This window comes from Streptomyces sp. NBC_01476, from assembly GCF_036227265.1.
Classification (GTDB): Bacteria; Actinomycetota; Actinomycetes; order Streptomycetales; family Streptomycetaceae; genus Actinacidiphila.
Genome location: NZ_CP109446.1, coordinates 8,220,040 through 8,277,710, shown reverse-complemented (window position 1 = coordinate 8,277,710; position 57,671 = coordinate 8,220,040). Strand labels below are relative to the sequence as shown.

45 protein-coding genes and 1 pseudogene (2 of these 46 only partly in view) are annotated in these 57,671 nt (G+C 70.5%); 35 read left to right on the top strand and 11 right to left on the bottom strand.

The window, feature by feature from the left end; translation table 11 throughout:
• From OG552_RS35875 to OG552_RS35865, 3 genes are all read left to right on the top strand, one after another.
• A protein-coding gene (locus tag OG552_RS35875) for a dihydrolipoyl dehydrogenase family protein (RefSeq protein ID WP_329140317.1) crosses the window boundary here: on the top strand, positions 1-304 show its 3' portion. 1,181 nt of this gene lie to the left of the window's left edge; the window shows 304 of its 1,485 coding nt (coding positions 1,182-1,485); its start codon lies off the left edge, out of view; its stop codon occupies positions 302-304.
• 181 nt (positions 305-485) lie between these two features.
• Entirely contained in the window at positions 486-989 is a 504-nt protein-coding gene (locus OG552_RS35870; protein ID WP_329140316.1) for a macro domain-containing protein, read from the top strand.
• 137 nt (positions 990-1,126) lie between these two features.
• Positions 1,127-1,969 carry an SURF1 family cytochrome oxidase biogenesis protein gene (locus OG552_RS35865; RefSeq protein WP_329140313.1) on the top strand — a complete coding sequence of 281 codons (843 nt, stop codon included), beginning with the start codon at positions 1,127-1,129 and terminating at the stop codon, positions 1,967-1,969.
• 66 nt (positions 1,970-2,035) lie between these two features.
• Here OG552_RS35865 and OG552_RS35860 read toward each other — a convergent pair whose 3' ends face one another.
• Positions 2,036-3,292 (bottom strand): fibronectin type III domain-containing protein, encoded by a 1,257-nt coding sequence (locus OG552_RS35860; protein WP_329140311.1) that lies wholly within the window; start codon positions 3,290-3,292, stop codon positions 2,036-2,038.
• A 271-nt stretch (positions 3,293-3,563) separates the two neighbouring features.
• Between OG552_RS35860 and OG552_RS35855 the strand changes: the two genes are divergently transcribed.
• The gene (locus OG552_RS35855) at positions 3,564-3,926 is read left to right on the top strand and encodes a Smr/MutS family protein (protein ID WP_329141373.1); all 363 of its coding nucleotides are present in this window, start codon (positions 3,564-3,566) and stop codon (positions 3,924-3,926) included.
• Positions 3,927-4,011: 85 nt separating this feature from the next.
• Here the strand turns inward: OG552_RS35855 and hypB are convergent, their stop codons facing one another.
• Together hypB and OG552_RS35845 are read right to left on the bottom strand one after the other, a co-directional pair.
• Complete coding sequence (gene hypB / locus OG552_RS35850; protein WP_329140308.1) at positions 4,012-4,836, bottom strand: hydrogenase nickel incorporation protein HypB; 825 nt, start codon at positions 4,834-4,836, stop codon at positions 4,012-4,014.
• A 3-nt stretch (positions 4,837-4,839) separates the two neighbouring features.
• On the bottom strand, positions 4,840-5,169 hold the full coding sequence (locus OG552_RS35845; RefSeq protein ID WP_329140305.1) for a hydrogenase maturation nickel metallochaperone HypA/HybF: 330 nt from the start codon (positions 5,167-5,169) through the stop codon (positions 4,840-4,842).
• A 253-nt stretch (positions 5,170-5,422) separates the two neighbouring features.
• On the opposite strand from OG552_RS35845, the gene OG552_RS35840 reads away from it, so the two are divergent.
• The 13 genes from OG552_RS35840 (at position 5,423) to OG552_RS35785 (ending at position 18,515) form a co-directional block, all read left to right on the top strand.
• On the top strand, positions 5,423-6,478 hold the full coding sequence (locus OG552_RS35840) for a hydrogenase expression protein HypE (protein WP_329140303.1): 1,056 nt from the start codon (positions 5,423-5,425) through the stop codon (positions 6,476-6,478).
• Between the two features lie 52 nt (positions 6,479-6,530).
• A complete protein-coding gene (locus OG552_RS35835) occupies positions 6,531-8,321 on the top strand; it encodes a nickel-dependent hydrogenase large subunit (RefSeq protein ID WP_329140301.1) in 1,791 nt (596 codons plus the stop codon).
• Position 8,322: 1 nt separating this feature from the next.
• The gene (locus OG552_RS35830; protein WP_329140299.1) at positions 8,323-9,285 is read left to right on the top strand and encodes a NifU family protein; all 963 of its coding nucleotides are present in this window, start codon (positions 8,323-8,325) and stop codon (positions 9,283-9,285) included.
• Positions 9,282-9,944 carry a DUF5947 family protein gene (locus OG552_RS35825; protein ID WP_329140297.1) on the top strand — a complete coding sequence of 221 codons (663 nt, stop codon included), beginning with the start codon at positions 9,282-9,284 and terminating at the stop codon, positions 9,942-9,944. The genes OG552_RS35830 and OG552_RS35825 overlap by 4 nt, the downstream gene beginning before the upstream one ends.
• Entirely contained in the window at positions 9,941-10,582 is a 642-nt protein-coding gene (locus OG552_RS35820) for a DUF6084 family protein (RefSeq protein ID WP_329140295.1), read from the top strand. Before OG552_RS35825 ends, OG552_RS35820 begins: the two co-directional genes overlap by 4 nt.
• Positions 10,579-12,012, top strand: a complete 1,434-nt coding sequence (locus OG552_RS35815) for a hypothetical protein (protein WP_329140293.1) — start codon at positions 10,579-10,581, stop codon at positions 12,010-12,012. The genes OG552_RS35820 and OG552_RS35815 overlap by 4 nt, the downstream gene beginning before the upstream one ends.
• Entirely contained in the window at positions 12,009-12,128 is a 120-nt protein-coding gene (locus tag OG552_RS36580) for a DUF6893 family small protein (protein ID WP_443071119.1), read from the top strand. Before OG552_RS35815 ends, OG552_RS36580 begins: the two co-directional genes overlap by 4 nt.
• Positions 12,125-12,628: a hydrogenase maturation protease gene (locus OG552_RS35810; protein WP_329140291.1), complete on the top strand. Its 504-nt coding sequence runs from the start codon at positions 12,125-12,127 to the stop codon at positions 12,626-12,628. Before OG552_RS36580 ends, OG552_RS35810 begins: the two co-directional genes overlap by 4 nt.
• A 2-nt stretch (positions 12,629-12,630) precedes the next feature.
• The gene (gene hypF / locus OG552_RS35805) at positions 12,631-15,210 is read left to right on the top strand and encodes a carbamoyltransferase HypF (protein WP_329140289.1); all 2,580 of its coding nucleotides are present in this window, start codon (positions 12,631-12,633) and stop codon (positions 15,208-15,210) included.
• Between the two features lie 67 nt (positions 15,211-15,277).
• Positions 15,278-15,574, top strand: a complete 297-nt coding sequence (locus tag OG552_RS35800) for a HypC/HybG/HupF family hydrogenase formation chaperone (RefSeq protein ID WP_329140287.1) — start codon at positions 15,278-15,280, stop codon at positions 15,572-15,574.
• Entirely contained in the window at positions 15,571-16,674 is a 1,104-nt protein-coding gene (hypD, locus tag OG552_RS35795) for a hydrogenase formation protein HypD (protein WP_329140285.1), read from the top strand. Before OG552_RS35800 ends, hypD begins: the two co-directional genes overlap by 4 nt.
• 26 nt (positions 16,675-16,700) lie before the next feature.
• A complete protein-coding gene (gene hypE, locus OG552_RS35790) occupies positions 16,701-17,798 on the top strand; it encodes a hydrogenase expression/formation protein HypE (protein ID WP_443071229.1) in 1,098 nt (365 codons plus the stop codon).
• Positions 17,799-18,515 (top strand): DUF6390 family protein, encoded by a 717-nt coding sequence (locus OG552_RS35785; protein WP_329140283.1) that lies wholly within the window; start codon positions 17,799-17,801, stop codon positions 18,513-18,515. It begins immediately after the preceding gene.
• Positions 18,516-18,545: 30 nt separating this feature from the next.
• Here OG552_RS35785 and OG552_RS35780 read toward each other — a convergent pair whose 3' ends face one another.
• Positions 18,546-19,553, bottom strand: coding sequence for an aldo/keto reductase (locus OG552_RS35780; protein WP_329140280.1), 1,008 nt, complete (start codon positions 19,551-19,553; stop codon positions 18,546-18,548).
• Positions 19,554-19,640: 87 nt separating this feature from the next.
• Between OG552_RS35780 and OG552_RS35775 the strand changes: the two genes are divergently transcribed.
• The 3 genes from OG552_RS35775 (at position 19,641) to OG552_RS35765 (ending at position 22,307) form a co-directional block, all read left to right on the top strand.
• Positions 19,641-20,522: an AraC family transcriptional regulator gene (locus tag OG552_RS35775; RefSeq protein ID WP_329140277.1), complete on the top strand. Its 882-nt coding sequence runs from the start codon at positions 19,641-19,643 to the stop codon at positions 20,520-20,522.
• 493 nt (positions 20,523-21,015) lie between these two features.
• On the top strand, positions 21,016-21,402 hold the full coding sequence (locus OG552_RS35770) for a winged helix-turn-helix transcriptional regulator (protein ID WP_329140275.1): 387 nt from the start codon (positions 21,016-21,018) through the stop codon (positions 21,400-21,402).
• 77 nt (positions 21,403-21,479) lie between these two features.
• The gene (locus tag OG552_RS35765) at positions 21,480-22,307 is read left to right on the top strand and encodes a LysR family transcriptional regulator (RefSeq protein ID WP_329140273.1); all 828 of its coding nucleotides are present in this window, start codon (positions 21,480-21,482) and stop codon (positions 22,305-22,307) included.
• A 161-nt stretch (positions 22,308-22,468) separates the two neighbouring features.
• On the opposite strand, the pseudogene OG552_RS35760 reads toward OG552_RS35765, so the two are convergent.
• Positions 22,469-22,966, bottom strand: a pseudogene (locus OG552_RS35760) (hypothetical protein); the annotation flags it as partial.
• A 5-nt stretch (positions 22,967-22,971) separates the two neighbouring features.
• On the opposite strand from OG552_RS35760, the gene OG552_RS35755 reads away from it, so the two are divergent.
• The 3 genes from OG552_RS35755 to OG552_RS35745 all read left to right on the top strand — a co-directional run bounded on the left by OG552_RS35755 (position 22,972) and on the right by OG552_RS35745 (position 24,729).
• On the top strand, positions 22,972-23,766 hold the full coding sequence (locus OG552_RS35755) for an SDR family NAD(P)-dependent oxidoreductase (protein ID WP_329140271.1): 795 nt from the start codon (positions 22,972-22,974) through the stop codon (positions 23,764-23,766).
• 107 nt (positions 23,767-23,873) lie between these two features.
• A complete protein-coding gene (locus OG552_RS35750) occupies positions 23,874-24,122 on the top strand; it encodes a DUF6480 family protein (protein ID WP_329140269.1) in 249 nt (82 codons plus the stop codon).
• A 181-nt stretch (positions 24,123-24,303) separates the two neighbouring features.
• On the top strand, positions 24,304-24,729 hold the full coding sequence (locus tag OG552_RS35745) for a VOC family protein (RefSeq protein WP_329141369.1): 426 nt from the start codon (positions 24,304-24,306) through the stop codon (positions 24,727-24,729).
• A 42-nt stretch (positions 24,730-24,771) separates the two neighbouring features.
• Here OG552_RS35745 and OG552_RS35740 read toward each other — a convergent pair whose 3' ends face one another.
• Positions 24,772-25,311: a hypothetical protein gene (locus OG552_RS35740; protein ID WP_329140267.1), complete on the bottom strand. Its 540-nt coding sequence runs from the start codon at positions 25,309-25,311 to the stop codon at positions 24,772-24,774.
• 183 nt (positions 25,312-25,494) lie between these two features.
• Between OG552_RS35740 and OG552_RS35735 the strand changes: the two genes are divergently transcribed.
• Together OG552_RS35735 and OG552_RS35730 are read left to right on the top strand one after the other, a co-directional pair.
• A complete protein-coding gene (locus OG552_RS35735) occupies positions 25,495-26,241 on the top strand; it encodes a GntR family transcriptional regulator (RefSeq protein ID WP_329140266.1) in 747 nt (248 codons plus the stop codon).
• Positions 26,242-26,323: 82 nt separating this feature from the next.
• Positions 26,324-27,331 carry a 1-aminocyclopropane-1-carboxylate deaminase gene (locus OG552_RS35730; RefSeq protein WP_329140264.1) on the top strand — a complete coding sequence of 336 codons (1,008 nt, stop codon included), beginning with the start codon at positions 26,324-26,326 and terminating at the stop codon, positions 27,329-27,331.
• A gap of 54 nt (positions 27,332-27,385) precedes the next feature.
• Here OG552_RS35730 and OG552_RS35725 read toward each other — a convergent pair whose 3' ends face one another.
• Positions 27,386-28,537 carry an L-talarate/galactarate dehydratase gene (locus OG552_RS35725; RefSeq protein WP_329140262.1) on the bottom strand — a complete coding sequence of 384 codons (1,152 nt, stop codon included), beginning with the start codon at positions 28,535-28,537 and terminating at the stop codon, positions 27,386-27,388.
• 239 nt (positions 28,538-28,776) lie between these two features.
• Between OG552_RS35725 and OG552_RS35720 the strand changes: the two genes are divergently transcribed.
• The 9 genes from OG552_RS35720 to OG552_RS35680 all read left to right on the top strand — a co-directional run bounded on the left by OG552_RS35720 (position 28,777) and on the right by OG552_RS35680 (position 40,390).
• On the top strand, positions 28,777-29,808 hold the full coding sequence (locus tag OG552_RS35720) for a LacI family DNA-binding transcriptional regulator (protein WP_329140260.1): 1,032 nt from the start codon (positions 28,777-28,779) through the stop codon (positions 29,806-29,808).
• Positions 29,809-29,910: 102 nt separating this feature from the next.
• Complete coding sequence (locus OG552_RS35715; RefSeq protein ID WP_329140258.1) at positions 29,911-32,211, top strand: endo-1,4-beta-xylanase; 2,301 nt, start codon at positions 29,911-29,913, stop codon at positions 32,209-32,211.
• A 4-nt stretch (positions 32,212-32,215) separates the two neighbouring features.
• Positions 32,216-33,682: an extracellular solute-binding protein gene (locus OG552_RS35710; protein ID WP_329140255.1), complete on the top strand. Its 1,467-nt coding sequence runs from the start codon at positions 32,216-32,218 to the stop codon at positions 33,680-33,682.
• A gap of 91 nt (positions 33,683-33,773) precedes the next feature.
• Positions 33,774-34,784 (top strand): carbohydrate ABC transporter permease, encoded by a 1,011-nt coding sequence (locus OG552_RS35705; RefSeq protein WP_329140253.1) that lies wholly within the window; start codon positions 33,774-33,776, stop codon positions 34,782-34,784.
• Between the two features lie 13 nt (positions 34,785-34,797).
• A complete protein-coding gene (locus OG552_RS35700; RefSeq protein WP_329140251.1) occupies positions 34,798-35,670 on the top strand; it encodes a carbohydrate ABC transporter permease in 873 nt (290 codons plus the stop codon).
• Between the two features lie 14 nt (positions 35,671-35,684).
• Positions 35,685-36,641 (top strand): Gfo/Idh/MocA family protein, encoded by a 957-nt coding sequence (locus OG552_RS35695; RefSeq protein WP_329140249.1) that lies wholly within the window; start codon positions 35,685-35,687, stop codon positions 36,639-36,641.
• The gene (locus OG552_RS35690) at positions 36,638-37,651 is read left to right on the top strand and encodes a Gfo/Idh/MocA family protein (RefSeq protein WP_329140247.1); all 1,014 of its coding nucleotides are present in this window, start codon (positions 36,638-36,640) and stop codon (positions 37,649-37,651) included. The genes OG552_RS35695 and OG552_RS35690 overlap by 4 nt, the downstream gene beginning before the upstream one ends.
• Complete coding sequence (locus OG552_RS35685; RefSeq protein ID WP_329140245.1) at positions 37,648-39,636, top strand: MGH1-like glycoside hydrolase domain-containing protein; 1,989 nt, start codon at positions 37,648-37,650, stop codon at positions 39,634-39,636. The genes OG552_RS35690 and OG552_RS35685 overlap by 4 nt, the downstream gene beginning before the upstream one ends.
• On the top strand, positions 39,629-40,390 hold the full coding sequence (locus OG552_RS35680) for a phytanoyl-CoA dioxygenase family protein (RefSeq protein WP_329140243.1): 762 nt from the start codon (positions 39,629-39,631) through the stop codon (positions 40,388-40,390). Before OG552_RS35685 ends, OG552_RS35680 begins: the two co-directional genes overlap by 8 nt.
• Positions 40,391-40,713: 323 nt before the next feature.
• On the opposite strand, the gene OG552_RS35675 is transcribed toward OG552_RS35680, so the two are convergent.
• Positions 40,714-41,856, bottom strand: coding sequence for a YVTN family beta-propeller repeat protein (locus OG552_RS35675; protein WP_329140241.1), 1,143 nt, complete (start codon positions 41,854-41,856; stop codon positions 40,714-40,716).
• A 557-nt stretch (positions 41,857-42,413) separates the two neighbouring features.
• Positions 42,414-47,180: an Ig-like domain repeat protein gene (locus OG552_RS35670; RefSeq protein WP_329140239.1), complete on the bottom strand. Its 4,767-nt coding sequence runs from the start codon at positions 47,178-47,180 to the stop codon at positions 42,414-42,416.
• A 1,259-nt stretch (positions 47,181-48,439) separates the two neighbouring features.
• Here OG552_RS35670 and OG552_RS35665 point away from each other — a divergent pair.
• Positions 48,440-56,377, top strand: a complete 7,938-nt coding sequence (locus tag OG552_RS35665; protein ID WP_329140237.1) for an Ig-like domain repeat protein — start codon at positions 48,440-48,442, stop codon at positions 56,375-56,377.
• A gap of 147 nt (positions 56,378-56,524) precedes the next feature.
• Here OG552_RS35665 and OG552_RS35660 read toward each other — a convergent pair whose 3' ends face one another.
• Together OG552_RS35660 and OG552_RS35655 are read right to left on the bottom strand one after the other, a co-directional pair.
• Positions 56,525-57,505 carry a LacI family DNA-binding transcriptional regulator gene (locus OG552_RS35660; protein WP_329140235.1) on the bottom strand — a complete coding sequence of 327 codons (981 nt, stop codon included), beginning with the start codon at positions 57,503-57,505 and terminating at the stop codon, positions 56,525-56,527.
• On the bottom strand, positions 57,502-57,671 hold the 3' portion of the coding sequence (locus tag OG552_RS35655; protein WP_329140233.1) for a Gfo/Idh/MocA family protein. 1,132 nt of this gene lie beyond the right edge of the window; 170 of the gene's 1,302 nt are visible here — the last part of the coding sequence; its start codon lies off the right edge, out of view; the stop codon is at positions 57,502-57,504. Before OG552_RS35655 ends, OG552_RS35660 begins: the two co-directional genes overlap by 4 nt.

The window sequence follows — 57,671 nt, the reverse complement described above, 5'->3', positions numbered from 1 at the left end:
GGCGCGGGCGGCCGGCCTCGATGTGACGACCGTCGAGTACGACATGGCCGGCCTGGCCGGCACGTATGTGCTGCGTGAGGACTACGTGGGCCGCGCCAAACTCGTCATCGACCGGGTCACCGAAACGGTGGTGGGCGCGACCTTCGTCGGCTCGGGGATCGCCGACCTCGTCCACTCCGCGACGACCGCCATCGTGGCGCGGATCCCCCTCTCCGTCCTCTGGCACGTCGTGCCCAGTTACCCCACGCCCAGTGAGGTCTGGCTCCGCCTGCTGGAGACGCACCGGGCGCAAGCGCACAAGTGACGGGCCGGTCCGGGTGGCCGGACGCCCGGACCTGCTGACGGCGCCGGTGCCCACCGCCCGGTCGCCGATTGCCAGCTGCCGATTGCCAGTTGGCGGTCGCCGGTCGCGGGTCGCCGGTCGCCGGTCGCCGAGCACGGTCCCGGCATCCGCGCGGGAGCCGGGCCGGTGGCATGATCGGGGCATGACGGTGATCGATGTCGTACGGGGTGACATCACCCTCCTGGACGTGGACGCGGTCGTCACCGCCGCGAACGAGTCGCTGATGGGCGGCGGCGGTGTGGACGGGGCGATCCACCGGGCGGCGGGCCGCCGGCTGGCCGAGGCGGGCGCCGCGATCGGGCCCTGCGCGCCGGGCGACGCCATGGCGACTCCCGCCTTCGACCTCGATCCGCCGGTCAGGCACGTGATCCACACGGTGGGCCCGGTCTGGGAGGGCGGCGACTTCGGCGAGGCGGAGGTGCTGGCCTCCTGCTACCGCCGCGTCCTTGAGGTGGCCGACGAGTTGGCCGCCGGCACCCTCGCGATTCCGGCCATCGCCACGGGCATCTACGGGTTCCCGGCCGCGGAGGCCGCGCGGATCGCTGTGGCCACTCTCAGGGCGACGCCCACCGCGGTCGGGCGGATCAGCCTGGTGGCCTTCGACGAGGAGACCGGTCAACTCCTGGCCGCCGCGCTCGCGTCCTGAGCCGGTCCGTGCCCGCCGGCGGACCGGGCGCCGGAGGACGTCCCCACCGGCCCCGATGCCGCCGCCGCACCGCCCGCGCCGCTCCGGGGCCCGGCCCCGGGGTGAGGGCGGGCGGGCGGCAGCGGTAACGTCACGGTGTGCTTCGCGTCCTGTTCACCCGCCGCTGGGTAGTGCTGACCCTGGTGTTTCTCGCGATGGTGCTGGCCATGTACCGGCTGGGCCTGTGGCAGTTCCACCGCTATCAGCAGACCAACCGCAGCAACCACCGCATCTCGCTGGCGGTCCACTCCCCGCCGGTGTCCGTCGAGACCCTCACGCGTCCTGGCGCCACCGTGCCCGGCAGTGAGAGATACCGGCCCGTCACCGCGACCGGGCACTTCGACGCGGCGCACCAGTTCGTCGTCAGGCGCCGTACCAACGCCGACGGCAACATCGGCTTCTTCCTGATCACCCCGCTGGTCACCTCCAACGGTGACGCCCTCCTGGTCAACCGGGGCTGGGTGGCACCGGACGACATGGACGGCGCCGCCTTCCCGGCGGTGCCCAAAACGCCCGCCGGGACGGTGACCCTGACCGGTCGGCTGATGCCGGACGAGACCTCAGGGGTCAGCGGCATCCACGAGGTGAAGGGGCTGCCGCCCCGCCAGTACATGCTGATCAGCGGCCGGGAGCAGGCACAGCACCTGCCGGAGCCGGTGATCGGCGGCTATATGGAGCTGGTCAGGAGCAGCCCCGCGCTGGCCCGGTCCGAGTCGGCACAGCTGGTCCCGGCCCCGGACGCGAACAGCCAGTCGACGAGTGACGCCGCGATCGTCGGACAGGGCGTGCACCTGCCGTACGCGATCCAGTGGTGGCTGTTCGCGCTGATGGTCCCGGTCGGCTGGTGGATCCTGCTCCGGCAGGAGCTCAAGGACCGCAGGAAGAAGGCGGCGGCTCCCGCCGAGGCGACCGCGGCGCCGACCGAGCCGGCCCACAGCTGAGCGTCGTCCGCGCATGAGCCCCGGCCGTGATGACGGCCGGGGTTCTCGCGCGGACGGTGGTGGCGGTCACCAGCCGGACGGCGGCGCCTTCGGGAGGGTGACGGCTGCGGACGGCGCGGAGGCGGGGCCGGTCGCGCCGGCGGCATTGGTGGCGGTGACGGTGAACCGGTAGCTGTGACACGGGGTCAGGCCGCCGAACGTGATGGGTGAGCCGGCGCCCTGGGCGGTCCGGCCGCTACCGGCGGGGTCGGTCAGATCGATCGCGGTGACGGTGTAACCGCTGATGGAGGCACCGGTACTGGCGGTGAAGGTCACCGTGACCTCCCCCCGCCGGGCTACGGCCGTCACGGCGGTGGGCGGTGCGGGGGCCGGCGGCATCGCCAGGCCGACCGGAGTGCTCAGCCCGCTGATGGGGACGGTCCGCTGCGGGCCGCCGCCGGCGGGGAACTCCACCACCCGGTCGTTGCCGAAGTCGGCGACGAAGAGGTCGCCCGCGGGGTCGAGCGCGAGTCCTTGCGGACCGTTCAGGCCACTGGTGGGGACCGTGCTCTGTGCTCCGCTGCCCGCGCTCAGCTTCACCACCCTGTTGTTGCCGTTGTCCGAGATGTAGAGGGCCCCGGCCGTGTCGAAGGCCAGCCCGGCCGGCTGGGAGAGACCGGAGGTGGGAACGGTCCGCTGCGGGCCGCCGCCCGCGGGGACCTCCACCACCCGGTCGTTGATGAAGTCGGCGACGAAGAGATTGTCCGCGGCGTCGAAGGCGAGTCCCTCGGGGTGGAGCAGACCGGTGGTGGGGACGGTGGTCTGCGGGCCGCCGTCGGCGGGCAGTTCGACCACCCGGTCGTTGAAGCTGTCGGCGATGAAGAGGCCGCCCGCGGAGTCCAGCGCCGTCGCGACCGGACGGGAGAGGCCGGTGGCGGGCAGGGTCGTCTGCGGGCCGCCGTCCGCCGGGAGCTTGACGACCTGGTTGTTGCCCGTGTCGCAGATGTAGAGGTTCCCGGCCGCGTCGAGCGTCATCCCGGTGGGGCGGGTCAGCCCACTGGTCGGCACGGTCGTCTGCGGGCCGCCGTCCGCGGGGAGCCGCAGCACGGTGCCGTCGGTGTAGTCCGAGACGTAGAGCGGCGCGGTGCCGGCGGTGGGCGGGGCGGCGGCGGGCCGGACGGCGGCGAGCGCCGGTGTGCCCGAGGCCAGCACGGCGGCGGACAGCAGGGCGAGGCCGGCCACCGCTGTCGCCCGGCGGCGCCCGGACGGGTGTTCCGCGCCGGCCGGGGGTGGTGCGCCGGCCGGGCGCGGGCCGGAGGAGGGGAAAACGGTACAGCGGCTCATGACAGGCACCTGTTCTCACCGGTCGTCCGGGCGCCGTACCGGTGCCGGGAGACGCCGGGCGCCTTCGTGGACGACGGTCGGGTACGGGGACGAGGAAACACATACGCGGCTGACGTGACGGGCGGCCGGCCGGTGGGTCGCACGGGCCGGGGTCCGTCAGCCGCCGACCCTACGAAGCAGCCGCCCGCCGCCAACCGCACCACGCCCCGGGCCGCACGGCAGCCACTCCAACGGCGGGACGCCGGGCCTCCCCGGTTGCACGCGGGACCGGCTGTCCGGACGTGCCGGCCACCCGGGGGGTCCGCGGCGGGCGGCGAGGACGTACGCTGCGAGGGTTCGAGGGGTCCGCGGCGGGCCCGGTGTCACAAGCGCTTCGGAGGCGGTCGCCCTGCTCACGCTGGATCTGCACCCGATCTTCCGCAACAACCGTGACATCGAACTGGCGCTGCGGGAGACGCTCTTCAGGGCCGCGAGCACCGGAGTCGATGTCGTCGAGATCATCCCGGGCAAGGGCACCGGCCGGCTGAAGAAGCGGGTGCTCACCTTCCTGGCGCAACGGCACATCAAGAAGCTGTACCTCCGGGTGGAGACCGACGCCACCAACGCCGGGCGGATCCTCGTCCACCTCCGGTAGCCGGGCCGGTACGGGGGTCAGGCGTCCGCCGCGCCGGGCCAGGCACCCCGGGCGGGCACCTGGTTTTCCGCCGGTCCGGGCCGGGTCACTGGTACTGCCGGGCCACCCACGCGTACCACGTGTCCATTCCCTCGCCGGTGGTCGCGGACACCGTCAGTACCCGCAGTCCCGGATTGACCGAGCGGGCGTACTCCTCACAGCGGGCGACGTCGAAGTCGACGTAGGGCAGCAGGTCGATCTTGTTGATGACGACCAGGTCGGCCGCCGCGAACATGTACGGGTACTTCAGCGGCTTGTCGGTGCCCTCGGTGACGGAGATGATCACGACCTTGCTCCGCTCGCCCAGGTCGAAGAGCGCGGGGCAGACCAGATTGCCGACGTTCTCGACGAGCACGAGCGTCCCGGACGACGGGGCCAGGGAGGTGAGCGCGCCGCTCATCATCCCGGCGTCGAGGTGGCACCCGGCGCCGGTGTTCACCTGCACCACCGGGCAGCCGGCGCGCCTGATGCGGTCGGCGTCCAGCATCGTCTCCTGGTCGCCTTCGACGACGACCACCGGGCGGCTGCCGGCCAGGTCCCTGATGGTCCGTTCGAGCAGCGTCGTCTTGCCGGCGCCCGGGGAGCTCATCAGGTTGACGGCGACCACCCCGTGGTCGGCGAGCCAGCGGCGGTTCCGGCCGGCGAGATCGTCGTTCTTGGCCAGGACGCGCTGTTCGAGCGTGATCGTCTCGCCGGCCTCGGCGAGGGCGACACCGTGGCGGTCATCGCCAACCGGCCCAGCGCCGTGGGGATGGCTGCCGTGGGGGTGGCCGCTGTGGGGATGACTGTGCGCCGTCCCACCGTGCTCATGGGGGACGGCGATCCTGATCCCGCCGCCGTTGCCGTCACCGCATCCGCAGGTGCCGCACATAGGTCAACCCACTCTCATCGAGATGATCTCCAGTTCCCGTCCCGAGGTGACCTGGACATCGGCGCTGCCGCAGGGACAGAGCACCACCGGTTCGGTGAGCGGGAATGCGGTGCCGCAGCCACGGCACAATCCGGCTCCCGGAGGCTGGTCGATCTCCAGTACCGCGCCCTCGGCCGCGGTCCCCTCGGTGATCAGGTCGAAGCAGAATCGCATGGAGTCGGCCACGACCGCGGTCAGCACGCCCACCCGGACCCGGACGGTGTGCACGGGCCGTCCGGCCGCCCTTTCGCACACCGCGTCAACAACGCTCTGCGTAATCGACAATTCGTGCATCGCCGTCCCGTCTCCTCACCGCGCCCGACCAGCCGTCCCATGAATCCGCACCACTCTTCCGGCCTATTGCGCGCGATTCCGGATCGGCGCCCAGGAGAGGGGAACACGGTGACCGACTTGCGAATTCTCGTGTTGACAGCCCACTCGGACCGAGTCTAGATGGTAGCAATGTGAGCGACACCACACCCGCGACTCGAAAGCCGGTCCTCGCGGGTAAAAGGATCGGCTGTCGAACCCGGAAGGCGGCAGTGCCATGCCGACACAGGAAGCAATCAAAGCGGAAGACACCCTGATTCACGTGCTGTGGATCAATGCCGGGCTCAGCTGCGACGGCGACTCGGTGTCCCTGACCGCCGCGACACAGCCCAGCATCGAGGAGATCGCCCTCGGCGCACTGCCCGGTCTTCCCAGGATCGCCATGCACTGGCCTCTCATCGATTTCGAGTGCGGCCCCAACGGGGGGGCCGACGACTTCCTTGAGTGGTTCTTCAAGGCGGACCGCGGCGAACTCGACCCCTTCGTGCTGGTCGTCGAGGGCTCGATTCCCAACGAGAAGCTCCATCAGGAGGGTTACTGGTCGGGCTTCGGCAACGACCCGGCCACCGGGCAGCCGATCACCACCAGCGAGTGGCTCGACCGGTTGGTGCCCAAGGCCACCGCGGTCGTCGCGGTCGGCACCTGCGCCACGTACGGCGGTATCCACGCCATGGCGGGCAATCCGACCGGTGCGATGGGCGTGCCCGACTATCTGGGCTGGGACTGGAAGTCCAAGGCGGGAATTCCGATCGTGTGCGTGCCCGGCTGTCCGATCCAGCCGGACAATCTCTCGGAGACCCTCACCTATCTGCTCTACATGGCCACCGAACAGGCGCCCATGATTCCGCTGGACGACGCGCTCCGGCCGACCTGGCTCTTCGGCCAGACCGTGCACGAGGGCTGCGACCGCGCCGGTTACTACGAGCAGGCCGACTTCGCGACGGAATACGGCTCGCCCAAGTGCATCGTCAAACTCGGCTGCTGGGGTCCGACCGTCAAGTGCAATGTGCCCAAACGCGGTTGGATGAACGGCATCGGCGGCTGCCCCAACGTCGGCGGAATCTGCATCGGCTGCACGATGCCGGGATTCCCGGACAAGTTCATGCCGTTCATGGACGAGCCGCCCGGCGGCAAACTCTCCACGAACTCGGTCGGCGTGTACGGCTCGACCATGCGGCGGCTGCGCGGTATCACCACGCACACGCTCGACCGTGAGCCGAAATGGCGTAAGCCCGGCAGGAAGCTCACCACCGGCGCCACCCGTACCTGGTGAATCACCGCTCCCCGACAACTCAGCGCTACGGAAAGAAAGATGAGGCGGCGCAATGACGGCGACGCAGCCCAAGGTCGGCAGCGGTATCGCGGGCAACAGCGAACTGGTGGAGATGGCGTGGGACCCGATCACGCGCATCGTCGGCAGTCTCGGGATCTACACCAAGATCGACTTCAAGCAGCGGGTGGTGGCGGAGTGCCACAGCACCAGTTCCATCTTCCGCGGCTACTCGGTCTTCATGAAGGGCAAGGACCCCCGGGACGCGCACTTCATCACCAGCCGGATCTGCGGTATCTGCGGTGACAACCACGCCACGTGTTCCTGCTACGCGCAGAACATGGCCTACGGGGTCAAGCCGCCGCACATCGGCGAGTGGATCGTCAACCTCGGCGAGGCCGCTGAGTACATGTTCGACCACAACATCTTCCAGGAGAACCTGGTAGGGGTCGACTACTGCGAGAAGATGGTGGCCGAGACCAATCCCGGTGTGCTCGACAAGGCCAACCGGACAGCTTCACCGCACGCCGACGCGCACGGGTACAAGACCATCGGCGACATCATGCGCTCGCTGAACCCCTTCACCGGCGAGTTCTACCGTGAGGCCCTCCAGGTCAGCCGGATGACGCGGGAGATGTTCTGCCTGATGGAGGGGCGGCATGTCCACCCCTCCACGCTCTACCCCGGCGGGGTGGGCACGGTGGCGACCATCCAGCTCATGACCGACTACATCACCCGCCTCCAGCGGTACGTGGAGTTCATGAAGAAGGTCGTGCCGATGCACGACGACCTCTTCGACTTCTTCTACGAGGCGCTGCCCGGCTACGAGATGGTCGGCAACCGGCGCATCCTGCTGGGCTGCTGGGGCTCCTTCCAGGACCCCGAGCACTGCAACTTCGAGTACAAGGACATGACCAACTGGGGCCGGAAAATGTACGTCACCCCAGGTGTCGTCGTCGACGGGAAACTGGTCACCACGGACCTGGTGAAGATCAACCTCGGGATCCGGATCCTGCTCGGTTCGTCGTACTACGGCGACTGGGAGGACCAGGAGATGTTCGTCACCCACGACCCACTGGGCAACCCGGTCGACCGGCGCCACCCGTGGAACCAGCACACCAACCCGCAGCCGCAGAAGCGGGATCTGGACGACAAGTACAGCTGGGTGATGTCCCCGCGGTGGTTCGACGGCAAGGACTACCTCGCGCTGGACACCGGCGGGGGGCCGCTGGCCCGGCTGTGGACCACGGCGCTGGCCGGGCTGGTCGACATCGGCTACATCCAGGCCACCGGCAGCAGCGTGAAGATCAACCTGCCGAAGACCGCGCTCAAGGGCCCGGTCGAGCTGGAGTGGCACGTCCCGCAGTGGAGCAACACCATCGAACGCAACCGGGCCCGTACCTACTTCCAGGCGTACGCGGCGGCCTGCGCGCTGCACTTCGCGGAGAAGGCGCTGGTGGAGATCCGCGCCGGCCGGACGAAGACCTGGGAGAAGTTCGAGGTTCCGCAGGAGGGCATCGGCTGCGGCTTCACCGAGGCGGTGCGCGGCGTCCTCTCGCACCACATGGTGATCCGGGACGGCAAGATCGCCAACTACCACCCGTATCCGCCGACTCCGTGGAACGCCAGTCCGCGCGACAGCTATGGCACGCCGGGCCCGTACGAGGACGCGGTGCAGGGCCAGCCGATCTTCGAGGAGAACGACCGGGAGCACTTCAAGGGCATCGACATCATGCGCACCGTGCGCAGTTTCGACCCGTGTCTGCCCTGCGGTGTGCACATGTACCTCGGCGAGGGCAAGAAGCTGGAGCTGCTCCACTCCCCCACCCAGTCCGCGGGTGCGTGACGTGACCGAGCGCACCGACCACGCCGGGCCCCCCGCGCCCGGCGACAGCTCCTCCGCCTGGCGCGCGACCGGTGACCGTATCGACACCCTGATCGCCGCCGGCGCGGCGGGCGGCGCCGTGGCGCGCGAGCGCAGCGAGGAACTGGTCCGGCTGGTCACCGACTTCTACGGGGCGGGCCTGGAGCGGCTGCTCGACGTCCTGTACGAGCAGGACCGGCTGGACGACGACGTCCTGGCCGCGCTCGCCGCCGACGATCTGGTGGCCAGCCTGCTGCTGGTGCACGGTCTGCACCCGTACAGCGTGGAGACGCGGGTCGAGAAGGCGCTGGAGAGCCTGCGGCCGTACCTGGGCTCCCACGGCGGCGACGTCGAACTGCTCGCGGTCACCGACGAGGGCGCCGTCCGGCTGCGGCTGCTGGGCAGTTGCGACGGGTGCCCGTCCTCGTCTGCCACGCTCGAACTCGCCGTGCAGGGCGCGGTCGAGGCCGCCGCTCCGGAGATCACCACGATCGAGGTCGAGACGGCCGGCGACACGGGCGACGCCGGTCCTGTGGTCCCGGTCGACGCGCTCTTCTCCCGGCTCCATGACACCGCTCCGGCCCCCGGGCCCGCCGGCGCGTCGTGGAGTTCCGTACCGGAACTGGCGGGACTGGAATCGGGCGGCGTGCTGCGTCTCGACGTCGGCGGTGTCCCGGTGCTCGCCTGCCGGATCGGCGCGGATCTCTTCGCCTTCCGGGACCGGTGCGGGCGGTGCGACCGTCCGATGGAGGGTGCCGTACTGGCCCGGCGGCTGGGCGGGGCCTCCGGCGACGGACTCCTGAACTGCCCGGCCTGCCAGGCGCATTACGACGTACGGCGGGCCGGAGCATGCGTCGAGGCGGACGGTCTGCACCTGGATCCGCTGCCGCTGCTCGCCACGGGAGCCACCTTCTCGGTCGCCGTCCCCACTCCGGCGGCGACATGATCATCCAAGGAGCCGCGTCCTCCCCGGCGGCCTCACTGCTGCGGATCAACCGCCGGCGTCCGCAGGCCGTCGCCGGAGAGCGCTGTGAGATGTGCGCGGAGCCCGTCGCCGCCGAGCACGCGCACGTGGTGAATCTGGACAGCCGGGCCCTGATGTGCGCCTGCCGCCCGTGCTATCTGCTCTTCAGCGACGAGCAGGCGCAGTTGCGCTACCGGGCGGTCCCCGAGCGCTATGTGCGCTTCGACGGTCTCAGCCTGGACGAGCGGACCTGGGACGGACTGCAGATCCCGGTCGGCCTCGCCTTCCTCTTCCGCAACTCGGTCCAGGACCGCACCATCGCCTTCTATCCGGGCCCCGCAGGAGCCACCGAGTCCGAACTGCCGCTGGACGCCTGGGACACCATCGTCGAGGCCAACCCGGACCTGGCCGTCCTGCGCCCGGACGTCGAAGCGCTGCTGGTGCGCCGCACGAACGGCCAGGAGAGCGGCGCCGGGTCCTGTCATCTGGTGCCGATCGACGCGTGCTACGAACTGGTCGGGCGGCTGCGCACGCTGTGGCGCGGCTTCGACGGCGGCCGCGAGGCACATGAGGCGATGGACGTGTTCTTCGCGCAGGTGGAGCGGCGCAGCCGGCCCGCCACCGCGGTGGGCCGGTCATGAGCGGCCTCGGTTTCTCCGTGCTCGACGTCGTCGCCGAGCCCTACTCCGTCGTGCCGCAGCTGACCGCCCGGCTGCGGATCACCGACGGTTCCGGCGAGCGGATCCACGCGGTGGTGCTGCGCTGCCAGGTGCGGATCGAACCGCAGCGGCGGCAGTACGACGAGGCCGAACGGGAGGGACTGCGCGGCCTGTTCGGCGAGCCGGACCGGTGGAAGGACACCCTCAAGCCGTTCCTGTGGATGCAGTGCAACACGACCGTCCAGGGGTTCAGCGGCAGTACCGAGGCCGACCTGGCGCTGCCCTGCACCTACGACTTCGATGTGACCGGCTCCCGCTATCTGCACGCGCTCGGGGACGGGGAGGTGCCGCTCACGCTGCTCTTCTCCGGCACGGTCTTCACCAAGGGCGGCGCCGGTTTCGCCGTGCGCCAGGTGCCCTGGGACTGCGAGGCGCGCCACCGGATGCCGGTCGCGGTGTGGCGGCAGATGATCGCCTCCCACTTCCCGAACTCCGGCTGGATCAGGCTCGACCAGGACGTGCTGGACCGCGTCGCCGGCTTCCGCGCCCGGCGCGGGCTGATCAGCTGGGACGAGACGGTGAGCACGCTGCTCGCCGGGACAGGTGAGGTGGTGACGTGACATCCGTGAGTGCGGTGGGTCTGGACCAGGTCCGTAACGTCGCCGACGCGGTGCTGTACGAGGGCTACTTGCTGTACCCGTACCGGGCCAGCTCGCACAAGAACCAGTCGCGCTGGCAGTTCGGCGTCCTCGGGCCGCCGTCCGCGTCGCCGGAGAGCTTCGGCGAGGAGCCGGGGATGGCGATGGAGTGCCTGCTGGCGGCTTCCGCCGACAAGCCGTCAACTGTCGCGATCCACTTGCGGTTTCTCCAGTTGCAGGTGCGTGAGGCGCAGCGGCTCGAAGCAGGCGGCGGTCACACCCCGGTCGCCGCGCTCACCATGGACGGCGCCCAGGTGCTGAGCTGGGACGAAGCGGTCGAGCGGGAACTCGAACTGCCGGCGCTTGAGCTGACGGGGTCCTGCGACCAGCTGCACACGATTCCCGGCGGCGAGGACATCGAGCCGCTGACGGACGCGCACGGCGCCCCGGTGGGCCGGATCGTACGGCGCCGCGAGCCGCTGGAGGTCCGGATCCGCGCCCGGGGCACGGCCGACGGCGACTTCGTACGGCTCTCGGTCGCGGTGGAGAACGAGCACCCCGGCAGGGTCACCGGCAAGGACGCCGCCATCCGGGCGTCGCTGATCGGTACGCACCTGATCCTGCGGGCGCGCGGGACCCGGTTCGTCTCGCTGCTCGATCCGCCCTCCGAGGCGGCGACCGCTGCGGCCCGGTGCCGGCAGCGCCGCTGCTGGCCCGTGCTGGCCGGTGCGAAGGGCAGCTCCGACACCGTGCTGGGTGCTCCGATCATCCTCTACGACCACCCGGAGGTGGCCGAGCAGAGCCCGGGCGCCCTCTTCGACTCCACCGAGATCGACGAGATCCTCACCTTGCGGGTGATGACGATGACCGAGGAGGAGAAGGCGGAGGCGCGCGCCACCGATCCCCGGGCGCGGGAGATCATCGACCGGTGTGACGGCATGTCACCGGCGGATCTGCAGCAGTTGCACGGCCTGCTCCGCGACCCGCACGCTCCGGCCCCGCTGTCCGGCGCGGTGCCGGGCGGCGATCTGCGGGACGCCGAGCCGGCCGGCTTCGACACCGGTGGGGCGCCCTGGTGGGATCCCGCCGCCGACGCCGGTGTGTCCCCGGGGTCCGACGCGGTCGTCATCGGCGGGGTCAGCGTCGCCAAGGGCAGCCTGGTGCGGGTGCATCCGTCCCGGCGGGCCGACGCACAGGACATCTTCTTCGCCGGTCAGGTGGCGCGGGTCACCGCCGTGCTCTCGGACGTGGACGGCGGGACGCACGTCGCCGTGGTCCTCGTGGACGACCCGGCCGCCGACATGCACGACTGGTACGGCCGCTACTTCTATTTCGCACCCGACGAGCTGGCACCCCTGCCCGCCGAGGAGAACCCGGAACACACCGGACACCGAGAGGAGAGCCGATCGTGAAGACCGTGGGCATCATCACCACCGCGGTGGCCGCGGCCGCCGCAGCCACCGCACTGGTGGTCGGCGTGCTGTCGATCCCCGACATCCGCCGCTATCTGCGTATGCGTTCGATGTGACCGGCGTGGGCGGGGGCGTGCTCGTCGCGGGCATCGGCAACCTCTTCCTCGGCGACGACGGCTTCGGCCCCGAGGTCGTCCGGCACATCACCTCGTCGGGCGGCCTGCCGCCGCGGGTCCGGGTGACCGACTACGGAATCCGCGGCATGCATCTGGCCTACGACCTGCTGGCCGGCTATGACGCGCTGGTGCTGGTCGACGCCTGTCCGGGCGACGGCCGGCCCGGCGAACTGACCGTGCTCGAAATCGGGCCCGACGACCTCGGTTCGGGAGAATTCGACGCGCACGGGATGAATCCGGTCGCAGTGCTGGCAAATCTGGGTCAATTGGGCGGTACTCTTCCGCTCACCTACCTCGTGGGCTGCACCCCTGCCGGGGTCGAGGAAGGGATCGGCCTGAGCGCCCCGGTCGCGGCCGCGGTGCCCGGGGCGGCCGACGCAGTACGCACGTTGGTGGGGCGGCTGGTGCCGGCCGAACCCGTAGAGACCAGGAGACCTTGATCATGTGCCTCGGTATTCCCGGTCGGGTCGTGGAGATCGTGGACGGATTCGCCGGCCAGCTCGCGCTGGTCGACGTGGAGGGAAAGCAGCGGCGGGTCAACATCGGCATGCTCGACACACCCCCGGAGACCGGCGACTGGGTGCTTCTCCACATGGGCTTCGCGCTGGAGATCATCGACCAGGACAAGGCCCGGCAGGCCATGTCGGGACTGGAGATGATGGGGCGCGGGCGCGGCACCAGGACCCGGCGGCGGTTCGAGGTCCGCGGTGTCGTCCAGGGCGTCGGCTTCCGGCCCTTCGTCTACGTCACCGCCTCCGAACTCGCACTCGCCGGCTCGGTGGCGAACACCGGCGCCGGCGTCGTCGTGGAGGTCGAGGGCGACAGCGACGCGGTGGAGGAGTTCGGCCGGCGGCTCCGCAGCGACCCGCCGCCGCTGGCGGTCGTGGAGGACGTCGAGGAGTCCGAGCGACCCACCAGCGGCGGGACGGAGTTCACCATCGAGGACTCCAGCGGCGCGGGCCGGTCCCGCACCCTGGTCTCCCCCGACGTCGCGACCTGTCAGGAGTGCCTGGCGGAGATGCGGGACCCGGCGAACCGGCGCTACCGGCACCCCTTCATCACGTGCACCCACTGCGGCCCGCGGTTCACGATCGTCACCGCGACCCCGTATGACCGGGCCGCCACCACGATGGCGGACTTCGGCATGTGCGCCGCGTGCCGGGCCGAGTACGACGATCCGGGCGACCGGCGCTTCCACGCGCAGCCGATCGCCTGCCCCGACTGCGGGCCGCGGCTCGAACTGGTCGGCAAGGGTGCCGGTTCGCCGCTGACCGGCGCCGCGGCGCTCCGGTCGGCAAGGGCCCTGCTCGCCGACGGGGGGATCCTCGCGGTCAAGGGGCTCGGCGGCTACCACCTGGCGTGCGACGCCCGGCATGAAGGGGCCGTCGCCGAGCTGCGCCGCCGCAAGCAGCGGGGGGCGAAGCCGTTCGCGGTGATGGTCTCCGGCCTTGACGCCGCCAGGGAACTCGTCACGATGAGCGAGGACGAGGAAGAGCTGCTCACCGGGGTCCGCCGGCCGATCGTGCTGCTCGCCCGCCGCCCGGCGTCTGCGGACCGCGGCGTCTGCGACGCGGTCGCCCCGGGCAGCCCCGACCTGGGCCTGCTGCTGCCGTACACGCCCCTGCACTTTCTGCTCTTCGGGTTCGGCGACGACACGCCGGGGCCGGACGCGCTGGTCATGACCTCCGGCAACCTCTCCGGCGAGCCGATCGTCACCGACGACGAGAAGGCGCTGTCCGACCTGGCACCACTGGTCGACGCCTGGCTGCGGCACGACCGGCGGATCCATGTCCCGTGCGACGACTCGGTCAGCCGCTTCGCCGCGGGAGCCGAACTGCCGGTCCGCAGGTCCCGCGGATACGCGCCGCTGCCGCTGGCGCTGCCGTTCGACGTACCGCCGACGCTCGCGGTGGGCGGGGACCTGAAGAACACCTGCGCCGTCGGGGACGGGCGGTACGCCTGGGTCAGCCAGCACATCGGCGACATGGACGACCTCTCGACCCTGGAGGCGCTGACGAGGACCGAGGCGCACCTGGAGGTGCTCACCGGGGCCGAGCCCGGACAACTGGTGGCCGACCTCCACCCGGGCTACCGGTCGGGCGACTGGGCCCGCGCGCACGCGGCCGGCCGGCCCGTGCACACTGTGCAGCACCACCACGCCCACATCGCCTCGGTGATGGGAGAGCACGGTCTCGGATCGGGTGAAGAAGTCATCGGCATCGCGTTCGACGGCACCGGGTACGGGACCGACGGCGCCGCGTGGGGCGGTGAGGTGCTGATCGCCGGTTACAAGTCCTTCCGCCGGGCCGCGCACCTGGCGTACGTACCGCTGGCCGGCGGCGACACGAGCGTGCTGCGGCCGTACCGGATGGCGCTGGCGCACCTGCATGCGGCCGGCGTCGCCGCGGACCGGGACCTGCCGCCGGTGCGGGCCTGCCCCACCCGGGAACTGACCGTCCTGCAGCACCAGTTCGCCACCGGTTTCGGCTGTGTGCCCACCTCCAGCATGGGCCGGCTCTTCGACGCGGTCGCCTCGCTGATCGGGGTCCGGCAGCAGGTGGACTACGAAGCCGAGGCCGCCGTCGCGCTGGAGGGGCTGGCCCGCGCGGCCGGTCCGGTCGCCGACGGCCGCGACGCGGGCTACGCGTTCGGCGTCACCTCCCCGGCGCCGGGCGGCGCCGGTCCCGCCGACCCGGTGGTGTCACCCGTGATCGCCCATGCGGCCCCGGTGATCCGTGCGGTGGTCTCCGATCTGCGGGCGAACGTCGCCCCGGAGCGGATCGCCGCCCGTTTCCACGCCGGCGTCGCCACGCTCATCGCCGACCTCGCGGAGATCTGCCGGGCACAGACCGGCCTGGAGCGGGTGGCGCTCGGCGGCGGGGTGTTCCAGAACGCCGTACTGCTGGACGCGGCCCAACGCGTCCTGGCCCGCCGCGGGTTCACCGTCCTGCGCCCGCGGCTGCTTCCCCCCAACGACGGCGGCATCGCCCTGGGCCAGCTCCTGATCGCGGCGTCGGGCTGAGCCGAACCCTGGCCCCGCGCGGGGCCGCACCAGCAGTCACAGCAGCACAGAAGAGGAAGAGGGACCCATGTGTCTGGCAGTTCCGGGGCGGGTGCTCAGCATCGCCGAGGTCGACGGCACGCTGATGGCCGACGTCGACTTCGGCGGAGTACGCAAAGAGGTATGTCTCCAGTACATCCCGGACGCGGTGGTGGGTGAATACCTCGTCGTCCACGTCGGGTTCGCCATCCAGCGCCTCGACGAGCGGTCGGCCCTGGAGACGCTGGCCAACTTCGAGAAGCTCGGGATCCTGGCCGAGGAGTTCGGCGACGGATTCGAACTCGCCGCCCAGCACAAGGACATCCCCCAGGGAGCCGGCAAGTGAAGTACCTCGACGAATTCAGCGACCCCGAACTGGCCGGGAAACTGCTCGACCAGATTCACGCCGCGACCACCCGTCCCTGGGCGATGATGGAGGTCTGCGGCGGCCAGACGCACTCCATCATCCGGCACGGCATCGACCAACTCCTGCCCGACGGCATCGAACTGATCCACGGCCCCGGGTGTCCGGTGTGCGTCACACCGCTGGAGATCATCGACCGGGCACTGGCGATCGCGGCCCGCCCCGGGGTCATCTTCTGCTCCTTCGGCGACATGCTGCGGGTGCCCGGCAGCAGCCAGGACCTGTTCGCCGTCAAGAGCGCGGGCGGGGACGTGCGCGTGGTGTACTCACCGCTCGACGCCCTGAACCTCGCCCGGCAGAACCCGGACCGCGAAGTCGTCTTCTTCGGGATCGGGTTCGAGACCACCGCGCCCGCGAACGCGATGACCGTCCACCAGGCCAAGCGGCTTGGCGTACCGAACTTCTCCCTGCTGGTCTCGCACGTCCTGGTGCCGCCCGCCATCGCGGCCATCATGGAGTCGGCCACCTGCCGGGTGCAGGCGTTCCTCGCCGCGGGCCATGTGTGCAGTGTGATGGGGACGGCGGAGTATCCGTCGCTGGCGGCGAAGTACCAGGTGCCCATCGTGGTCACCGGCTTCGAGCCGCTGGACATCCTCGAAGGCATCCGCCGGACCGTGCTGCAACTCGAAGCGGGGCGGCACGAGGTGGAGAACGCCTATCCCCGCGCGGTCCGCGACGAGGGCAACATCCCGGCGATGGCGATGCTGCGGGACGTCTTCGAGGTCACCGACAGGACCTGGCGCGGTATCGGGACGATCCCGCGCAGCGGCTGGCGGCTCTCCGGGAAATACCGGGAGTTCGACGCCGAGGAGCGCTTCGAGGTGACCGGCATCCACACCGCCGAGTCGGCCCTGTGCCGGTCGGGCGAGGTGCTTCAGGGCCTGATCAAGCCGCACGAGTGCGCGGCCTTCGGCAAGGAGTGCACCCCGCGCAATCCGCTGGGCGCCACGATGGTGTCCTCCGAGGGCGCCTGCGCCGCCTACTACACCTACCGCCGACTCGAACTGGTCGATGCGAAGTGACTGATGTGACGGACGGGAAGCAGGACATGGCCGAGGGAGCACGACCGGTGGTGGAGGTGACGCCGACCGTCGGCGGACTCGACTTCGAGAGCTGGGTCTGCCCGGCGCCGCTGCGGGAGATCCCGTCGATCGTGATGGGCCACGGTGGTGGCGGCGCCATGTCGGGAGAGCTGGTCGAGCACCTCTTTTTGCCGGCCTACGGGTCGGCCGCGGCACGGGAGTTGGGTGATTCGGCGGTGCTCCCGTTCGGCGGCGGCCGGCTCGCCTTCTCCACCGACTCCTATGTGGTGAAGCCGATGTTCTTCCCCGGCGGCTCCATCGGCGACCTCGCGGTCAACGGCACGGTGAACGACCTGGCGATGTCCGGGGCGAAGCCGCTCTTCCTGTCGACCGCGTTCATCCTCCAGGAGGGCACGGAGCTCGGTGAACTCGGACGTGTCGCGGAAGCGATCGGCGCGGCGGCCCGGGCGGCCGGGGTCCAGCTGGTCACCGGCGACACCAAGGTCGTCGAGCGCGCCAGCGGTGACGGCGTCTACGTCAACACCTCGGGCATCGGCGTCGTCCCCGACGGCGTCGACATCGGCCCGCGCCGTGCCCGGCCCGGTGACGCGGTCATCGTCAGCGGCGACATCGGTGTGCACGGTGTGGCGGTGATGAGCTGCCGGGAGGGTCTCGAATTCGGCACCACCGTGGAGAGCGACACCGCGCCCCTGCACGGCCTCGTCGCCGCCATGATCGCCACCGGCGCCCGCCTGCGCGCGCTGCGTGACCCGACCCGCGGCGGTGTGGCCGCCTCGCTCAACGAGATCGCCCGGGCGTCGTCGGTCGGCATCGACCTGGTGGAGCGTGAGCTGCCGATCCCGCAGACCGTCCGCGACGCGTGCAGCCTGCTCGGCCTCGACCCGCTCCAGGTCGCCAATGAGGGCAAACTGCTGGCGATCGTGCCCGCCGAGTCCGCGGACGAGGTGCTGGCGGCCGTCCGGGCCCACCCGATGGGACGGTCGGCGCGCCGCATCGGCACCTGCGTCGCCGAGCACTCCGGGATGGTGGTCGCCAGGACCGCGCTGGGCGGGACACGCGTGGTCGGGCTCCCGATCGGCGAACAGCTCCCGAGGATCTGCTGAATGAGCGCGCAGGGCGCACTGGCCTTCGCCCGGTACGCGTATCCGCCCAACGAACTCGGCTACTGCGGTCCCGCCGACGCGTCGGCCCTGCTGCGGGCCGACGCGACCGCCGAGATCGAACGGCGGGCCAGGCGGTTCGAAGGGGCGTGGTGCTATCTGGAGTTCCTCGCCGAGTCGGCGGGGCTCCCCGATCCGCTCGACGTGCGGGTGGTCGAGGCGTACTGGATCGGCAACGACCTGCTGGCGCAGGTGAATTCGGCGGCCCTGGTGGACCGCCTGCTCGACCGCTTCCGCGGCCAGTCCGGCGGCACCTGGCGCGAGGCGGCCCACCGTGCCCTGCCGCACCACACCTTCCAGGTCTTCGACGTGTACCCGTGGGCCGAACTGCTGCGGACCGGCGGGAATCCGACCGCCCTGTCCGTACTCGACCAGTGCCGTATCCGTACCGGTGTCGTCCGCCGGGTCGACGGGGAGACGGCCACGGTGGAATCCCGCCCGCTGGCGTGGGACGGCACGGCGATGGTGGCCGGGCCGCCCCGGCAGGAGGTGGTCCGCTGGTCCACCGGCGGCAGATCCCTCATCGGCGGGCTCGCCCCCGGTGACCGGGTGGCCCTGCACTGGGACTGGGTCTGCGACGTACTGACCGCGGAGCAGTGCGAGCGGATCGAGTCGATCGAGGCGCGCCGGCGCGAGGAGGCCGGCGGACTCGTACGGTAGGGCGGGCCGCCGGAGAAGACCACGGCCCGGTCACCAGGCCGGCATCATGGCCTCGGGGTAGCGGGATCCGGCCGCGCCGTGCGGCAGGATCTCCTGGATCCGCGCGAGATCCTGGGCGGTCAGGGTGAGGTGCGCCGCCGCCACGTTCTCCGCCAGGCGCTGGGGGCTGCGGGTGCCCGGGATCGGCACGATGCCGTCGCCCTGGGCCAGCAGCCAGGCGAGAGCCAGTTGGGTGACGGTAGCGCCCTTGGCCCGGGCGAGTGCGGTCAGTTCGCGGGTGGCGGCGAGGTTGCGCTCGTAGTTGCCCGGCTGCCAGCGGTCGTCCCAGCTGCGCATGTCGTCCGCGGGATAGTCGGCGGCGGGTTTCACCGTGCCGGTGAGGAATCCGCGGCCGAGCGGCGAGTACGGCACGAACCCGATGCCGAGTTCCCGCACCACCGGCAGCACGTCGCTCTCCACGGCGCGTTCGAAGACCGAGTACTCGGTCTGCAGCACGGACACCGGATGGGCGGCGTGGGCGCGCCGGATGATGTCCGGGCCTGCCTCGCTGAGTCCGAGGTAGCGCACCTTGCCCTCGGCGATCAGCTCGCCGACGGTGCCCGCCACCTCCTCAATGGGTACGTCCGGGTCGACACGGTGCTGGTACAGCACGTCGATGCGGTCGGTGCCGAGGTGACGCAGGCTGTTCTCGGTGACCTCACGGATGTGCTCCGGGCGGCTGTCCAGCGCGGTACCGACATGCTGCGGGTCGCTCAGGTCGAAGCCGAACTTGGTGGCGATCACGATCTCGTCGCGGAAGTCCCGCACCGCGCGGCCGAGCAGTCGCTCATTGCTGCCGGTGCCCATGCCGTACAGCTCGGCGGTGTCGAAGAGGGTGACGCCGAGTTCGTACGCCCGGCGGATGGTGGCCATGCCGCCCGGTTCGTCGCCGGCGCCGTAGGCCATGGTCATGCCCATCGTGCCGAGGCCGATCGCTCCGGCCGTCAGGCCCTGCGTGCCGAGCTCACGTGTCGGGAGGTTCGTGTCGTGCTGTGTCATGCCCTCAACGCTAGGAGGACGGCGGGCCGCGGTCATGGGGCGGAGATCGCATAGTATTGCCCAATACTCTCATCGAGGGAGCGTGTCATGCTGGACCAGCTCGCGACCGCCATCGGCCGCCACCGCGACGGCCTGTGGTCGCAGAGCGCGGTGCCGCATCTCACGCTGGTCGCACTCGACGAGCCGGTGGCCCCTGTCGACCTCCTCTACGAGCCGATGATCTGCTTCATCGCCGACGGTGCCAAGAGCGGTATCGCGGGCGACCGGAGCTGGGTGACCGGGCGGGGGGAGATGTTCCTCAATTCCCTCGTGCTGCCGGTCACCGCGGTGTTCGAGCGGGTCCCGTACCGCTCGGCGGTGCTGCGCCTCGACGGCCGGGTGCTCTCGGACCTGCTGCTCGAACTGGACGGCACGGCCCCGGGCCCGGCAGCCGAGCCCGGCGAGCAGATCAGCGCGGCGATGACACCCGAACTCGTCGACGCGGTCACCCGCTGGGTAGGGCTGCTCGACTCGCCTGACGACATCCGTCCGCTGGCGGCCCGGATCGAGGGCGAGATCCTCTACCGGCTGCTCGGCAGCCCGCTCGGTCCGCTCCTGCGACAGTTCACGCTGGCGGACACCGGGGCGGCCCGGGTGCGTGCGGCGGCGGCGTGGATCGCCGCGCACTACCGCGAGCCGCTGAGCATCGACCTGATCGCGGGAGTGGCGCACATGAGCACCGCCACGCTGCACCGCCGCTTCAAGACCGCCACCGGGATGAGCCCGCTGCGCTTCCAGAAGCAGCTGCGGCTCCAGGAGGCACGGCGGCAGCTGATCGCCGGGAACACCACGGCGGTGCTCGCCGCGGAGGCCGTCGGCTACGCCAGCGCGACGCAGTTCAACCGCGAGTACCGGCGCGTGTACGGGCTCCCGCCCGCCCAGGACGCGGCCCGCGTCCGCGGCCGGCTGGCGGACGCCGGGCGCGGCTAGGCAGCAGGGCCGCCTCTCGCATACGGTCTGCGGCACGGATCAGCCCGGTCCTTGCCGTGACGGCCGCACCGCACCCGTGAACGGTGCCGGCCCGGCGGGGTGCCGGTGCCTCGCCCCGGCCGCTCCGTGAGCCGCCGCGTGATCCGAGCGCCCCGGGTGGGCCCTCGTCAGTAGCGGGCGTCCTGGAGCAGCGGCGGGTAGACCGCGGACTCCTGACCGTCGACGGTGGCGCCGCCGAACCGGAGCATCGGGCCCATCTGCCGGTTGAGGTCGTAGGGGTAGTTCAGCCTCCGGCCGGTGGTCCCGTGGCGGCCGGCGGGCAGCCGCCTGCTGTCCGGGGCAGGGTTCAGCCGCTGCCACCCGTGCAGGTCGGTCTCGTCCGCAACCGCGGTGTTCGTGGTGCACGTCCACGAGGCTTACTTTTCGAAAGCGCACTCCGTGGGTGGGCGCTGTGCGGGAGTACTCTGTCCGCATGAAGGTTCGGACTTGGCCCATGCGGCAAGAGGCAGGCGCGGACGGGTACAACGTCTTCGCGCGCACCTGCCCCTCCCGCGGCACGCTCGAGCACGTCACCGGCCGGTGGGGAAGCCTCGTCCTGAGCGCGCTGTACGGGGAGACCCTCCGCTTCAACGCACTGCGCCGCCGGGTGGACGGCGTGAGCGAGAAGATGCTCGCCCAGACGCTGCAGGCGCAGGAACGGGACGGCCTGGTAATCCGCGAAGCGCTGCCCACCAATCCCCCGCACGTCGAATACCGCCTCACCCCGCTGGGCACGGAGACCGCGGGCCGGCTGCTGGAGCTGATCACGCTGGTCGAAGGCCGGATGCCGGACGTACTCGCCGCCCGGGAGTCCTACGACAGCTCACGCGCCGGCGGATGACCTCCCACCCGGAACCGTACGCACGGTGCGCCGGAGGGCCGGCGCACCGGGACACCCGCTCTCGTTAGGCTGCGGTCATGGAGTCCTTGGAGACCCGCGAGATGACGTCGTTCGTCGCGGTGGCGGAAGCACTCCACTTCGGCGACGCGGCCGAGCGGCTCGGCACGACGCAGCCGGCGCTGTCGCGGGCCATCGCCCGCCTCGAACGGCGCCTCGGGGTCAGCCTGTTCGACCGGACCACGCGGCGCGTGAGCATCACGCCCGCCGGTGAGGTCTTCCTCTCCGAGTGCCGCAGGATCCTCGCGGACATCGAAGGCGCGGTGCGGCGGGTCCGGCGGACCGGCGAGCCGGAACGACTGCTGATCGCGGTGCGCCCGGGCACGGGCCAGGGCGCGCTCGCGGAGATCCTGTCCGCCTATCGCCGCGAGCCCGGCAGTGTCCCCGTCGATGTGGTCTTCACGTACGACCAGGAGGCCGCGCTGCGCGACGGCTCCGCCGACCTCGCCCTGACCTGCCAGACCGCCCGTCTGGATCAGGACCTGGAAGCCTACGAAGTGGGTGTGGAGACACCGGTGGCGCTGCTCCCCGCAACTCACCCCCTGGCCCGGCGGACCACGGTGACCACGGCGGACCTGCTCGCGCTGGAGCACTTCACCGCGCTCACTCCCCTGGTGGGACTGGAACTCATCGCCGACCGCGTCGCGCTGGGCGAGCTCGTGGTGATCACGGGCGCTTCCGCACGCGACCGTCTGAGCCCGTCGGTGGCCGCCGTCCCGGTGGCGGACTCGCCCGCCGCGTGGTTGCACCTGGCGTGGCTGCCGACCACCGCGCACATCGCACGCGACGAACTGCTGCGGGTGGCGAAGAGCCTGCCGGCCCTGGCCGGGCACGGCAGCGCGTCATAGGGCCGCCCGCACCGGGGTGATGAGCTCGTCGACGAGCCGCTGGACCACCCGTGGCGGGCAGGGGCGCGCAGGCTGAGCACGATGTGCGTCAGGCCGGCGGCGATGAGATCCAGGATCACCCGGCGGTCGGCGGCCGGGTCGTCGTAGGAGACGGCGTACCGCACGGAGCGGGTGATCTCTTCCGGGTCCCGGCCGATGGCCGCGCAGTGGGTGTCCAGGACCTGGCTGCGCCGGGCGACGTACTCGACGGGGTGGTGCCGGGGGCCGGGGATGTTCCAGATGTCGGCATGCCCGGCCACCAGGCGCAGCGTGCGGGTTCCCCAGCCGCCGATGAGCAGCGGCGGGCCCGGTCGCTGGACGGGCAGCTGACGGCCGCCGGTCGGGACTGCCTGCGCGCGGCCGAGCGCGCCCGCGAGGAGCTGGAGCGTGACTTCCTGGCCCCGCTCTCCGACGCGGACGCGGAGGGCCTGGTGCGCGCGCTGCGAACCTTGGTCGTTTCCCCGAAGGCGGCGGGCTGGCCTCCGGTCGTGTGCGGGGTCCCGGTCACGTCGATTGATGTGCCGGGCGCATCGGTCGATGCCGGATCCGTCATTGCCGACGGTCCGCACACCCGGTGAGGTGGAGGGAGGAACAGAGCAGGTCGTCGGCGGAAAGGACATGCGCCATGTCATCGGACTCAGCTTCATACGCACCCGAACTGACGGGTAAGAACGCGGTCGTCACAGGGGCCAGCCGGGGAATCGGCGCGGCGATCAGCCGGGCTTTCGCGGCTGCCGGGGCACGCGTCGTATTGGTCGGACGCAACAGGGACACGCTGGAGGAGGTGGCCGCCGGGCTTCCGCACGAGCCGGTCGTGGTGACCGCCGACCTCGCGGCGGCGGACGCGCCCGCCACCGTGATGGAGCGGGTCCGGCAGACCGTCGGCTCGGTCGATGTGCTGGTGAACAACGCGGGCGGCGGGTCAGGGGCCGGATCCGCGCACACGCTCACCGAGCAGGACGCGGACGCCGGCTGGGCGCTGTACCTGCGGGCCCCCATCCTGCTGAGCGGCCTGGCCGCGGCGGACATGGCGGAGCACGGTGGCGGCAGCATCGTGAACATCTCCTCCGGGCTGGGGCAGCAGGGGATGCCCGGGCTGAGCCTCTACAGCGGGCTGCGCGGCGGCATCGAGGCGGCCACCCGGTCGCTGGCCGCGGAGTGGGGCGCCCAGCAGGTGCGGGTGAACGTCGTGAGTCCGGGTGCCACCCGTACCGTCCTCGGGTCGTGGATCGCGGGTGACGAGGAGGTGACCCGCAGATACCTGGAGAAGGTGCCGCTGGACCGGATCGGCGAGCCCGAGGACATCGCGGCGGCCGTCCTCTTCCTCAGCTCCCCGCAGAGCGCCTACGTCACCGGTCAGACGCTCGCCGTCGACGGCGGCTGGACCACCACGGCGCCCTCACCGCTCCGGACCGCGTGACCCGGGGCACTGCCACTGCCCGGGACACCGTGCTTCACCGCGGAGGGAATGGGTACCCGCAGGGCGCACGGATCTCGCATCTGAACTGCGCGCATCGGAGGACGGCCATGGCGATCACCCACCCCAGGCCCGCCGACAACCCCCATCTGACGGACGAAGGACTGAGCGTCCCGGAGGACGCCCTGCAGCGTCCAGGCCAGACACCGCCCGCCGAGTCGGGCGTGTCCGGCCTGGACGGACCCGAACGCGAACCGCTCAGTCAGGGCTGGGCGGCGGCGCCGATCATCGTCATCATGATCGTCGTCGCTCTGGTCGTCGCCGGTCTGCTCGGCATGGCCATCGAACTCGCGCTCTGATCCACGCGGACCAGGTGGTGGTCGGCCACGGCCGGCGGCGCGCCGGCGGTCGTGGCCGCGCCGCCGCGCGGGGCGGGAAGGACGTCGCGATCCGCTCAGCCTCGTGCGGCCGTCGTCATGTCACGGCGGCCCCGCTGCCGCGTGCCGAGTCGTTAGGCTCGCAGACGTGACTATTCAGCGGATGGACAACGTCGCCATCGTCGTCGACGACCTGGACGCGGCTGTCGCCTTCTTCACCGAGCTCGGTATGGAGCTGGAAGGCACGGCGCAGATCGAGGGCCTCTACGCGGACCGCACCGTCGGACTCGACGGCGTCCGGAGCGCCATCGCGGTGCTGCGGACCCCGGACGGCCACAGCAGGCTGGAGCTGACCAAGTACCACGCCCCCGCGGTGTCCGACGCCGAGCCGCGGAACCCTCCGCCGAATACGCTGGGTCTGCATCGCGTCATGTTCGCCGTGGACGACGTCGACGACACCATCGCCCGCCTGCGCGCCCACGGCGCCGAACTCCTCGGCGAGGTGGCGCAGTACGAGAAATCCTTCCGGCTCTGCAACCTCCGCGGCCCGGCAGGCATCATCGTCGCCCTGGCCGAACAGATCGGCTGACGCGGGCCCGCCGCGAGACGCCTCCCGCGGCCGGCCCGGCGGTCAGCGAAGTGCGGCCTCGCGGCCGACGTAGATTTCGCGGACGCGGGCGGAGACCGCCGCGTACGCGCCGTTGAGCTTCTCCCCCATGACACGCAACTCCGGTTCGCGGTCGCCGGCTTGTACGGTCGCCGCGGTCGCCCGGGCGCTCTCGTGCGCCGCTTGGACCCAGGCCCGTGCGGGCTCGGCGAGGATGAGTCCGGCCTTCGCCCAGACCGCGGCGTCCGCCGCCTGCACGCGGTTCAGCGCCTCATGGGGGTACGGCACATCGTCACCCGTGGTCTGCGCGTACCGGTGGGCGCGCAGGGCGACGGCGAGTTCGAGGACCGCGTCGGACTGGGCACGCAGGAGCGAGTTGATCTCCACCAGGTGCTCCAGCTCGAACTCCTCCCTGCGCTCGACCGCCTCCTTGGCGAATTCGCGCTGCCGCACGGCCTCCTCCCGCCGGTCTCTGCTCGCCTGGGTGACGATGTCCCGGCCGAGGGTGCCCGCGGCGCCCAGGAAGAGCGTGATCACGGGCCAGATGGTTGAAAATTCAGTCATGGCGGGGAGCGTAGCGGCGCCGTCCCGCCGCTCGACGCCGGGCCCCGCAAACGTGCGGCGGCCGACAACTCGGCTGCGGGCAGGCGACCTTGATGGTCCGTCACATTCCGCCAGGACACAGCCGCCGGCCGCTCTCCCGCACGGCTCTTGACGGGAGCCCTGCGGCGAAGTGCAATATATTGCATGCCAGTTCCGGAGAGCCGCGGCCTCGTCACCCGATCACTCCTGCGCGAGGACGCCTACCGGGCGCTTCGGGACGCCATCGTGGACGGGACCCTCGCGCCCGGTGAGCGGCTCAATGACGCCGCTCTCGTCGCGTGGCTGGGGGTCAGCCGGACACCTGTCAGGGAGGCGCTGGCCCGGCTGGAACAGGCCGGGCTGGTACGGACGAAGCCGGGGCGCCACACCATCGTCAGCCCGCTGGACGTACGGGCCGTGCACGACGCGATGTCGGTGACGGCCGCGATGCACGAACTCGCCGTCCGCGAGGCGGTGCCGAATCTCGCCGCCGCCGAACTGGACGCGATGCGTGCGGCGAACGCCCGGTTCGCCGACGCCCTGCGGCGCGATGACGTCACGGCGGCGCTCGCGGCCGACGACGACTTCCACGGCGTCCCGGTCACCGCCTGCGCCAACCAGGCGGTCCGCACCGTACTGGAGCAGTTCACCCCCGTGCTGCGCCGGGTGGAGCGGCTCCGGTTCGCCTCTTTGAGCGGGCGCTCGTCAGTCGCCCAGCATGCCCGGATCATCGAACTGTGCGCGGCGGGGGACGCCGCAGGCGCGGCCGCCGCGGCCCGGGAGAACTGGCAGACGCTTCTGCCGCTGCTCGACACCCTGCTCCCGGCCGACGAACAGGGCGGACCCACGGCCACGGCCACCACCGCGGACTTCCGCGGAGGCGGTGAACCCGGCCACCCGCGCCGCCCTTGACCGGGCCCCGGCGGAACCCCGCCCGCTCCCACCGCACCGCTCCCACCGCACCGCTCCCACCCCAGCGCTTACGGAGGCACCCGTGTCCCTGGACGACTTCGACCGCTGTCCGCTGCTCTTCGGGCCGAGCCCGGTGCACCCGCTGGACCGGCTCAGCGACCACCTGGGCGGCGCCAGGATCTGGGCCAAGCGCGAGGACTGCAACAGCGGTCTGGCGTTCGGCGGGAACAAGACCCGCAAGCTGGAGTACCTGGTGCCCGAGGCACTGCGGCAGGGCGCGGACACCCTGGTCAGCATCGGCGGCGTCCAGTCCAACCACACCCGCCAGGTCGCCGCGGTGGCCGCCCGGCTGGGGCTGCGGGCAGTGCTCGTCCAGGAGAGCTGGGTGGACTGGCCGGACGCCGTCAACGACAAGGTCGGCAACATCCTGCTCTCGCGGATCATGGGCGCGGACGTGCGCCTGGTCGAGGCGGGCTTCGGCATCGGCTTCAAGGACAGCTGGAATGAGGCGCTGGAGGATGTCCGGGCGAGCGGCGGAACGCCGTACGCGATTCCGGCCGGTGCCTCCGACCATCCGCTGGGCGGTCTCGGCTTCGCCAACTGGGCGTACGAAGTCCAGGAGCAGGAACGGCACCTCGGGGTCTTCTTCGACACGATCGTGGTGTGCAGCGTCACCGGCAGCACCCAGGCGGGCATGATCGCCGGTTTCGCCGGCCAGGACCGGCCCCGGCGGGTCATCGGCATCGACGCCTCCGCCAGGGTCGCCGAGACACGCGCCCAGGTGGAGAAGATCGCCCGTGCCACCGCCGGCCTGATCGGTCTCGGGCGCGAGCTGCGGGACGACGAGATCACCGTTCTGGAGGGCTGGGCGGGCGACCGGTACGGGATACCCGTGCGGTCCACCCTGGACGCCATCCGGCTCACCGGCAGCCTGGAGGGCATGATCATCGACCCGGTGTACGAGGGCAAGTCGATGGCCGGGCTCCTCGACCTGGTCCGCGACGGCGACATCCCGAAGGACTCGCACGTGCTGTACGCCCACCTGGGCGGCCAGCCCGCGCTCAACGCCTACAGCGGCCTCTTCCGCTGACCACCCCGGCGCTCCGGATCGGGGCCGGGCCGCCCTGCGGGCCGCGTCACGGCGTCAGCCGCGGGCGGTGATCTCGCTGCTCTCGCGGGTCCAGGCGCGGGCCTGACCGGTCAAGGTGAAGCCGAGGCCGGGGCGGGTGGACAGGTGCATCCGGCCGTCGTGGATGTCGAGGCGTTCGTTGAAGAGCGGCTCCAGCCATTCGAAGTGCTCGACCCAGGGTTCGTGCGGGTAGGCCGCGGCGAGGTGGAGGTGGATCTCCATGGCGAAGTGCGGGGCCAGGTGCAGCCGGCGGTGGTCGGCGAGGGCGGCGAGCTTGAGGAACGGGGTGATGCCGCCGATCCGCGGCGCGTCGGGCTGGAGGATGTCGCAGGCCCGTGCGTCGATCAGCGAGACGTGCTCGGCGACGCTGGCCAGCATCTCTCCGGTGGCGACGGGGGTGTCGAGCGCCGCCGCGAGCGCGGCGTGGCCTTCGGTGTCATAGGCGTCGAGCGGCTCCTCGATCCAGGTCAGCCCGTACTCCTCCAGGGCGCGGCCGAGGCGCTGGGCGGTGGGCCGGTCCCACTGCTGGTTGGCGTCGACCATGAGCGGTACGGCGTCACCGATGTGTGTCCGGACCGCCTCCAGCCGCTTGAGGTCGGCCGTGCTGTCCGGCTGGCCGACCTTGATCTTGATGCCGCCCAGGCCGCGCTCCAGGGCCGCGGTGGCGTTCTCCATGACCTGCTCGACGGGGGTGTGCAGGAAGCCGCCGGAGGTGTTGTAGCAGCGTACGGAGTCGCGGTGGGCGCCGAGCAGTTTGGCCAGCGGCAGCCTGGCCTGCTTGGCCTTGAGGTCCCACAGGGCGATGTCGAAGGCGGCGATCGCCTGGACGGCCAGTCCGCTGCGGCCGACCGAGGCGCCGGCCCACATCAGCTTGTCCCACAGCCGGGCCGTGTCGTTGGGGTCCTCGCCGATCAGGACGGGGGCGATCTCCCGGGCGTGGGCGTACTGCCCGGGGCCGCCGGCCCGCTTGGAGTAGCTGAAGCCGGTGCCCTCATGGCCGTCAGCGGTGGTGATCTCGGCGAAGAGGAGGGCGATCTCGGTCATCGGGGTCTGCACCCCGGTGAGCACCTTGGCGTCGCTGATCGGGGCCGCCAGTGGCAGGCGGACGGACGACAGCCGGATCCGGTCGATCCGATCGCGGCTGGGCGGGGCAGGCTCGGACACCACGGACATCTCCTTCGGACGCATACGTGAACACGGAACGCTCATGTGAATCAGTGCCCAGCGCCGGGCGGGCCTGAACCTCCGTGCCGCCCCGGCCGCCGCTTTTGGCGCCATGGACGGTTTTTTCTGCGCGACGCATTGACGTTGGACAGGTCCAACGTTAACTTCCAGAACCACGGTTGGACTGGTCCAAAAGTTCCAGCGGACACGGGAGTTGGACCAGTCCAAGAGAAGGGACAGCGATGGCGAAACTGACGATCCGCGATATCGCACAGCTCTCCGGGCTGTCGAAGTCCACGGTCTCCCTGGTGCTGAACGACAGCCCCAAGGTGGACCCGGAGACCCGCCGTCGTGTGGTCGAGGTGATGCGCCGTCACAACTACGTGCCGAACTTCGCCGCGACCGCGCTGGCCAAGGGCGACACGGGCCTGATCGGGATGATCGTGCCCGGTCTCACCTGGCGGCTGATGGCCAACATCAACTACGGCGTCGCCACGGTCGTCGAGAACTCGAAATACGAGATCGTCCTCTTCACCAGCACCAACGAACGCGATTACGACGGGGTCGTCGACCGTATCCTCAGCTCGGGTCTCAGTGCCGGGCTGCTGGTCGTCACCCATGACCAGCAGCCGCTCGACCGGCTGGCCGAACTGCACCGCGGCGGGCTGCCCATCGTGCTGATCGACACCCTGGGCGCCGACAACGAACTGCCCTCCGTGGGCGCCGACAACTACGCCGGCGGGCTGGCCGCCGGCCGGCATCTGACCGAGTTCGGGCACCGGCGGATCGCCGGCATCCTGGGCCCCACCGACGACCCTTACGTCCAGCAGCGGCTGCGCGGGCTGCGGGACGCCCTCACCGCGGCCGGGGTGCGGCCCGATCCCGCGCTGGAGGCCGAAACCGGCTTCGAGCAGCGGCTGATCCGCGAACGCACCCGGGAGCTGATGGCCCTGCCGCCCGGCCGCAGGCCCACCGCGATCTTCGCCTTCCAGGACTCGGCGGCCTTCACGGTGCTGGACGAACTCGCGGAGTGCGGGCTGCGGGTGCCCGAGGACGTGTCCGTGGTCGGCTTCGACGACATCGACGCCGCATCGAACGTGCGGCCCGCCCTCACCACCGTCCGGCAACCGTTCATCGAGATGGGCAGGCGGGCCGCCCGGCTGCTGCTCGCCTCGCTCGATCCGACCGAGGACGCCACCGCGGAACAGCACCTCGTCCTCCCCACCGAACTGATCGTCCGGGACAGCACGGGAGCTGCCCCGCCGGTCGGCTGAACAACGGATCCCCTCTGTCACCAGCACCGCCTCAATCACGGTGGAGTCGCAGCACGGAGCACAAAGCGCCGTGCCCACCATTCCCTAAAAAGGGGCTTGCCCATGAGGCAATTCAGCAGTATCCGCAGAAAGTCAGGAGCATTTCTCACCGTCCTTCTGCTGGCCACTTTCACGGTGCAACTCGCACCCCACACGGCGCGCGCCGCCGACCCCGTCCAGATCATGCCTGCGGACGCGCTGCCCGCCTTCACCCAGACCAAGGGCTCCCCTGCACCGCAGACACAGATCGTTCCGGTGACCGGAAACAGCAACTTCACCCAGGCCCTGCAGATCACCACCACCGCGAGCCCGAAGAGCGCCGGCCTCGACGGGGAGTACGAGTACGCCCTGGGCGCCGAAACGGCCGTGTCGGTCAAGGCGAACGACGCCGCGGTGGCGACCTTCTGGGCGCGCTCGGTCACCCCTGCCGCCGGGCAGGACGCCGGTTACTCCACCTTCGTCTTCGAACGCGACGGCGGGACGTTCAAGAAGTCCGCCAACGCACCGCTGCGGTTCACCAGTACCTGGACGAAGTTCGAGTTCCCGTTCCGTATCGCCGAGGACTACGCCCCGGGTGACGCGCACTTCCAGTTCTGGCTCGGTTACGGCGCCCAGACCTTCCAGGTGGCCGGTGTCTCGGTCACCGACTGGGGCCAGGGCAACCCGGCCGGCTACCCGACCATCACCTATGCGGGACGGGACGCGAACGCCTCGTGGCGGGCCGCGGCCGACGCGCGCATCGACCAGTACCGCAAGGGCGACCTCACGGTGAAGGTGGTCGACAGCGCCGGCCGGCCGGTGCCCGGCGCCACCGTGAAAGTGGACATGCAGGACCACGCCTTCAAGTTCGGCACCGCCGTCGACGCCGCCACCATGATGGCCAACACCACCGACGGCCAGAAGTACCGCCAGGCGGTGACGAACGGCGACTTCAACCAGATCACCTTCGGCAACAACCTCAAGTGGACCCACTGGGAGAACACCACCGAGCGGACCACCGTCACCCAGCCGACTCTCAAGTGGGCGCGTGAGCAGGGCCTCGCCTTCCGCGGCCACAACCTCATCTGGCCGTCCTGGGGCAACATGCCCGCCGATGTGCAGACCCTGCAGACCGACAAGCCGGCGCTGCGGGCCCGGATCGACAACCACATCACCGACGAGGCGGGCGCGCTCACCGGCAACGTCGACAACTGGGACGTCGTCAACGAGCCGTACTCCGAGCACAACGTGCAGGACATCATGGGCCCGGACGAGATCAACCGCTGGTACGTCCTGGCCCGGCAGGCCGATCCCAAGGCGCGGCTCGTGCTCAACGACTACGACCTGCTGGAGGACAACGGCTGGGACAAGCGGCACCAGGACTACGTCTACAACCTGGCGAACCGGATCAAGAGCGGCGGCTACCCGCTCGGCGGCATCGGCCTGGAGAGCCACTTCACCGGCCTGCAGCCGACCCCGCCCGAGGACGTCTACAACCTCCTCAACCGCTACGCCGGCCTCGGACTGCCCCTGGAGGCGACCGAGTTCGACATCCCGACCACGGACCTGCAGCTCCAGGCGGACTACACCCGTGACTTCATGACGATCCTGTTCAGCCAGCCCGATGTCACTGCGATCAGCACCTTCGGGATCTGGGAGAAGAACATCTGGAACCCGCTGGCGGCCCTCTACAACGCCGACTGGTCACTCAAGCCCAACGGCCAGGTCTGGCACGACCTGGTGACCAAGCAGTGGTGGACCAACGCGTCCGGCAGCACCGACAGCGCCGGCAGCTACGGCACCCGCGGCTTCCTCGGCGACTACCTCGTGACGGTCACCGCGGCCGGGGCCACCGAGCAGGTCCACGTCGATCTGGCCACCAACGCCGGCAGGACCGTCACGGTGGTCGCCGACGGCAAGAACTCCTCCGACAAGGAACTGCTGGCCAACGCCGACGCCGAACTCGGCCAGGCCAACTGGTACGGCTTCAGCCCGAGCACGGTCAAGCCCGACACCGCCACGGTCCACAGCGGCTCGGTGGCGATCCGCTCCACCGGCCGTACGGCCGAGTGGCAGGGCCCGGCCCAGGGGGTCCAGGTCGCCGCAGGACAGAGCTACACCTCCGGCGCCTGGGTGCGGCTCGGCAGCGGCAACCCCACCACCGCGCAGCTGAAGATCAAGCTCACCTACACCGACGGCACCTCGGAGTCGGTCCCGCTGGCCACCGGCACGGTGTCCACCGGCGCCTGGACGCATCTGGCGACAGCGGGCGCGGTGCCGCTGAACTTCAGCAAGCCGCTCGACCACGCCGAATGGTGGATCAGCACCACCGCCGGTACCGGTGACCTTCTCATCGACGACGCATCGCTCAAGAACGGAGCGTAATCCCATGCCCCCGATCAGCAGACGCGGCTTCCTGGCCGCCTCAGCGGCGTTCGGCGCGGCCGCCCTCGGCGGCGGCCTCACCGCGTGCTCGTCGTCCTCCCACTCGACCACCCCCGGCACCAAGAGCATCACCCACTGGGACTGGTTCGTCAGCCAGGAGCCGTGGCTGAAGAACGAGATAGCGCTCTTCGAGAAGGCCAACCCGAAGATCAGGATCAAGCGCACGGTCCAGGTCAGCGACAAGTACCCCGACCTGATCAACCTTGCCTTCCGCGGCGGCGACGCCCCGGACTTCTACCAGATCCCCTCCACCCCGGGCTTCCCCGACCAGGTGGCGCAGGGCTGGCTCGATCCGCTGGACAGCTACGCCACCGCGAACTGGCAGGCCCGCTTCCCGCAGGGCAGCTTCTTCAACGGCGTCAACATGGCCGAGGGCAAGGTCTACAGCGCCCCGTTCGGCGGCACCGCGCCGTGGCTCCAGCTGTACATCCACAACGGCCTGTTCAAGCAGGCCGGGATCACCAACCCCGACGGCAGCGTGAAGATCCCCAGGACCTGGGACGACGTCACCCTGGCCGCCGAGGCCATCACCGCCAAGAGCGGCGGCAAAGCGCACGGGATCGGTTTCGGGAACGCCCAGAACGCCACCTTGACCTGGTGGATCGAGCTGTTCGTCCGCGGCGCCGGTTCCCCGGCCGGCTACGGCACGGACGGCCCCGACTACCGGGTCGGCAAGTGGACCTTCGGATCGGACCGCAACTACGCCGACTTCCTGAGCCTGCTGCTGGAGTGGAAGAAGAAGGGCTACATCTACCCCAGCGCGATGAGCATCGGCGACGAACAGGCGCGGGCGTTCTTCGAGCGGGGCAAGTTCGGGATCACGGTGGGCGGGGTGTGGAACCAGCCCACCTGGGCCGAACACCACTTCTCCGACTACAGCCTGACAACGCTGCCATCACCGACCGCGACGCCCCAGGCGTACTTCTACTACGCCCCCGGCGGCCGTCTCTTCGGGATAGCGAAGGGCACCGGGGTCTCCGACGAGGCATGGGCGTGGTTCGACCATCTGCACAGTCCGGAGGCGGGCCGGCGGTGGGTGGAGTCCGGGCAGGGGCTGTCGGTCTTCCCCGAGGCCAACGCGGCGGCGAAGATCACCTCGCCGCAGTTCCAGGCGTATGTGGACACCCGTAAGTACGCGCTGCCGTGGCCGGTGCCGGCGATCCGCAACCCGGCTGTCTCACAGGTGGTCATGCCGGCCGTCAAGCCGGATCTGCCCGATGTGGTCGCGGGTCTCTACACCGGCCAGCTGAAGGACATGGGCGCGGCCCTCACCGCGCTGGAGGACCGCAGGAACAAGGCGCTGGCCGACGGCGTCAAGCAGGCCCAGGCCAAGGGGGCGAAGGTCAGCCTCACCGACTACGTCTTCAAGGACTGGGACCCCACCAAGCCGTACCAGAACACGTCGGCGTAAGCGGTCGCCCCGCGCCCCCGCCCGCTCCCCCGGGCGGGGGCCCGCACCCGCCGACGGCCGTACCGCCGAACCCATGTGAACGGAGGTCACCGTGCCCCTCGTCGACACGGCGCCCAGCCCGCCCGCCCACCGCGGCGGCCCCGAGACGGCCACCGCGGCCCAACCGCCGAAGGCCCCGCTGCGTCAGCGCCTGTGGGCGGCACGGTGGAGTTACTGCTACCTCCTGCCGCTGATGGCGCTGCTGCTGACCTTCGTCGTCTACCCGATCTTCGGCTCGCTCTTCTACACGCTCTACCGCTGGAACGGCATCGGGTCGCCGTCGGACTTCGTCGGCCTGGCCAACTTCCGGCAGATCGCCCACGACTCGATCTTCTGGAACTCCGTCGCGCACACCTTCGTCTACGCCATCGTCGTCGTGCCGGTGCAGCTCGTCATCGCGCTGATGCTGGCGCTGGTCCTCAACAACAAGAAGCTCCGCTTCTCGTCCTTCTACCGGACCATGTTCTTCCTGCCGGTGGTCACCTCCCCCGCCGTGGTCGGGGTCGTCGTCCAGCTGATGCTCTCCAACTTCGGTGACACGCTCAACGGCTGGCTGCTCGACATCCACCTCATCGACACCCCGGTGGACTGGCTGGGCAACCCGAAGATCGCGATGGGGATCATCATCCTCGTCGGGATCTGGCAGACCCTCGGCTACAACCTCGTCTACTTCCTCGCCGGGCTGCAGACCATCCCCGACGAGATCAACGAAGCGGCGAAGATCGACGGCGCGGGGCGGATCAGGGCCTTCGTCCACATCACCGTGCCGATGCTCCGTTCGGTCGGCCTGATGATCGTGATCCTCGCCTTCATCGGCTCGTTCCAGGTCTTCGACCTGGTGCAGGTACTCACCAACGGCGGCCCGTACTTCGGCACCGAGGTGGTCAACACCTACATCTACCACCTGGCCTTCGGCGGCAACCAGGCCGCGGCCACCCAGCCCGATGTGGGGCTCGCCTCGGCCGCCTCCTTCTTCTACGGCCTGCTGCTCATCGGCTTCTCGGTGCTGCAGGTGCTCATCTTCCGCTCCATCGCCAAGCGCCGCGCCGCCGGGCGCGCGTGAGGGGGAACACCGCATGGCACTGATCACGACCCGCGTCCGCCGGACGGCCGGGAGATCCGTCCGCCGCACGGCGGGGCGGTCCGTCACCCACCTCCTGCTGCTGGCCGGCGGCCTCATCTGGCTCTTCCCGTTCCTGTGGACCCTGGGCAGTTCCCTGAAGAGCGCCGACGGCTTCTTCAGCCAGGGCCTCAACCCCATCCCCAAGAGCTTCCTCACCTCCAACTACGCCCACGCCTGGCAGGAGGCGTCCTTCGGGAAGTACTTCCTCAACACCGTGCTGGTGGCGGGCGGCGCCGTCCTGCTCACGCTGGCCGCCACCTCCATGGCCGGTTACGTGCTGGCCCGTACCGACTTCCCCGGCCGCAAGGCGTGCATCGGCCTGATCTCGGTGACCTTGTTCCTCCCGCACGGGTACACCATCATCCCGATCTTCGACATCGTCCGCGGCCTGCACCTGCTCAACTCCCTGTGGGCGGTGATCATCGTCCAGTCGTCGAGCAGCCTGGTCTTCGCCACCTTCCTGTTCATGGGCTACTTCTCCACGATGGACCGGGAGATCGAGGACGCGGCGCGGGTGGACGGCGCCAGTTTCCACCAGACCTTCTGGCGGGTGATGCTGCCGCTCTCCGGCCCGATGCTCGCCACCGTCGGACTGTTCACCTGCATCACGGCCTGGAACAGCTTCTTCATCCCGCTGGTCTTCACCCTCTCCAAGCCCGGACTGCACACCCTGCCGGTGGGCATGTACGCCTTCCTCGGCCAGAACTCCACCGACTGGACGCTGCTGTGCGCCGGTTCGGTGATCTCCCTGCTCCCGATCGTCGTCATCTTCCTGCTGCTCCAGCGGTACTTCGTCAACGGCCTGGCCGGCGCGGTCAAGGGCTAGAAGGGAAACCACAAGTGCCTCTGCGTCTGGCAATCCTGAGCTTCTGGCACGTGCACGCACGCGACTACGCCCGCGAGGCGACCACCCATCCCGGCACCGAGATCGTCGCGGTCTGGGACGAGGACCCGGTCCGCGGCAGCGACTGGGCCTCCGGCCTGGGCGCCGACTTCCACCAGGACCTGGCCGGACTCCTGGCCCGTGACGACGTGGACGCGGTGGTCGTCACGGCGCCCACCACCGCCCACCTCCCGGTGATCACCGCGGCGGCCGCGGCGGGCAAGCACGTCTTCACCGAGAAGGTCCTGGCCCCCACCTACGGCGAGTGCGAGCAGCTCGTGGCCGCCGCGGAGAAGTCCGGCACGGTACTGATGCTCTCGCTCCCCCGGCTGTACGAGGGATACACCGCCGCCATCTTGGAGTTGCTGGCCGAGGGCGCGCTCGGCCGGATCACTGCCGTCCGGGTCCGCCTGGCACACGACGGGGCGCTGGGGGACGGCTGGCTGCCCGAGCACTTCTACGACCCGGCCGGCACCGCCGGCGGCGCGCTGATCGACCTCGGCTGCCACCCGATGTATCTGGCCCGGCTCTTCCTGGGACAGCTGCCCGAGTCGGTGAGCGCGTCCTTCGGCCATGTCACCGGCCGTGCGGTGGACGACAACGCCGTCGCGGTACTGCGCTGCGCCGACGGCGCCCTCGGTGTCGTCGAGGCCGGTTTCGCCGCCGCCCGCTCGCCGTTCAGCATCGAACTCCACGGCACCGGCGGCAGCGCCCTGTTCGGCACCCCCGAACCCCGGCTGCTGGTCAACACCACCGGCGACTGGACCGAACGCGCGGTGCCCCCGCGCTCCGGCACACCCTTCGAGCACTTCGTACGCCATATCGCCGAGGGCACCCGCCCCGAGGAGAACCTCGCCCTCGGCCTCGACCTGACCCGGCTGATGGAAGCCGCCACGACAGGGAGCACCGTATGACCGTCGCTGTAGGGATCATCGGCTGCGGGAACATCTCCCGCAAGCATGTGAGCGGTTATCTGTCCGTGCCCGGCCAGGCCGTCATCGAGGCGGTCGCCGACGTGGACGCCGCCACCGCCGCCGCGCGGGCAGAACAGGCCGGCGGGGCCCGGGTCTTCACCGATTACCTGGCGCTGCTCGACGACCCCGCGATCGACGCCGTCGACATCTGCCTGCCGCACCATCTGCACGCCGACGCCATCATCGCGGCCGCCAAAGCGGGCAAGCACATCCTGTGCGAGAAGCCGCTCTGCCTCACCGTCGAGGAGGCCGGCCGGATCGCCGACGCGGTGCGCGCCGCGGACGTCACCTTGATGTGCGCGCACAACCAGTTGCTGATGCCCGCGGTGGCCGACGCCAAGGAGCTGATCCTCTCCGGCGCCCTCGGCCGGATCCACGAACTGCAGACCACCGACAGCTTCCACAACGACTTCGACCCCGCCTCCATGGGCTGGCGGGCCCACACCGCGACCAGCGGCGGCGGTGAGCTCATCGACACCGGCTACCACCCCGCCTACCTGCTGCTCCATCTGGCGGGCGGCCGCCCCGCCGAGGTCACCGCCATGCTCAGCCGGCACCGGCTGGAGTTCATGGAGGGCGAGGACTCCGCGCGGGTGCTGGTGCGGTTCGACAACGGCGTCGTCGGTGAGATCGTGACCAGCTGGGCGTACGACGCCGCGCCCTTCGCGGGGAAGTTCTCGGTGACCGGCGAGCGCGGCAGCCTGTGGAGCGACGGCACGACCCTGCACCACAAGGAGCGCGGCGGGGCCACCACGGTCACCGAGTATCCGCGGCTCGACTCGGTGCCCGCGGTCTGCGCGGACTTCACGGCGCGGATCCGCGACGGGATCCGCCCGGTGCACACCGAGCAGGAGGGGACGGACGTCCTGAAGCTGATTCTCGCGGCGTACCGCTCCGCGCGGGAGCAGCGCACCATCGCGCCGGCCGGGTTGTCGGGGGACGGCCGGTGACGCGATACGTGAGCGACGACTTCCGGTTCGATCTGCGCCGGAGCGTCGCGGAGACCCTCTGGACCACCAGCGGCTGGTCCACCGTGGCCCTGGTACCCGGCACCGTCTGCGGCGTAGGCGCCTGTTACGCCCCGCCGCACGCAGCGCCCGAGGCGCGGCTCACCGTCGCCCTGGAGGCCGGCGGCATACGGATCGAGGACACCGGCGCACCGGGCGTCGCGGGTGGCGGGCTGCTGCTGGCCGGCGGAACCTGGCGGCTGGACGGGATCGAACGGCAGGGTACGTACCACCGCAGGGACGCGGCCGGCCGCCTGGTGTCGCTGCGGGTGCGCAGCACCCTGACGCCGCTGCACGGCCAGGCGGGATACGCGCTCCGGGTGCGGGTGCGCAACCGCTCTGGGCGGGCACTGACCGTACGGTTACTGCCCGAGCTGACCTCAGGTCCGGTGGGCGGTGTGCCGCTCGGAGCCTGGGGGTGGATGCCGCCGATGCCCGAGCAGGCCGGCCGGACCCGGGCCGAGCTGGTGCACGAAGGGCTGGAGCTGGCGCTCGGCCCGGACGGGGAGGACGAGTTCGCACTGGCGGTGCGGATCGGCGGGACCGGCGGGGCCGGCTCACCGCGGCAGTGGGCGGCGCACGCCGAGCGGCAGACCGGGCAGCGCACGGACCGGGCGCTCGCCGCTGTCCCCCGGCTGGTCACCGACGTGCCCGGGCTTGACGCCTACTACCGCAGGTCGCTGGCGAGCGGCCTGGTCTGCCTGTGGGACAACCCGGCGTTCGCCACCACACCGTTCGTGGCGACCTCGGGCATCGACGGCGGCGCGCTGTGCGCGTACGCCTGGGACACCGGCGGGTACGCGCCGCACACCCTCGCGCTGATGCTCGGCGGCGCGGTGACCGACATCCTCGAAACGATGGTCAAGGCCGACCTCACCGACCACTACGCGATCGCCCCGGACGGCACCGGCACCGGCGTCGCCTACGCGTACAGCGGCTGGTCCCTGGTGATGCTGGCGTACGCCGCGGCCTGCCACGGCGGCCTCAGCCCGGAACTGCTGGCCAGACTCCACGAGACGGAGTCCCGGCTGGCGGACCGCTTCCCCGCGGTGGGCGCGTTGCGCGACTACGGTTCCCAGCACAATCTGCTGGAGATGCGGGGCTCCGGCTGGGAACACCTCGTCGCCAGCCCCAACGCGGAGCGCGCCTGGAGCCTGGATCTGCTCGCCGACCTCGCCGAGGCGACCGGCGCCGCGCTGCCGGTGGCCGAACTGCGCGCGCAGGCGGGCCTGATCCAGCAGGCGGTGGCCACCGAACTGTGGGATCCGGCGGCGGGCTGGTTCCGCAGCCGCTACCCGGACGGTCACACCGAACTCGCCTACTCCGTCCAGGCATTCGACGCCTTGCGGGCCGGAGCCTGCACCCCCGCCATGGCGGCGGCGCTGCTCTCCCACCTCCGGGAGGGGGCCTTCCTCGGCCGCTACGGGGTCAGCAGCGTGTCGGCGGAGGACGAGGCGCACTACGAACTCGGCGACGTGGACTGGTCGGGGGGCGGCGCGTACACCGGAGAGGCACCGCAGCTCGCCCTGGCGCTGTGGGAGCGGGGTGACGCCCGGCTCGCCTGGGATGTCCTGTCCCGGCTGCTGTGGATGGGCGAGCACTTCGCGTACTACCCGCAGGACCACTTCTGCGACCGTCCCGCCGCCCCGCCCCGCGGCCGGCGCGCCAACGTCATCGCGGGGCTGACCGGCGCCGAGGCGGTGCTCACCGGACTCGCCGGGCTGCGCCCCCGGCCCGACGGCGCCCTCGACTGGGCGCCGCCGCCGTGGCTGCCCGGTGAGGTGGAACTGCGCGGACTGCGTTATCGCGGCCATGAGATCGACCTGCGGCTCGCCGCCGACCGCCGGGAGGCGACGGTGGACGGCCGCGTCCGCCCGGCCGGCACGGTCGCCGGTCCCCTGCGCATCGTGGAGGTGCCCGATGAGTGATGTACGCGACCGGTTCGCGACCGACGGCTACGCGGTCTTCCGCGGGGTCCTGGATCCGGAGCTGGTGGCCGAAACGGCCGGACATGTGGCCTGGCTCCAGGAACGCCATCCCGATCTGCGTCCCGAACAGCTGGGCCACACGCTGATGCGCGACGACCCGTTCTGGGTGCGGCTGGTCTCCGATGACCGGCTGCTGGACATCGCGGAGACGTTCATCGGCCCGGACATCGCGCTGTTCGCCTCCCACTACATCAGCAAGCCGCCCTTCTCCGGGCAGCCGGTGCTCTGGCACCAGGACGCGGCCTTCTGGCCGCTGGAGCCGATGCGGGTGGTCACCCTCTGGCTGGCCGTCGACCACTCCACACCCGAGAACGGGTGCGTACGGCTGGTCCCGGGCAGCCACCGCGGTGAGATCGCCGGCATGCGGGCCAACACCGCGGTCGACAACGTGCTGGGCGAGGAGATCGCGGTCGAGGTCGACGAGTCGGCGGCGGTCGACATGGTGCTGGCGCCTGGTGATGTCGAGGTGCACCATCCGGCCATCGTGCACGGCAGCGCAGCCAACACCTCACCGCACCGGCGCTGCGGGCTGACCATCCGCTACATTCCGACGTCCACTCGGATCACCGCGGAGGAACAGCCCTTTCCGAGCGCCTTTCATCTGCGCGGCGAACCGGGGGTCAACGTCTATCAGCCGCGCCCGCGGTTCGACCCGGTGCGGCATTATCCCTTCCGCGGCGCGGGCCGCGGCTGAGGACAGACCTCCGGGCCGGTGCGGTCGGGGACACCGGCCCGGAGGCGGATCAGGAAAGGGCGAACACCCGACCCGAATTCCGTCTCGGTGCGGAACTTCTTGATCGGGCAGGGTTTCCGCCGGTGCGCCGCCTGGCAGGAAAATCATTTCCCGGAAAACGCAGCGTATCCCGCCATGTCACGTTCAGAACCTCCCATTTCCCTCGCCCGGTGGTCGGTACACGCTCAGGCCGGCCCGTAATGCCCCCCAACGCCGACGGCCGCCGCTTGTGTCACCGGCGGCGGCCGTCTTCTTCTGCCCGGGTACCCGGATGGGTGAGCGTCCTAGTCGACGGCCACTCCCGCAGGACCGGTGCCCACCGGAACGGTGGCCACGACACGGTTGTTGGCGGTGTTGACCACCGACAGGTTGTCGGAGAGCAGGTTGGTCACGTAGACCCGGCCGCGGCTGGGATCGACGGCCACTCCGACCGGTGCCTCACCGACCGGGACGCTGGTCAGGACGGCGTTGGTCGTCGTATTGATCACCGAGAGCGTGTCCGAGCCCTGACCGGCCACGTAGGCGCGGTTGTTCCGCGGGTCCAGCGCGACGCCGAACGGAACGGACTGGACCGGGATCGAGGTGACCACGGTGTTGTTGACCGTGTTGATCACGGAGACGTTGTCCGAGCCCTGGTTGCTGACGTAGGCACGACCGCTCTTCTCGTCCACCGCGACCGCCACCGGAGTGGTGCCGACCGTGATGGTCGCACTGATCTGGTCGGTGGCGGTGTTGATCACGGAGACCGTGTCGGAGTCGATGTTGGTGACGTACGCCCGCTTCCGGCCCTGGTCCACCGCGATGCCGAAGGGGCTGCCGCCGGTGTTCACGGTGTCGGTGAGGGTGTTGTCGGTCGTGTCGATCACCGAGACCGTACCGTCCGTCTCGTTGGCCACGTAGGCGCGCTTGCGCCGTTCGTCGACCGCGATGCCGAACGGCCCGGTGCCGACCGGGACCGTCCCGGTCACCCGGTTGTTGTCGGTGTTGATGACGGACACGCTGTCCGCGGCGTGGTTGGTCACGTAGGCGCGGCGGTGGGTGTGGTCGAGGGCGATGCCGAACGGGGCGGCGCCGACCGGGATCGTCCGGGTCACGTTGTTGGTGCCCGTGTTGATGACGGACACGTTGTTCGCACCCTGGTTCACCACGTAGGCCTGGCGAGCGCACCACGACTGCGAACCGTGCCACCACCCGCCGCACCGGTCCGGTCCGCCGCCGGACCCGGAATTCACCTGTTTCACGTTCGCCCCCGAGGGGGGAGTCGATGAATGACCGGCCGAGTCCTGCGCGGCAGCGGCCGGCGCGAGTACGGAGAGCAGGGCGGCCGCGATTCCCAGGGACCACATTCTGCGCTTGCCGCCCACGGTCTTCGCCGAATGGCGGTACGGCGTCATGTGCTTCCTCGGCCCCTCGTTGGTGGAAAACATTTTTTCTCCAGACAGGCTCTTTGGCCCACTAATGGAGCACGAAAAGGGGGTTGACGGTGATTCCGCCGTCCCGCGGCGTAGTAATCGGTCCGTCAGTAGAGATCGTGCGGCGTACATCCGCGGTGCGCCACAAGAGATCGGCTGGACGAGTACGGCAGTGAAGTGGCTGTTCAGCACGGGGAATGCGAAACATGCGGTACGGTCCGCAGACCGCGATCGGGTGGGCGGCCGGGCCTGCGGGTCGAGGTGATTCGTCCGGACAGCCGACCCGTTCGGCGCACTCGGACGCGGCCATCCGTGCGGCGCCGAGTGCCATTGCCGGGGCGCCGGCGGAAACCGCCGTGGCATTCCCGCTGCTGCTCACGGGCGGCACCGGAGTCGGGTGTCCGGCTGTCGCCTCGACGACGGGTCCGGTGGCCGTGAGGGGATTCCCCTCGCGGCCACCGGACCCTTTCCGGCCGGCGGACCCTTTGGGCCGGCGGACCGGACCGCCGGCACTGGTCAGGACACGTCAGGACTCGCCTGGGTCTTCTGGGTCGCCTGATTCGCCTGGGTCGTCAGGCGAGAACGAGCGCGGCTGTCGCGGTGGACGATCCGAAGGCGGCCGTTCCGGCGAAGGTCGCGGTGTAGCGATTGCCCGCGCGGATGATCGTCTGCGGATTCACGGTGATGTTGCTGAGCTGGGCGACACCGCCGGCGTTGGTGACGGCGGTCCCCAGTGTCGTGGTGCCCACCTTGAAGGTGATGGTCTGACCGGGCACCGGGACTCCGGAACTCAGCACGGTGAGTGTCGCCGACAGGGTGGAGATGTGGGCCAGTCCGTCGGACCCGATAACGGCGGTCGCCGCTGTCGCGGTGAGCTTGGTGGCCACCGGGGTCGTCGTGTTCGTGACCGTCTGAGTGACCGCCGGGGACGTCGAGCCGTTGAAGCTGACGCTGCCGTTGTACACCGCGGTCAGCAAGTGGGTGCCGACGGTGAGCGCGGAGGTGGTGAAGGTCGCGACACCACCGACGAGCGTCGCGGTGCCGAGAAGCGTGGCACCGTCGAAGAAGCTCACCAGACCGGTGGGAGTGCCCGCCCCGGGCGGGACCGCGGCGACCGTCGCCGTGAGTACCACCGGCTGTCCGAGGGTGGAGGGGTTGGGGGCGGAGGTCAGCGTGGTGGTGGTGTTGGCCTTGACCACCGTCTGCGTGTCGAGCGGCGACGTGGACCCGTTGAACGCGGCGCTGCCGTTGTACACGGCGGTCAGCGAATGGGTGCCGACCGCGAGGGTGGACGTCGTGAAGGTGGCGACCCCGCCGGACAGGATCGCGGTGCCGAGGAGGGTGGCACCGTCGAAGAAGCTGACCAGACCGGTGGGAGTGCCCACCCCCGGCGGGACCGCGGCGACCGTGGCGATGAGGAGCTTCGCCTGACCGAAGATGGACGGGTCGGGGGCGGAGATCAGCGTGGTGGTGGTGTTGGCCTTGGTCACCGTCTGCGTGTCGACCGGTGAGGTGGAGCCGCTGAAGTTGGCGTCGCCGCTGTAGACGGCGGTCAGCGAGTGGGTGCCGACCGCGAGCGTGGACGTCGTGAAGGTCGCGACCCCGCCGACGAGGGTGGCCGTGCCCAACAGGGTCGCTCCGTCGAAGAAGCTCACCGTCCCTGTCGGGGTGCCGACCCCAGGCGGCGTTGGGGCAACGGTCGCGGTGAGGACCTTCGCCTGGCCGACGACGGACGGATCGGGCGCGGAGGTCAAGGTGATCGTGGTCGTCGGCTGGGTGACGGTCTGGATGTCGATGGGCGAGACCGAGCCGGTGAAGGCGGCGCTGCCGGAGTAGACCGCGGTCAGCGAGTGGGTGCCGACCGCGAGCGTCGAGGTCGTGAAGGTCGCGACGCCACCGACGAGGGTGCTGGTGCCGAGGAGGGTGGCGCCGTCGAAGAAGCTGACGGTCCCGGTCGGGGTGCCGGCCCCGGGCGGTGTCGCGGTGACGGTCGCGGTCAGCGTCTTGGCCTGGCCGACCACGGACGGGTCGGGGGCGGAGGTGAGAACCGTGGTGGTGGCCGCCCCGGTGACGGTCTGCGTGTCCACGGGCGAGGTGGAACCGGTGAACGTGGCGTCGCCGCTGTAGACAGCGGTGAGGGAGTGGGTGCCGACCGCGAGCGTGGACGTCGTGAAGGTCGCGACCCCGCCGACAAGGGGTGCCGTGCCCAGGAGGGTGGCGCCGTCGAAGAAGGCGACCGTTCCTGTCGGGGTGCCGGTCCCCGGGGGTGTTGCGGTGACGGTCGCGGTGAGGACCTTCGCCTGACCGAGGACCGAGGGGTCGGGGGCGGACGTCAGCGTGGTGGTCGTGGCGGCTTGGTTGACGGTCTGGGTGTCCACCGGGGAGGTGGAACCCGTGAAGTTGACGTCACCGGAGTACACGGCGATCAGCGAGTGCGTACCGACCGCGAGCGTGGACGTGGTGAGCGTCGCGACCCCGCCGCTCAGTGTTCCCGTACCGAGGAGGGTGGCGCCGTCGAAGAAGCTCACCGTCCCGGTCGGGATGCCGGCGCCCGGCGCCGTCGCGGTGACGGTCGCGGTAAGGACCTTCGCCTGACCGAGAACAGAGGGGTCGGGGGCGGACGTCAGCGCGGTGGTCGTGGCGGCCGCGGTGACCGTCTGCGTGTCCACCGGCGAGGTGGAACCCGTGAAGTTGACGTCACCGGAGTACACGGCGATCAGCGAGTGCGTACCGACCGCGAGCGTGGACGTGGTGAGCGTCGCGACCCCGCCGCTCAGTGTTCCCGTACCGAGGAGGGTGGCGCCGTCGAAGAAGCTCACCGTCCCGGTCGGGATGCCGGCGCCCGGCGCCGTCGCGGTGACGGTCGCGGTAAGGACCTTCGCCTGACCGAGAACAGAGGGGTCGGGGGCGGACGTCAGCGCGGTGGTCGTGGCGGCCGCGGTGACCGTCTGCGTGTCCACCGGGGAGGTGGAACCGTTGAAGTTGACGTCACCGGAGTACACCGCCGTCAGCGGATGGGTCCCTACGGCGAGGGCGGAAGTGGTGAAGGTGGCGACCCCGGCGACGAGGGGTGCCGTGCCCAGCAGGGTCGCACCGTCGAAGAAACTCACCGTCCCGGTGGGCGTGCCGACACCGGGCGGAGCCACGGTCACGGTCGCGGTCAGCGTCTTGGTCTGCCCGAAGACGGAGGGGTCGGGGGCGGAGGCCAGCGTGGTGGTGGTGACGGGTTGGGTGACGGTCTGCGTGTCGACCGGGGAGGTGGAACCGGTGAACGTGGCATCACCGGAATACACGGCGGTCAGCGAGTGCGTACCGACCGCAAGGGTCGAGGTCGTGAAGGTCGCGACGCCGGCGACGAGGGGTGCGGTGCCCAACAGGGTCGCACCGTCGAAGAAACTCACCGTCCCCGTGGGGGTGCCGGTTCCGGGCGGAACCGCGGTGACCGTGGCGGTGAGGGTCTTGACCTGACCGACCACCGAGGGGTCGGGGGCGGAGGTGAGAACCGTGGTGGTGGCTGCTTGGGTGACGGTCTGGGTGTCGACCGGGGAGGTGGAACCGGTGAACGTGGCATCACCGGAATAGACAGCGGTCAGCGAGTGCGTACCGACCGCAAGGGTCGAGGTCGTGAACGTCGCAACACCGCCGACCAGAGGCGCCGTACCCAACAGGGTCACACCGTCGAAGAAACTCGCCGTCCCCGTAGGCGTACCAGTTGCGGGCGGCGTCGCCGTGACCGTCGCCGTCAACGTCTTGACCTGACCGACCACGGACGGGTCAGGCGCCGAGGTGAGAACCGTGGTGGTCGCCGCCTGAGTGACGGTCTGCGTGTCCACGGGTGAGGTGGAACCGGTGAACGTGGCATCACCGGAATACACGGCGGTCAGCGAGTGCGTACCGACCGCAAGGGTCGAGGTCGTGAACGTCGCAACACCGCCGACCAGAGGCGCCGTACCCAACAGGGTCGCACCATCGAAGAAACTCACCGTCCCCGTGGGAGTGCCGGTTGCGGGCGGCGTCGCCGTGACCGTCGCCGTCAACGTCTTGACCTGACCGACCACCGACGGGTCAGGCGCCGACGTCAGTGCGGTAGTGGTGGCCGCCTGGATGACCGTCTGCGTGTCCACCGGCGACGTCGAACCGGTGAACGTGGCATCACCCGAATACACCGCCGTCAGCGAGTGGGTCCCCACCGCGAGAGTGGACGTCGTCAAGGTCGCGACCCCGGCGACCAGAGGCGCCGTCCCCAACAGGGTCGCACCGTCGAAGAAGTCCACCGTCCCCGTAGGCGTACCCGCCCCTGATGGAACCACGGTGGCGGTGAGCGTCTTGGTTTGCCCGGCCACGGACGGATCGGGGGTGGAGGTGAGTGTGGTCGTGGTGGAGAAAGGGGCAGTGGGGACGATGCTGACGGTGTTGTCCGTGTTGTTGGCGATGTAGGCGGACAGGCCGTCGGGGGTGATCGCGATCCCGAACGGTGCGGTGCCGACGGGGATCGTCGCGGCGACGGTGTTGGTGGTCGTGTCGATGACGCTCACCGTGTTGTCGCCGTTGTTGGTGACGTAGCTGTGCAGACCGTCAGGAGTGACCGCTACACCGACGGGGGCCGTGCCGACAGGGACCGTGGCGGTGACCGTATTGGTCGCGGTACTGATGACGCTCACCGTGTTGTCACCGTTGTTGACGACGTCGACCGACAGACCGTCGGGGGTGACGGCGATACCCAGAGGGACCGTGCCGACGGGGATGGTGGTGGTGACGGTGTTGGTTGTGGTGTTGATGACGCTGACGGTGTTGTCGCCGGAGTTGGTGACGTACGCGGACAGGCCGTTGGGGGTGATCGCGATCCCGAAGGGTGCGGCACCGACCGGGATCGTCGTGGTGACGGTGTTGGTCGCGGTGTCGATGACGCTGACGGTGCTGTCGCCGGAGTTGGTGACGTACGCGGTGGCCCCGTCGGGGGTGATCGCGATGCCGAGGGGGACGGTGCCGACGGGGATGGTGGTGGTGACGGTGTTGGTCGCGGTGCTGATGACGCTGACGGTGCTGTCGCCGGAGTTGGTGACGTAGACGGTGGTGCCGTCGGGGGTGATGGCTGACCAGAACGGGACGGATCCCACGGGGATGGTGGTGGTGACGGTGTCGGTCGCGGTGTCGATGACGCTGACGGTGTTGTCGCCCTCGTTGGTGACGTAGGCGGACAGGCCGTTGGGGGTGATCGCCACCGAGGTGGGGAAGCTGCCCACCGGCACGGTCGGATCAGCCAGGAGCGTGAGGCGTGGACGGCTGAACGTGCGGAACCTGATCAGTTGACGCCACTGAGACGTGATTCCTTTGGACATGAATGCCCCTCGTGTGGAGTGCCGTGTGGTCATGACGGGCACTCAAGGGCTCACCGGGACCGCGGTGTTCGCGGCGGGGGGTTCACGGGTCCGGCGTTCCAGGGAGTGCCCATCAGGACGCCGCCGGCCGGGTCCGGGCCGTGCGGCGGTTCCAGTCCCCCGGGGAGAGGTGGGCAGCCAGCCGGGTTCCTATAAACGCAAGTAACCCACTCACCGGCTCACCAGACCAGCACACCAACCCACAAACCACCCAAACGAATCAAATCCGTCCTGATGGCTTGCGCGGCGGCGGACTCTTTGGCCCGGGCCGTGCGTTGGCCGTCCGGACAGGGCCGGGCAGAGCGGGCTCCCTGGCAGGGCCTGGTCCTGGACCTGGGCCTGGATCTGGACCGAGGCCGCGGTCCGCCGCTGACGGGTCGCGGACCGAGCGGCCGGCGGGGGCCTTTACGTCGCGGAGACCGGTACGCGGCGGCCTTGCGCGACCTCTGCTCGGCCGACCGCCTTGGTGGCAACTCCCCCACTGCCCGCGGCAGGAGCGAACTTCCCACACCTCGGTCGGCTTTGGGGGGCGCCTCTCCCAACGGCCGTTCCGCCGGCCGCGTGAGCAGGTCAGCAGCCGTGGGCGAGCCGGACTTCGAGCCAGCGGTCCGTGGCGGAGCACCGTGAGCGGTCAGGACCTGGGGGCGGTCGGAGGCGGTTGAAGGCGGTGCGGCGAACTCGGGCCAGGACAGCCCGGACCGGACTGGCCAGGGCTGGGATCGCGGCCCCGGCGGGGATACGCGGGGAAGCAGTCCGTCCTTCGGTGGGGGACGTCGTCGCCCGGGCGTTCGGCCGCGCGGTGGCTTTCGGGGAGATCAGGGCGACCAGCTGCCGGGGCCCGGGTTCGCGGATCCCGGCCCGTGGGCCGAAAGGTCACAGCAGCGGGCTCGCGGTGGGGCGTTGAGGGGCGCGTTCGAGGAACCGTTCCAGGTGCGGTGGATCCGGGGTGGCGCGCATGTGATTCGTTTGGGTGGTTTGTGGGTTGGTGTGCTGGTCTGGTGAGCCGGTGAGTGGGTTACTTGCGTTTATAGGAACCCGGCTGGCTGCCCACCTCTCCCCGGGGGACTGGAACCGCCGCACGGCCCGGACCCGGCCGGCGGCGTCCTGATGGGCACTCCCTGGAACGCCGGACCCGTGAACCCCCCGCCGCGAACACCGCGGTCCCGGTGAGCCCTTGAGTGCCCGTCATGACCACACGGCACTCCACACGAGGGGCATTCATGTCCAAAGGAATCACGTCTCAGTGGCGTCAACTGATCAGGTTCCGCACGTTCAGCCGTCCACGCCTCACGCTCCTGGCTGATCCGACCGTGCCGGTGGGCAGCTTCCCCACCTCGGTGGCGATCACCCCCAACGGCCTGTCCGCCTACGTCACCAACGAGGGCGACAACACCGTCAGCGTCATCGACACCGCGACCGACACCGTCACCACCACCATCCCCGTGGGATCCGTCCCGTTCTGGTCAGCCATCACCCCCGACGGCACCACCGTCTACGTCACCAACTCCGGCGACAGCACCGTCAGCGTCATCAGCACCGCGACCAACACCGTCACCACCACCATCCCCGTCGGCACCGTCCCCCTCGGCATCGCGATCACCCCCGACGGGGCCACCGCGTACGTCACCAACTCCGGCGACAGCACCGTCAGCGTCATCGACACCGCGACCAACACCGTCACCACGACGATCCCGGTCGGTGCCGCACCCTTCGGGATCGCGATCACCCCCAACGGCCTGTCCGCGTACGTCACCAACTCCGGCGACAACACCGTCAGCGTCATCAACACCACAACCAACACCGTCACCACCACCATCCCCGTCGGCACCTCACCGTACGGAGTGGCGATCGCCCCGGACGGGGCCACTGCTTACGTCGCGGACAACGGTGACAACACGGTCAGCGTCATCAACACCACGACCAACGCCGTCACCGCCACGATCCCGGCCGGCACCGCGCCCCTCGGCGCCGCCGTCGCAACCGACGGCCTGCACAGCTACGTCACCGACAACGGCGACAACACGGTGAGCGTCATCGACACCGCGACCAACACCGTCACCACGACGATCCCCGTCGGCACCGCGCCGTTCGGGATCGCGATCAGCCCTGACGGGACCACCGCCTACGTCGCCAACAACACGGACAACACCGTCAGTATCACCGCGGCCGCGCCGTTCCCCACGACCACGACGCTCACTTCCGCGCCTGACCCGTCCGTGGTCGGAGAAACCAAGACCCTCACCGCCACCGTTGCCGCGGACCCCCCGGAACTCGGTACGCCTACGGGGACGGTGGACTTCTTCGACGGCGCGACCCTGTTGGGTACGGCGCCTCTGGTCGCCGGGGTCGCGACCCTGACGACGTCCACTCTCGCGGTGGGGACCCACTCGCTGACCGCCGTGTATTCCGGTGATGCCACGTTCACCGGTTCGACGTCCCCGGTCGACACGCAGACGGTTACCCAGGCGGCCACCACGACCGCGCTCACGTCGGCGCCTGACCCATCCGTGGCAGGCGAGGCAAAGACCCTCACCGCGACCGTCACGGCAGTCCCGCCCGGTGTCGGCACCCCGACGGGGACGGTCGACTTCTTCGACGGAGCCACCCTCCTCGGCACCGCAACACTGGCCGCCGGCGTCGCAACACTCACCACTTCTGCCTTGACCGTAGGCACCCACTCCCTCACCGCCGTCTACAGCGGCGACGCGGACTTCACCGGATCCACCTCACCCGTGGACACGCAGACCGTCACCCAGGCGGCCACCACGACCGCACTCACCTCCGCACCTGACCCGACGGTGGCCGGAGAAGCCAAGACCCTCACCGCGACCGTCACGGCAGTCCCGCCCGGTGTCGGCACCCCCACCGGCACCGTGGACTTCTTCGACGGAGCCACCCTCCTCGGCACCGCGGCGCTCGTCGCCGGAGTCGCCACCCTCACGACGTCCACCCTCGCGGTCGGCACCCACTCCCTCACCGCCGTCTACTCCGGCGACACAGAGTTCACCGGATCCACCTCACCCGTGGACACGCAGACGGTCACCCAAGCCGCCACCACCACCGCACTCACCTCCGCACCCGACCCATCCGTGGCAGGCGAGGCCAAAACGCTGACCGCGACCGTCGCCGCAGTCCCGCCAGGAACCGGCACGCCGACCGGCACCGTGGACTTCTTCGACGGCGCGACATTGCTCGGCACCGGGACACTGGTCGCCGGCGTCGCCACCCTCACCACTTCTGCCTTGACCGTAGGCACCCACTCCCTCACCGCCGTCTACTCCGGCGACACAGAGTTCACCGGATCAACATCCCCCGTGGACACGCAGACGGTTACCCAAGCCGCCACCACCACAGCCCTGACCTCGGCACCCGACCCCTCCGTGGCAGGCGAGGCCAAAACGCTGACCGCGACCGTCACCGCCGTTCCACCGGGAGCCGGCACACCGACAGGAACGGTCGACTTCTTCGACGGAGCCACCCTCCTCGGCACGGCGCCTCTGGTCGCCGGCGTCGCTACGCTCACCACTTCTGCCTTGACCGTAGGCACGCACTCCCTGACCGCCGTGTACTCCGGTGACGCGGACTTCACCGGGTCAACGTCTCCCGTGGACACGCAGACCGTCACCCAGGCAGCCACCACGACCGCACTCACCTCCGCCCCAGACCCCTCCGTGGCAGGCGAGCCAAAGACCCTCACCGCGACCGTCGCCGCGGTCCCGCCAGGAACCGGCACCCCCACCGGCACCGTGGACTTCTTCGACGGAGCCACCCTCCTCGGCACCGCGCCCCTGGTCGCCGGCGTCGCCACCCTCACAACCTCGGCCCTCGCCGTGGGGACGCACTCCCTCACCGCCGTCTACTCCGGCGACATGGACTTCACCGGATCCACCTCACCCGTGGACACGCAGACGGTCACCCAGGCGGCCACCACGACCGCGCTCACATCGGCGCCTGACCCGACGGTGGCCGGAGAAGCCAAGACCCTCACCGCCACCGTCGCCGCAGTCCCGCCCGGTGTCGGCACCCCCACCGGAACGGTCGACTTCTTCGACGGCGCGACATTGCTCGGCACCGGAACACTGACCGCCGGCGTCGCCACCCTCACGACATCCACCCTCGCGGTCGGCACCCACTCCCTCACCGCCGTCTACAGCGGCGACACAGAGTTCACCGGATCCACCTCACCCGTCGACACCCAGACCGTCACCCAAGCCGCCACCACCACAGCACTCGCCTCCGCACCCGACCCCTCCGTGGCAGGCGAGGCCAAAACGCTGACCGCGACCGTCGCCGCGGTCCCGCCAGGAACCGGCACGCCGACCGGCACCGTGGACTTCTTCGACGGCGCGACATTGCTCGGCACCGGGACACTGGTCGCCGGTGTCGCCACCCTCACCACCTCCACCTTGAGTGTCGGTACGCACTCGCTGACGGCCGTGTACTCCGGCGACGCCGACTTCACCGGCTCAACGTCGCCGATCGACACGCAGACCGTCACCCAAGCCGCCACCACCACCGCACTAACCTCCGCACCCGACCCCTCGGTGACCGGGGAAGCAAAGACCCTCACCGCGACCGTCACCGCGGTCCCGCCAGGAACCGGCACCCCGACAGGAACGGTCGACTTCTTCGACGGCGCCACCCTCCTCGGCACCGCAACACTCACCGGTGGCGTCGCCACGCTCACGACAACCGCTCTCGCAGTGGGGACGCACTCGCTGACCGCCGTCTACTCCGGCGACACGGACTTCACCGGCTCAACGTCGCCGATCGACACGCAGACCGTCACCCAAGCCGCCACCACAACTACGCTGACGTCGGCGCCCGATCCCTCAGTTCTCGGCCAGACCAAAACGCTCACCGCGACCGTCGCCGCGGTCCCGCCAGGAGCCGGCACACCGACAGGAACGGTGGACTTCTTCGACGGTGCGACCCTGCTGGGTACGGCGCCTCTGGTCGCCGGGGTCGCGACCCTGACAACCTCGGCCCTCGCCGTGGGGACGCACTCGCTGACCGCCGTCTACTCCGGTGACGCGAACTTCACCGGCTCCACCTCACCCGTGGACACGCAGACGGTTACCCAAGCCGCCACCACCACCGCACTCACCTCCGCACCCGACCCCTCGGTGGCCGGCGAGACAAAGACCCTCACCGCCACCGTCACGGCAGTCCCGCCAGGAACCGGCACACCGACAGGAACGGTCGACTTCTTCGACGGAGCGACGTTGCTCGGGACCGCGACGCTGGCCGGTGGGGTCGCCACCCTCACCACGTCCACGCTGGCAATCGGTACGCACTCGCTGACGGCCGTGTACTCCGGTGACGCCGACTTCACCGGCTCAACGTCGCCGATCGACACGCAGACCGTCACCCAAGCCGCCACCACCACCGCACTAACCTCGGCACCCGATCCCTCGGTGACCGGGGAAGCAAAGACCCTCACCGCGACCGTCACCGCGGTCCCGCCAGGAACCGGCACACCGACAGGAACGGTCGACTTCTTCGACGGAGCGACCCTGCTGGGTACGGCGCCTCTGGCCGCCGGGGTCGCGACCCTGACAACCTCGGCCCTCGCCGTCGGAACGCACTCGCTCACCGCGGTCTACTCCGGCGACACGGACTTCACCGGCTCAACGTCACCCATCGACACACAGACCGTCACCCAAGCCGCCACCACAACCACGCTCACCTCCGCACCCGACCCCTCCGCAGTCGGACAGACCAAAACGCTCACCGCAACCGTCACCCCGACACCCCCAGGAGCCGGCACACCGACAGGAACGGTCGACTTCTTCGACGGCGCCACCCTCCTCGGCACCGCAACACTCACCGGTGGCGTCGCGACATTCACCACCTCCACGCTGGCAATCGGCACGCACTCCCTCACCGCCGTCTACTCCGGCGACGCGAACTTCACCGGCTCCACCTCCCCCGTCGACACCCAGACCGTCACCCAAGCCGCCACCACAACCACGCTCACCTCCGCACCCGACCCCTCCGCAGTCGGACAGACCAAAACGCTCACCGCAACCGTCACCCCGACACCCCCAGGAGCCGGCACACCGACAGGAACGGTCGACTTCTTCGACGGCGCCACCCTCCTCGGTACGGCGCCTCTGGTCGCCGGGGTCGCGACCCTGACAACCTCGGCCCTCGCCGTCGGAACGCACTCGCTCACCGCCGTCTACTCCGGCGACACGGACTTCACCGGCTCAACGTCACCGATCGACACACAGACCGTCACCCAAGCCGCCACCACAACCGCACTCACCTCCGCGCCTGACCCGTCGGTGGCCGGGGAAGCAAAGACCCTCACCGCAACCGTCACCCCGACACCCCCAGGAACCGGCACCCCCACCGGAACCGTCGACTTCTTCGACGGCGCGACATTGCTCGGGACCGCAACACTCACCGGTGGCGTCGCCACCCTCACCACGTCCACGCTGGCAATCGGCACGCACTCCCTCACCGCCGTCTACTCCGGCGACACGGACTTCACCGGCTCAACATCCCCCATCGACACCCAGACCGTCACCCAAGCCGCCACCACAACCGCACTCACCTCCGCACCCGACCCCTCCGTACTCGGCCAGACCAAAACCCTCACCGCAACCGTCACCCCGACACCCCCAGGAACCGGCACCCCCACAGGAACCGTCAGCTTCTTCGACGGAGCCACCCTCCTCGGCACCGCAACACTCACCGGCGGAATCGCCACCCTCACCACCTCCACCCTCACCGTCGGCACCCACTCCCTCACCGCCGTCTACTCCGGCGACGCGAACTTCACCGGATCAACATCCCCCATCGACACACAGACCGTCACCCAAGCCGCCACCACAACCGCACTCACCTCCGCACCCGACCCCTCCGCGGTCGGACAAGCCAAAACCCTCACCGCGACCGTCACCGCGACACCCCCAGGGGCCGGCACGCCCACCGGCACCGTGGACTTCTTCGACGGCGCCACGTTCATCGGGACCGGCACCCTGACCGGCGGCGTGGCGACATTCACCACCTCCACTCTTGCCGCGGGGGTGCACTCCCTGACCGCCGTCTACTCCGGCGACGCGGACTTCACCGGCTCAACATCCCCCGTCGACACGCAGACCGTCACCGCGGCCGGCAGCACCACCGCGCTCACATCGGCGCCCGATCCGTCGGTGTTCGGTCAGGCGAAGACGCTCACCGCGACCGTGACCGCGACACCGCCCGGGGTCGGCACCCCGACCGGCACCGTGGACTTCTTCGACGGGGCCACCCTCCTCGGGACCGCGACGCTGGCCGGTGGGGTCGCCACCCTCACCACCTCCACCCTCACCGTCGGCACCCACTCCCTCACCGCCGTCTACTCCGGCGACGGGAACTTCGCCGGGTCCACTTCGCCGGTCGACACCCAGAGCGTGACGAAGGGCGCGACGTTGACGTCGGTCGGTGCTTCGCCGGACCCGTCGGTCTTCGGACAGCCGAAGACGCTGACAGCGACGGTCACCGCGGTGGCGCCAGCCACGGGGACGCCGACCGGTACGGTCACCTTCTTCGTCGGGGGCATCCCGCAGGCACCCGTTCCCCTGGTCGGCGGCACCGCGACACTGACGACCTCCACCCAACCGGTCGGCACGCGTGCGGTACGCGCCACCTACAACGGAAGCGCCGCTTTCAACGGCTCCACCTCACCCACCATCAGCACCACCGTGACCAAGGCGAATACCACCAGCGCCCTCACCTCGGCGCCGGATCCCTCCGTCTTCGGCCAGACGAAGACACTCACCGCCACCGTCACCGCGGTCCTGCCCGGTGCGGGCACCCCCGCCGGCAGCGTCAGCTTCTTCGACGGCGCCACCCTCCTCGGCACCGCGACACTCAGCGGCGGCGTCGCCACCCTCACCACCACCGCGCTCACCGCGGGCTCGCACTCCCTGACCGCCGTCTACGCGGGCAACGTCAGTTTCAACGGCTCCACCTCACCGGTCGACACCCAGACGGTGAACCCGGCCAACAGCACCACCACGCTGACGTCCGCGCCTGACCCTTCCGTCTTCGGCCAGACGAAGACACTCACCACGACCGTCGCCGCGGTCCTGCCCGGCTCAGGCACCCCCACCGGCACCGTCAGCTTCTTCGACGGAGCCACCCTCCTCGGCACCGCGACACTCAGCGGCGGCGTCGCCACCCTCACCACCACCGCGCTCACCGTCGGGACGCACTCCCTCACGGCGGTCTACGCCGGCAGCGCCGCCTTCAACGGCTCCACCTCACCCGTCGACACCCAGACCGTCACCTCCGCGTCCAGCGCCACCGTGCTGACGTCGGCGCCCGACCCGTCGGTGATCGGCCAGACGAAGACGCTCACCGCCACCGTCACCGCCGTCCTGCCCGGCTCAGGCACCCCCACCGGCACCGTCAGCTTCTTCGACGGAGCCACCCTCCTCGGCACCAGCACCCTCGTCGGCGGCGTCGCCACCCTCACCACCTCCACCCTCACCGTCGGCAGCCACGCCCTCACCGCCGTCTACGCCGGCAGCGCCGCCTTCAACGGCTCCACCTCACCCGTCGACACCCAGAGCGTGACGAAGGGGTCGACGGCAACGGCGGTCAGCGCTTCGCCGGACCCGTCGGTCTTCGGACAGCCGAAGACGTTCACCGCCACGGTCACATCGGTTGCCCCGGCCACGGGAACCCCGACCGGTACGGTCACCTTCTTCATCGGAGGTATCCCCCAGGCGCCCGTACCTCTGGTCGGCGGCACCGCGACACTGACGACCTCCACCCAACCGGTCGGCACACGGACCGTACGCGCCGCGTACAACGGGGACGCCAACTACAACGGCTCGACCTCGCCCACGATCAACACCACCGTGACCAAGGCGGGCACCACCAGCACCCTCACGTCGGCACCCGACCCCTCCGTCTTCGGCCAGACGAAGACGCTCACCGCCACCGTCGCCGCCGTTCCGCCGGGTGCCACTACGCCGGCCGGCACCGTCAGCTTCTTCGACGGCGCCACCCTTCTCGGCACCGCGACACTCAGCGGTGGCGTCGCGACCTTCGCCATCTCCACCCTCGCGGTCGGGACGCACGCCCTGACCTCCGTCTACGCCGGCAACTCCGGCTTCAACGGCTCCACCTCACCGGTCGACACTCAGACCGTCATGTGATTCCCGCGCCCATCGCCCCCGGCCGGACCTCAGGACCGGCCGGGGGCTTTCCTCGCCGAAATCCGGCCCGCCGGCCCCACCGGGCCCGCGGGACCCTCTCGACCGGACCACCTTCTCGGACAGGACCGCCCTCTCGACGGGTGCCGGCTACGCCCGTTGCCCGGTCGACGCCCGCACCACCAGGCCGGTCGGCAGTGCGACCGCACGCGGCGGCGCCTCAGGGTCGGCGATCCGTTCCAGCAGCAGATCGACGCCGTGGGTGCCCATGGCGTCGATGGGGACGTGGACCGCGGTGAGCGCCGGGTGGATGGTACGTGCCATGAAGGTGTCGTCCACGGTCACCAGGGCGAAGTCCCCCGGCACCGTGTATCCCTGGCGGGCGAAGCCGGCGGCGACGCCGTGGGCCACCATCTCGTTGTGGGCGATGACCGCGGTCGCCCCGCTGGTCGGGACCAGGTCCGCGGCGGCCACACCGTTGTCGAAGGTGAGGTCGAAGGGGCCCAGGTGCTCGACGAGTTCGACGCCATAGGTGTCGCAGGCCCGCTGGACCGGCTGCCGGTGTCCGGGGGTACGGGCGGTCCGGGTGCCGTTGACGTAGACGATCCGCCGGTGCCCCAGGGCGGCCAGGTGGCGTACCGCCTGCCCCATGCCGGTCGGCAGTTCGGCGTACGAACAGGCCATCTCCGGCAGGTGCGTGCCGACCAGGACGACGGGGCCCGCGGCGGCGAGGGCGCGGAGCATCTCCTCGGGCATCCGCGGGCCGGCCAGCAGCAGGCCGTCGGTCTGCCGGGCCATGGCGTGGGCGAGGTCGTACGCGTCGGCGGGCAGATCGCCGGTGCCGGCCAGGAACAGTGCGTGGTCCTTGGCCCGTGCCCGGTGCTGGACGGACTTGATGATCTCGGCGAAGTACGGGTTGGCGACGTCGGGGACGAGCAGGCCAAGGGTGCGGGTGCGGCCTCTGGCCAGCGAGCTGGCCAGCCGGTTGGGTGTGAAGTCCAGCCGCTGGGCGACGGCCAGCACCCGCTCGCGGGTGTCCGCGCGGACCGTCTCCGGCAGGCTGAACACGCGCGAGACGGTGGATGCGGACACCCCCGCCTCGCGCGCGACGTCGGTCATGGTGGTGGTCACGGGACGCTGACCACGTCGGTGATGTCCACCGCCTCACCTCCGGTGAAGGAGCTGTTCGCGGCCAGTCCGATGGCGAGGGCCAGGGCGCCGTCGGTGGCTGTCGCGGCCGGCCCGGGCTCGCCGTCGTACAGCGTGCGCAGCATCCGCGCATCGCCGCCGCCGTGCC

What these genes read in the sequence shown, in the direction of transcription:
- OG552_RS35870 (WP_329140316.1), top strand. Translation starts at nt 486, where the DNA reads ATGACGGTGATCGATGTCGTACGGGGTGACATCACCCTCCTGGACGTG.
- OG552_RS35860 (WP_329140311.1), bottom strand. Translation starts at nt 3,292, where the DNA reads ATGAGCCGCTGTACCGTTTTCCCCTCCTCCGGCCCGCGCCCGGCCGGC.
- hypB (WP_329140308.1), bottom strand. Translation starts at nt 4,836, where the DNA reads ATGTGCGGCACCTGCGGATGCGGTGACGGCAACGGCGGCGGGATCAGG.
- OG552_RS35845 (WP_329140305.1), bottom strand. Translation starts at nt 5,169, where the DNA reads ATGCACGAATTGTCGATTACGCAGAGCGTTGTTGACGCGGTGTGCGAA.
- OG552_RS35840 (WP_329140303.1), top strand. Translation starts at nt 5,423, where the DNA reads ATGCCGACACAGGAAGCAATCAAAGCGGAAGACACCCTGATTCACGTG.
- OG552_RS35835 (WP_329140301.1), top strand. Translation starts at nt 6,531, where the DNA reads ATGACGGCGACGCAGCCCAAGGTCGGCAGCGGTATCGCGGGCAACAGC.
- OG552_RS35825 (WP_329140297.1), top strand. Translation starts at nt 9,282, where the DNA reads ATGATCATCCAAGGAGCCGCGTCCTCCCCGGCGGCCTCACTGCTGCGG.
- OG552_RS35820 (WP_329140295.1), top strand. Translation starts at nt 9,941, where the DNA reads ATGAGCGGCCTCGGTTTCTCCGTGCTCGACGTCGTCGCCGAGCCCTAC.
- hypF (WP_329140289.1), top strand. Translation starts at nt 12,631, where the DNA reads ATGTGCCTCGGTATTCCCGGTCGGGTCGTGGAGATCGTGGACGGATTC.
- OG552_RS35800 (WP_329140287.1), top strand. Translation starts at nt 15,278, where the DNA reads ATGTGTCTGGCAGTTCCGGGGCGGGTGCTCAGCATCGCCGAGGTCGAC.
- hypE (WP_443071229.1), top strand. Translation starts at nt 16,701, where the DNA reads ATGGCCGAGGGAGCACGACCGGTGGTGGAGGTGACGCCGACCGTCGGC.
- OG552_RS35785 (WP_329140283.1), top strand. Translation starts at nt 17,799, where the DNA reads ATGAGCGCGCAGGGCGCACTGGCCTTCGCCCGGTACGCGTATCCGCCC.
- OG552_RS35780 (WP_329140280.1), bottom strand. Translation starts at nt 19,553, where the DNA reads ATGACACAGCACGACACGAACCTCCCGACACGTGAGCTCGGCACGCAG.
- OG552_RS35775 (WP_329140277.1), top strand. Translation starts at nt 19,641, where the DNA reads ATGCTGGACCAGCTCGCGACCGCCATCGGCCGCCACCGCGACGGCCTG.
- OG552_RS35770 (WP_329140275.1), top strand. Translation starts at nt 21,016, where the DNA reads ATGCGGCAAGAGGCAGGCGCGGACGGGTACAACGTCTTCGCGCGCACC.
- OG552_RS35765 (WP_329140273.1), top strand. Translation starts at nt 21,480, where the DNA reads ATGGAGTCCTTGGAGACCCGCGAGATGACGTCGTTCGTCGCGGTGGCG.
- OG552_RS35755 (WP_329140271.1), top strand. Translation starts at nt 22,972, where the DNA reads ATGTCATCGGACTCAGCTTCATACGCACCCGAACTGACGGGTAAGAAC.
- OG552_RS35750 (WP_329140269.1), top strand. Translation starts at nt 23,874, where the DNA reads ATGGCGATCACCCACCCCAGGCCCGCCGACAACCCCCATCTGACGGAC.
- OG552_RS35745 (WP_329141369.1), top strand. Translation starts at nt 24,304, where the DNA reads ATGGACAACGTCGCCATCGTCGTCGACGACCTGGACGCGGCTGTCGCC.
- OG552_RS35740 (WP_329140267.1), bottom strand. Translation starts at nt 25,311, where the DNA reads ATGACTGAATTTTCAACCATCTGGCCCGTGATCACGCTCTTCCTGGGC.
- OG552_RS35735 (WP_329140266.1), top strand. Translation starts at nt 25,495, where the DNA reads ATGCCAGTTCCGGAGAGCCGCGGCCTCGTCACCCGATCACTCCTGCGC.
- OG552_RS35720 (WP_329140260.1), top strand. Translation starts at nt 28,777, where the DNA reads ATGGCGAAACTGACGATCCGCGATATCGCACAGCTCTCCGGGCTGTCG.
- OG552_RS35715 (WP_329140258.1), top strand. Translation starts at nt 29,911, where the DNA reads ATGAGGCAATTCAGCAGTATCCGCAGAAAGTCAGGAGCATTTCTCACC.
- OG552_RS35710 (WP_329140255.1), top strand. Translation starts at nt 32,216, where the DNA reads ATGCCCCCGATCAGCAGACGCGGCTTCCTGGCCGCCTCAGCGGCGTTC.
- OG552_RS35700 (WP_329140251.1), top strand. Translation starts at nt 34,798, where the DNA reads ATGGCACTGATCACGACCCGCGTCCGCCGGACGGCCGGGAGATCCGTC.
- OG552_RS35690 (WP_329140247.1), top strand. Translation starts at nt 36,638, where the DNA reads ATGACCGTCGCTGTAGGGATCATCGGCTGCGGGAACATCTCCCGCAAG.
- OG552_RS35680 (WP_329140243.1), top strand. Translation starts at nt 39,629, where the DNA reads ATGAGTGATGTACGCGACCGGTTCGCGACCGACGGCTACGCGGTCTTC.
- OG552_RS35675 (WP_329140241.1), bottom strand. Translation starts at nt 41,856, where the DNA reads ATGTTTTCCACCAACGAGGGGCCGAGGAAGCACATGACGCCGTACCGC.
- OG552_RS35670 (WP_329140239.1), bottom strand. Translation starts at nt 47,180, where the DNA reads ATGTCCAAAGGAATCACGTCTCAGTGGCGTCAACTGATCAGGTTCCGC.
- OG552_RS35665 (WP_329140237.1), top strand. Translation starts at nt 48,440, where the DNA reads ATGTCCAAAGGAATCACGTCTCAGTGGCGTCAACTGATCAGGTTCCGC.